Origin of the sequence: Leeuwenhoekiella sp. NPDC079379 (assembly GCF_044542075.1) — a bacterium.
GTDB lineage: Bacteria > Bacteroidota > Bacteroidia > Flavobacteriales > Flavobacteriaceae > Leeuwenhoekiella.
Genome location: NZ_JBITTU010000008.1, coordinates 67,209 through 124,303 on the forward strand (window position 1 = coordinate 67,209; position 57,095 = coordinate 124,303).

Genomic DNA, 57,095 nt, shown 5'->3' on the forward strand with positions numbered 1-57,095 from the left:
CAGCAATTGCTGTATTTACTAAAACGGCATCGGCACCCAGCTCCATAGCATCTGCTGCGTGAGACGGTCTACCAATACCCGCATCTATGATAACCGGCACATTGCTTTGCGCTATAATGATTTCTAAAAAATCCCGTGTTTTAAGTCCGTTGTTACTGCCTATAGGCGAACCCAGCGGCATCACACATTGTGCACCAACTTCTTCAAGACGCTTGCACAACACCGGATCTGCCTGAATATAGGGCATCACCACAAAACCTAATTTTACCAGCTCTTCACACGCTTTTAATGTTTCAATTGCATCGGGTAACAAATATTTAGGATCTGGATGAATCTCCACCTTAATCCAGTTTGTTTGTAAAGCTTCCCGAGCCATCTGTGCTGCAAACACCGCTTCTTTGGCGGTGCGTACTCCAGAGGTGTTGGGAAGGAGATGCAGGGTTTCATGAGCAAGACTGCTTATCATATCATCCTCAGTATTTCCTGCTTCTATGCGTTTTAAAGCAACAGTCACCAGCTCACTTTCTGAAGCTAAAATCGCATCGCGCATCAATTGCGAACTACTGAATTTTCCGGTTCCTGTAAACAGTCTTGAACTGAAGGTTTTATCTGCTATTCTTAATTTTTCCATTTTTTAAAATATTTTATTTTTTCGCCATAGGCGGAAAACCTGATGAATAGGCTCCTCAAGGTTCTGTGATTGAGTAAGTAATCCTGAAACCGCAACACCGTGTATTCCGCAGCTTTTTAATGCCTCAAAATCTTCTTTGGTAATGCCACCAATAGCGATAATAGGTACTGTATTTTGATTTTTTAAATACTTCTGAAGCACGCTTGAATACCCTTCTATTCCTAAAATAGGACTCAGCTTTTCTTTAGTTGAAGTAAATCGTAAGGGTCCTAAACCAATATAATCTACCCCATTTTTTAAGTGATCTAAACACTGCTCCAATGTATTTGCAGTACCGCCAATTACTTTAGACTCGCCTAAAATCTTTCGCGCTTCTGCGGTTGACATATCCTGTTGCCCCAAATGAACACCAGCTGCATCTACCTCTTGTACAATACTCACATTATCATTTATAATGAGTTTTGCATTGAATTGATCGCATAATTTTTTCGCTTTATGCGCAGTCTCAAGAACCTCTTCAAAAGCTGTATTTTTCATTCGCAGCTGTACCCAATTGCAACCTGCCTTTAAAACCCGATCTATATGTTCTAAATGGGCTTTGCCATCTGCACCCTGAGAGATATAGTGCAAGTGAGAAATCTCCTTATTTACACGGGTTTTATCTATAAATGTGTTCATACTCATTTTTTATTTTAATAAAAGCTTCTACGGGATTTTCAGAAAGCCATATCGCGCCCAAAACAGCAATTCCGCTAAATCCCCGTTGATTTACTTCTGCTATTTTTTCTGAAGTAATTCCGCCCAAAGCGATTATTTGTTGTGGAATATTATGTACTTCAAACTGTTTTCCTTCATATTCTGTTTTTGAAATTGAAGTAAAAACCGGACTTAAAAAACAGTAATCAAAAAGTGCTGAATAACTATTGAGTTCGTTTATCTCGTGAAAAGAGGTACTTACCTGAAATCTTTTCTTTTTAAGTTTTTCTAATTGAAATCTAAAAGCTTCTGACTCTGTATTGCGCTGCATTTCTTTAAAATGCATTCCCTTACAGCAAAATTCCTCAGCTAGTTTATGATGCTGATGTAGCATCATGGTCGCTAAATAATGAGGCTCAAACTGCTGCAACCAACTTTTCAATTCAATATAAGAAGCCTGTGGTTTGCGTACGTGAACTGTTTTTAAACCCAAATCAATAAGTTGTTTGATTTGGGTTATTTCAGCAGTAAAAAATGTTTCAGCAGTAATAACAACCAGCATCTTTAATGATTTACAGATACACTTCGCTTCCGTGTTTTTTAAACTCTTCAGACTTTTCCTTCATTCCTTTCTCGAGTGCTTCTTCGGTCTCTAAACCCTTTTCTTTAGCGTAATTGCGCACATCCTGACTAATTTTCATAGAGCAAAAGTTAGGTCCGCACATAGAGCAAAAGTGTGCAACTTTAGCGTTATCAGACGGCAATGTTTCGTCGTGATATTCACGAGCCGTATCTGGATCAAGCGCCAGATTGAACTGATCTTCCCATCTAAATTCAAACCGCGCTTTACTCATCGCATCGTCTCTGTGTTGCGCTCCCGGATGCCCTTTTGCAAGGTCTGCCGCATGTGCAGCAATTTTATAAGTTATCACGCCGGTTTTTACATCTTCTTTGTTAGGCAAGCCCAGGTGCTCTTTAGGCGTCACATAACACAACATCGCACAACCGTACCAGCCTATCATTGCCGCACCTATACCACTGGTGATGTGATCGTAGCCCGGAGCAATATCTGTAGTTAATGGACCTAAGGTATAAAACGGAGCTTCTCCACAAACTTCAAGCTGCTTATCCATATTCTCTTTTATCATATGCATTGGGATGTGCCCGGGACCTTCAATAATACATTGCACATCATGTTTCCATGCAATTTTTGTGAGTTCGCCTAACGTTTCTAACTCGGCAAACTGCGCATAATCATTAGCATCTGCTATAGAACCTGGGCGCAAACCATCTCCTAGAGAGAAAGAAACATCGTAAGCTTTCATAATCTCACAGATATCCTCAAAATGCTCATATAGAAAACTCTCTTTATGGTGCGACAGACACCATTTTGCCATTATAGAACCTCCCCGAGAAACAATACCAGTAAGGCGTTTTGCAGTATGTGGCACATACTTAAGACGTACACCGGCGTGAATCGTAAAATAATCTACTCCCTGCTCTGCCTGCTCGATAAGCGTGTCTCTAAAAATCTCCCAGGTTAAATCTTCGGCTTTACCATTAACTTTTTCTAAAGCCTGATAAATAGGAACTGTACCTATGGGCACCGGAGAGTTGCGTAAAATCCACTCTCGAGTTTCATGAATATTTTTTCCTGTAGAAAGATCCATTATGGTGTCTGCTCCCCAGCGGCACGCCCACACTGCTTTTTCTACCTCTTCTTCAATTGAAGAACTTACAGCAGAGTTACCGATATTGGCATTTATTTTTACTAAAAAATTACGCCCTATAATCATAGGCTCAGCTTCCGGATGATTGATGTTTGCCGGGATTATTGCTCTTCCCCGGGCAACCTCATCACGCACAAATTCTGGGGTAATCACTTTTGGAATACTCGCCCCATAACTGTTTCCGGGATGCTGTGGAGTAATATGTTGTATTTCGGCAAATTTTTGATTTTCGCGAATTGCGATATACTCCATTTCAGGGGTTATAATTCCCTGACGTGCATAATGCATCTGAGTTACATTCTTACCTGCTTCAGCCTTTAATGGATTTGTATTGCGTACAAAGCGCAAATGATCGAGCGCAGGGTTTTCTTCCTGTTTACGACCGTAAGCCGAAGAAAGACCTTCTAACTGGATGGTATCTTTGCGGTCTAGAATCCACTGTTTACGTACGGGATCAAGTCCATTTTTTACATCAATCTCAATATTAGGATCGGTAAATGGGCCACTGGTATCATACACCAAAACCGGTGCGTTTTTTTCAACCTTACCATTAAATTTATCTACCGTATGTGCCAGAGAAATCTGGCGCATAGGCACTTTAAGGTCTGGGTACAGGCTGCCGCTTACGTACACTTTTTCTGAATTAGGAAAAGGTGCACGGCTAATGGTTTGTTGCTCTGGAATTTTTTCGGTCTTCATAACGGATAGTTTTAAGAATTATACGTGTCACAAATCAATAATTCTATCCGCCTTGCGTAGCTTTAACGATAAGTACCAGAGCACCATCTTTCAGCATAAATTCATTCCATGCAGTTTGGGTAACAATGGCGTTGTTAACAGCCACAGCGATGCCTTTTTGCACGATGTTGAGATGAATTAAAAGTTCTGAAAGCGAAAGCTCTTTAACGAAAGAATGTGATTGATTGTTGACGTTTACAGTGATCATTTAAAATAGTTTTAAACTGTAAACTGAAGGTAGCATACGCCAAAAAGCAACAACCCGTTAGCATGGAATCTTTTTAAAAGATCCTATCTATTGTGGAAAGTTTTCACTTTTCCCTTCGCTGGTACTAACCAGATCAGGTTCAAAGGGTACTATCTCAGCCAATATTGTTATCAGCGCCCCTAAAGTTTACAACGTAAAGCTATACATAAATTGGAGACCTACTGCACTTATGATTTGAAAATTTTAAAAAGGCATTATCCTACTTAACATTATTTAGCCTTTGATTAAGAACAAAATAACACGAAAGAGCCCATAAATACACGCCTCGCTTTGTAATTTTAGAATAACTAAAAAATCAAAAATTATGAAAACTGTAAAACCATATTTAACTTTTAGAGGTGAGTGTCAAGAAGCTTTAAATTTTTATAAAGATTGTTTTGGCGGAGATATAATTAACAAAGAAACTTACGAAGGGAAAGATATTGATATTCCTGGAAGTTATAGAGATAAACTGCAGCATGCAGAGCTTAAAGGAAAAGGAATTCATTTGATGGCATATGATGCTTCCCCAGATACACCCTTACAGCACGGTAATCAAGTGCAACTGGGCGTTGATCTTGAGAGTAAAGATGAAGTAAGCGAATTATTTAATAAATTATCTGCTGAAGGACAAAGTCTTGCAAAACCACAAGAAACCAGCTGGAATGCTTATTACGCTCGTGTACGCGATAAGTATGGTGTAAACTGGATGCTTAATTACGATATGTAATAACATCACTATTATAGATATTATAAAATGCCGAAGTTTAGCTTCGGCATTTTTTATGCGTCTGCGTTTAAGAAGTGGCTAAAAATACTGAAATTTGCAGCGCTATGAATCAAACCATTACCATACTTAATAATACCTTTATTTTACATCCTGCAGGTGGTATTTATTGGGTAGAACAAGAGACGCTTCTTATTGCAGATGTACATCTGGGAAAAGTGTCTCATTTTAGAAAACACGGGAGCGCTGTGCCATTTAAGGCAGTAGCCGAAAATTTCATACAACTTTCACGCATTGCAGATTCTTTTAAACCTAAAGGGATCTGCTTTCTGGGAGATCTGTTTCACAGTAGTTTAAATACCGAATGGAATTTATTTGAGGACTGGGTTGCCTCCCGAGAAGAAAATATCATTTTAGTAGCAGGAAATCATGATATCATTGCTCCGCTCAACTATGAAAAACTGGGAGTTCCCATATATTCTGAAATTAAAACCGGACCTTTTTTACTTACGCATCACCCGGAGGAAACTGAAGGTTTTTTCAATTTTTGCGGACATATACATCCGGGAATTCGTCTGGGCGGAATAGGCCGTCAGGTTTTAAAACTTTCATGTTTCTTTAAGACTGAAAATCAATTGATCTTACCGGCTTTCGGTACATTTACCGGAAACTATTATCTGGAGCCAAAACCTGGAGATGCTGTTTTTGCCGTAACAAAAAAAGAGGTAATACAGGTTCAATAGAAAGCTGCTCTTACGCAATTGAATGATACTATTTTTAAATCTTGCGAATTATTACTTGCGCTAAAGGATTAAATACTTCAATCTATTCATCAGACTCAGAATATTAATTTGATTTCACACACATCAAAATCTATGAAAAAGAAACTCGCTATACTCAATTTACTTTCGGTAATCCTGGTTATTACAATAAATGGTTTATCACAGGCACAGCGCTGGAATGATACTACCATTGGCGAAGTGAGTAATCTTTATGACAATCTATTCACGCCTGCGGGTTACGCTTTTTCAATCTGGGGTGTTATTTTCATAGGATTATTGGCGTACGCTATATTTGGTATTAGACGCGCATTTTTCAGTAAAAAAGATACTCCGCATATCGAGCAAACAGGTTACTGGTTTACGAGTGTAAATGTACTTAACGCATTATGGGTGGTTGCTTTTACATATGATTACATATGGCTTTCCGTATTTATAATAATTGGGATGCTTTTTTGTCTGCTTAAAATTGTTTTAAAAACAAATATGGAACGCTGGGATGCTCCTATAGAAATTATAGCATTTGTATGGTGGCCTATTTGTATTTACAGCGGTTGGGTAGCGGTTGCAGTCATTGCAAATATTTCAGCATTTTTAGTAAAATTAGATTTAGCCGGCAGTCAGTTAACCCAGATTATCGCTACGATGACGTTAATTACTGTTGCTGTGTTTATAAACCTGCTTATGATTAACCTGCGCAATATGCGCGAATTTGCACTGGTAGGCGCATGGGCGCTTTTTGCCATATTCATAAGACATAAAGACAACCTAGAAAGTGTTGCCTATTTTGCACTTTTAGGAACTCTTCTACTTACTATTTCTTCAGGATTACACGCGTATCGTAATCGGGAAACAAACCCTATTAATAAACTTAAAGAGCGGTTTAAATCATAGATTTAATATCATTAGACCAGCTGGGATAAGTAAAAACCATCCCTTTTAAGGTGTTTACATCTAGTTTGCCACACATTGCCATAACAAACATATTTATAGTTTCTGCGGCATCCCAACTTAATAGATGTGCTCCTAAAATATAACCTGTTTTTTTATCAACGATTGTTTTAAAGGCATAGCAATTTTGATTCATTCGTTTTGAGTTGTACCAAGTAGGCACATTTTCTTCCCGTACGACAATATCATAACCCTGTTCCTTAGCTTCTTTTTCATTAAAACCTACAGTTGCCAGTTGTGGTTGTGTAAATACGACAGAAGGCGTAGGCGGCACATCTAGCTTCAAATAATTTTCTCCTTTAACTATATTCTTAGCTACAACACGCGCTTCTTGATGCGCTATAGGTGTAAGTGCTAATGTGCTCGTGTCTGATACATCTCCACAAGCATAAACATTTACATTTGTTGTGCTTTGCAAATACTCATTGACCTCAATCCCCTTTTTACTGAACGCTACGTTTCCATTTTCAAGCTCTAAATCTGCTATTGCCGGCACACGACCTGCAGTATTAAAGATCATTTCAGCTTTCAATTCAATAGACTCTTCTCCCTGATCTAAAGTAACCCGGTAGTTCTTCCGAAGTTTTTCGATAGCGGTGGCTCGTGCATTAAAGACAAAATTAATTCCTATTTGCTCAGAATTCTCCTGAAGATATTTCGCCAACTGGCTATCAAAATTAGAAAGAATACCGTCATTCACATCTACGATAGTTACATCTACCCCGCAACGTGCAGCAATATGCGCAAACTCCATCCCAATATATCCTGCACCTATAAAAATCATGCTTTCGGGTAATTCTTTGAGCTCTAAAAAGTCATCACTTATATGCGCATATTCTCTTCCCGGTATTTTTAACTCAAGTGGTATGTTTCCCGTCGCAATTACAATTTTATCTGCTGTCACCGTTTTACCTTCCACAGAAAGGGTTTGCTCATCAATAAATTTTGGCGACTGGTGGTATAATTTGATTCCTGCATCTTTCAGTTTTCGCTCTGTTGTAAAGGGTACCGCACTGGTAAAGGTCTCTTTAAATTTCATTAAGTCTCCCCAATTTACTTTAGGCAAATCATCGATTCCTTTACCGCTTAAGTCACGGCTACGTTCTAAAACTTCGGTGATTCCTACTAAAACTTTTTTAGGATCACATCCTCGGTTTGCACAGGTACCGCCAAACTCTCTATTATCTGCAATGGCAACTTTTAATCCGGCTTCAACAGCATCATAAGCTACATGTTTTCCTGCGTTACCGGTCCCAATTACAAATACATCAAAGTGCTCAATTGCCATAAATCTAGTTTTTTATAAAGATACTGTTTGCTGCAAGTCTAACTTGTTATTAAAATTGTAAATACCTGTTATGATTTTTCTAATGCATAATTAACCTGCGTAAATAGATTAATACTATGTTACAATAATGATAAATACGCCTGCGGATTAATGATAAAAAACAAGAAGATACTATCTTTGTCGGCTTATGGGTAAAACCAAGATCACGCAGCCTTTTTTACAGTCTTTGCAAATGCAAAAACTGCAAGACGCTATTTCTAGTAGCGAAAAAAATTCATCTCGAATTACATTGAACGGCCTTATAGGTTCGTCGCTTTCCATTTTAATTGCAGAAAGTTTTAAAACTGCAGATAAACCCTTTCTTATCATTTTAAATGACAAGGAAGAAGCTGCCTATGTGCTCAATGATTTAGAGCAATTAGTAAAAGAAAGCAATGTACTTTTCTATCCCGGCAGCTACCGCAGACCGTATCAAATAGAAGAGACCGACAATGCTAATGTGTTACTTAGAGCCGAAGTTTTAAATCGCATCAACAGTCGTAAAAAACCGGCCCTTATTGTCACTTATCCTGATGCGCTTTTTGAAAAAGTAGTAACCCGAAAAGAACTAGATAAAAGTACTCTAAAGGTTAAGCTGAATGATAAGCTATCGCTCGATTTTGTAAACGAAATGCTGTTTGAATACAAGTTTAGACGCGTTGATTTTGTTACAGAACCAGGAGAGTTTTCTGTACGCGGTGGTATTATAGATGTTTTTTCGTTTTCACACGATGAGCCTTACCGTATTGAGTTTTTTGGCGATGAGGTTGACAGCATACGTACCTTTGATGTAGAGACACAACTTTCAGTAAAAAAGATTGAGAAAATAAGCTTGATGCCTAATGTGGAAAATAAGGCATTGCAGGAATCACGCGATAGTTTTTTCAAATATATTTCAGATCAGACCGTTGTTTTTGCGCAAGATTTAGAACAACTTTCGGCTCGTATTGACACTAATTTTGAAAAGGCTCAGGAAGCCTATGATCAACTTGAAAGTGAGATCAAACGCACAGCACCAGAGGCTTTATTTTGCGATTCAAAAACCATACGAAGACAATTACTCGATTTTACCTTAGTAAAAGTGGGAACTGATTTACCGGGACAGGAATCCGCGAATCAAATTAGCTTTAGTCAACACCCACAACCGGCATTTAACAAGCAATTTGACTTGCTTATTCAAAATTTAAATGAAAATAACGACGCGGGTTACACCAATTATATTTGCTGCAGTAGCGAGCAACAGGCAAAGCGTTTTAAAGACATCTTTGATGATGCAAAACTTGACGTGAAGCAATATGAGACCATTATTTTACCGCTATACCGAGGTTTTATAGATGAAGATTTTAAAATTGTCTGTTACACAGATCACCAGATTTTTGAACGTTATCACAAGTTTAAACTTAAAGATGGCTACGCAAAAAAACAGGCGATCACGCTTAAAGATTTAACCAGTCTACAGGTAGGTGATTACATCACACACATAGATCACGGTATTGGTAAATTTGGCGGACTTCAAAAAATTGAGGTTGAAGGCAAAATGCAGGAAGCCATTAAATTAATTTATGGCGAACGCGATGTGCTCTACCTGAGTATTCATTCGCTTCATAAGGTTACTAAATACAATGGCAAAGACGGGAAACCGCCTCAAATTTACAAGCTGGGAAGTGCCGCCTGGAAAAAACTAAAACAGAAGACAAAAACACGGGTTAAAGAAATTGCTTTCAACCTAATTAAACTTTACGCAAAACGAAGACTCGAAAAAGGCTTTGCCTTTGGTCCTGACACCTATTTGCAAAACGAGTTAGAAGCGAGCTTTATTTACGAAGATACTCCAGATCAAAGCAGCGCCACCGAAGCGGTAAAAGCAGATATGGAAAGCTCCCGACCTATGGATCGTCTGGTCTGTGGTGATGTGGGTTTTGGTAAAACTGAAGTAGCAATACGCGCAGCCTTTAAAGCGGTTGATAACGGGAAACAAGTTGCGGTTTTAGTACCCACAACAATTCTTGCTTTTCAGCATCATAAAACCTTTAGCGAGCGCCTTAAAGATTTACCGGTTACTGTAGATTATTTAAACCGTTTTCGCACAGCGAAAGAAAAACGAGAAACCTTAGAGCGTCTTGCAAATGGTAGAGTTGATATCATTATAGGCACACACCAGCTTACCAGTAAAAATGTAAAATTTAAAGACCTGGGCTTACTTATTGTAGATGAGGAGCAAAAATTTGGTGTAGCAGTAAAAGATAAACTTAAGACGATTAAGGAGAATGTAGATACATTAACATTAACGGCAACTCCTATCCCGCGTACGCTACAGTTTAGTTTAATGGCGGCCCGTGACTTAAGTACCATCACCACAGCACCGCCTAACCGTTACCCTATTGAAACCCATATCGCGCGTTTTACTGAAGATACCATACGAGATGCTGTATCGTATGAAATACAACGCGGCGGACAGGTATTCTTCATTCATAACCGCATTGAAAATATTAAAGAAATTGCCGGTTTAATTCAGCGGCTTGTGCCCGATGCTAAAGTAGGCATAGGTCACGGCCAGATGGATGGAAAGAAACTTGAAGAACTTATGCTCAGGTTTATGGATGGCGAGTTTGATGTACTCGTATCTACCACCATTGTAGAAAGCGGTCTTGATGTACCTAACGCAAATACGATATTCATCAATAATGCTAATAATTTTGGACTATCAGACTTGCATCAAATGCGCGGTCGTGTAGGCCGAAGCAATAAAAAAGCGTTTTGCTATTTCCTTACACCTCCGTTTTCTACAATGACCGAAGATGCGCGTAAACGTATGACGGCATTAGAGCAATTTTCAAGTTTAGGTAGCGGTATCAATATCGCAATGAAAGACCTTGAGATACGCGGTGCCGGTGACCTTCTGGGTGGTGAACAAAGTGGTTTTATGAACGAGATAGGTTTTGATACCTACCAGAAAATCTTAAACGAGGCTATAGAAGAACTTAAAGAAAATGAGTTTGCAGATTTATATGCTGAAGACAATGCAGACGACACTAACAAAGAGTACGTAAAAGATACCGTCATCGATTCTGATTTCTCCTTAATGTTTCCTGATGACTACATCAATAATATAACCGAGCGTTTAAATCTCTATACAGAACTTAACGGGTTGAAAACCGAAGAAGAACTGGCAGCTTTTGAAACTCGATTGATAGACCGTTTTGGTGAGTTGCCCAAACAAGCAGACGACTTATTAAATTCGGTACGTATTAAATGGGTTGCAACGCACTACGGACTTGAAAAAGTAGTAATGAAAAATAAAAAACTTATTGGGTTTTTTATTGCAGACCAGCAATCTAAGTTTTACCAAAGTGCTGCGTTCTCCCGCGTACTTCAATATGTACAAACGCACTCTAACCGCGTGACCTTAAAAGAGAAGAAAACCAGCAAAGGCTTGCGTTTATTACTTACCGCTCAAGGGATTTCTACAGTAGATAAGGCTATAGATGTTTTAAAACCACTAATGCCGAAGAAAGTAGAACAAGTTTCAGAATAGGTTAGAAACTGCAGAAGACTAACCTCAAAAGAGAAAGATTAATTCGAGTTTGATTTCTCTTTTTAAGTTTTTGAAATATTCTCTCTAATGACATTTTGAACTACTTCTGCTACAGTATTCTCGTTTATACTTTTTGATAAACAATATTTGCCAGTAAGCCATTCTTCTAATTTATGAGCTCCTTTGCTCGCATTACAAGAAATACAACATAGCGCAATATTTTCTACTGAGGAAAGATGAATATTATTAATTATATGCTCCCAAGATGGTTTAGTCTTTCTTGAGACATGGTTTATTGAAAAATCAACCCCGCAATACACGCACTTTTTATCACGGCTTAAAACTAATTTCTCAACATCTGCCGGAATACCCCACTGATTAGCCATAATTATGTTTCAAAAATGATAAAAAGCATTTTCAAAGTGCTCTAGTTTTTCTTGAGTTTTGTTTTTAAGAACAGCAATAATATCAAAACGGGTTTCGATATCCAGATCGTTTGCAATAATGTATTCGTTAGCCGCTTTTACGAGTAATTTTATCTTCGATGGCGTTACAAAATCCTGCGGATCGCCAAAAAAATCTGAGTTGCGCGTTTTGACTTCTACGATAATGAGTTCATTGTCTTTTTTGGCTATAATATCAATTTCCGCTTTAGCGAAAAACCAATTACGCTCAATAATCTCATAATTATTTTTCTCTAAATATTCTGCTGCAAATTGCTCCCCCCACTTACCTAGTTCGTTGTGATTCATAGCAGTTATATAGTATTAACTTTCTTCTTTAAACGATAGGTTTGTTTGGCTTTCAGAAACATCGAGCGTAACCGTTCTACCGAAGATTAATGCTCTGTTATCTTTGAGATGGCCCGCCGGAAAATTAAAACAAACCGGAAAATCATATTCTTTAACCGCATCCAGTACAATCTCCCGTGCCGATTTTCCAAAAGGCACCGAATTATCGTGCATCTTGGTTAACCCGCCAACGATAAGACCTTTTAAATTACACAGCATATTATTACGCTTTATATTGACCATCATCCTATCTACGTGATACAAATACTCATCCAGGTCTTCAATAAATAGAATTTTACCATCTGTTACAATAGATGATGTACTACCGCATAAAGAATATAATATTGAGATATTACCACCCACCAGTTCCCCCGTTCCTTGACCAGGTCTGTTATAGCGTGTAGAATCAATACTATAATTTAATGAATTCCCAAACCAAGCCCGTCTAAGTGTTTCTTTAGCTTCTTTAGTATTTCTAGATATGCCTACCGGCATCACAGCGTGTATGGTTTCAAAACCTAACATATGCACTTGAGAATGTAAGACTGTGACATCGCTATACCCTACAATCCACTTGGGATATTTTACAAATTTGTAAAAATTGATGTTGTCAACAATTCGAACGGTGCCGTACCCTCCTTTTGCGCACCATACTGCTTTAACATCTTCATTGTCGAGCATAGCTTGTAAATCTGCAGCACGCTCGCTGTCTGTTCCTCCATACTGGTCTGCAGAAGCACCTATTGTTTTACCTAAAACAGGAACCAGACCCATATTTTTTAAATAAACTATACCTTTCTCCAGATCATCTAGATCTACTTTGCGCGCTGTACAAACGATACCTACTCGATCACCTTTTTTTAAATATGGGGGAGTTAACATGAAATCTTATTTTTTAGGACGATACATAAGTCCCGTTACTTTAAAGTCAATATTGTGCTGTTTTGCTTGCTCAGAAGTTATAGTAATATCACTACCTATAAGTTCTTTTGGCATATCTACATCCCCATCTGTCCCTAAATAGACAAAAAGAATCTCACTCGCCAGAGCACCTTTTTCAAAATCTACTGCACCTGCATAGTCCCATTCATAGCCATAAAAACGAAGTGATTTCTTATTTAATGCTTCTAGTTCATTTAAAGGCATTCCCATGTAAATTCCGGTTTTAGATTTCCAAGGGCTGTCGTAAGCATAGGCTTCAATACTGTGAACGGCAGTCTTGTTGATATCTGTATAATTAATTAGAAGCTCTTTGGGAGTGTTGGGATAGACTTTCAAGGTAACTACTTCCATACTTCCCTCTTCGATCCACTGTTTTGTTTCTAAAAGATCTTCTTCAGCGAATGTATCTATAATTAATTTGGCTTCAGCTAGTCTGTATATTTCTTCAACTGTATATACATTTTCTTGCACCGTCTCTTCTTGAATAACAGTTGGGGAAGCCGCTTTAGAATCTAACTTTTCTTTACAACCTAAAAGGATTACAAGCCCTACAATTATAAAAATTTGCTTCTTCATATATGATATAAACGACTAAGATACATACTTAATAAATGTGCTCCTATCACTGGTTTTGATTAAACCCATAAATGGTATCTTTGCCGCTGAAAATTTTATATTTATTATGACTCCTAAAAGATATACAATAACCGCAGCACTGCCTTATACAAACGGCCCTATACATATAGGACACTTAGCAGGCGTGTATGTGCCGGCAGATATTTATACACGCTACTTACGAGGTATAGACAAAGATGTAGCTTTTATATGTGGTAGTGATGAGCACGGTGTTGCAATAAGTATCAAAGCCAAAAAGGAAGGGATAACACCTCAGGAAGTTGTTGATAAATACAATAAAATCATCAAAGATTCATTTGAAGATTTTGGAATTTCTTTTGATAATTATTCCCGTACTTCTGCGGAAGTACATCACAATACTGCATCAGAATTCTTTACAAAACTTTACCAAAAAGGTCACTTTATAGAAGAAGTTACAGAGCAGTTATATGACGCCGAAGCAAATCAATATCTAGCAGATCGCTTTGTAATAGGTACTTGCCCTAAGTGTGGTAATGAAGAGGCTTATGGTGATCAATGTGAGAGCTGTGGCTCTTCTCTTAATGCGACAGATCTAATAAATCCAAAATCTACTATATCTGGCGCAAAACCTGTAATGAAAGAAACCAAACACTGGTTTTTACCTTTAGAACGTTATGAAGACTTCTTAAAACAGTGGATTCTTGAGGATCATAAAAAAGATTGGAAGTCTAATGTATACGGGCAATGCAAATCCTGGATTGATGATGGCTTGAGACCACGTGCTGTAACTCGGGATCTTGATTGGGGAATTCCAGTTCCGGTAGAGGGCGCAGAAGGTAAAGTTTTATATGTTTGGTTTGATGCTCCCATAGGCTACATCTCATCTACAAAAGAGTGGGCTGCACGCGAAGGAAAAGATTGGGAACCTTACTGGAAAGATGAAGACACAAAACTGGTTCATTTTATAGGAAAAGATAATATCGTTTTTCATTGCATTATATTCCCTGCCATGCTTAAAGCAGAAGGCAGTTATATTTTACCCGACAATGTACCTGCAAACGAATTTCTAAATCTCGAGGGTAATAAGCTCTCTACTTCAAAAAATTGGGCAGTGTGGTTACATGAGTATCTTCAAGATTTTCCGGGACAGCAAGACGTTTTGCGTTACACATTAACTGCAAATGCTCCAGAAACAAAAGATAATGATTTTACGTGGAATGATTTTCAGGCACGTAACAATAATGAACTTGTTGCTATTTTTGGAAATTTCATCAACCGCGTGGTGGTATTAACGAGTAAATATTATGAAGGTGTAATACCGCAGCCCGCAGCTTTTAATGAAGAAGACGAGCGTGTTTTAGCCGAAATGAAAGCTTACCCTGCTGTGATTGCCAGTTCGATTGAGCGTTATCGCTTCCGCGAAGCGCAAAATGAATTGATGAATGTAGCGCGATTAGGAAACAAATATTTAGCTGATGCTGAGCCGTGGAAAACGGTGAAAACAGATGCAGAACGCACACAAACTGTGATGTATGTTGCACTACAAATCGCAGCAAGCCTAGCAGTATTAAGCGAACCCTTTTTACCCCATACCGCAAAAACTTTAAAAGAAATGCTTAATATGGAAAGTAATGATCCGCTAATGACGTTACCTCAACCTTTAAGCTGGTCAAGTTTAGGCGAAAAAATAGATTTACTGCCTGTAGGTCATACTATCGATGCAGCTGCTCTGCTTTTTAGCAAAATAGAAGAGGAGCAAATTCAAAAACAATTAGACAAATTAGAAGCAACCAAAATGAGTAATCAAGCTGAAAACGCTACGGTAACACCACAAAAAGAAACCATCGAATTTGATGATTTTACTAAACTAGATATGCGTGTGGGAACCATTATCGAAGCAGAAAAAATGCCAAAAACAAAGAAGCTTTTAGTTTTAAAAGTAGATACCGGTATTGACGTACGCACTATTGTTTCAGGTATTGCAGAGAGTTTTACTCCCGAGGAAATTATAGGGAAACAAGTTACTGTTTTAGTTAATCTTGCTCCTCGCGCATTGCGTGGTGTAGAAAGCCAGGGAATGATTTTAATGACTGAAGATGCACAAGGTAAACTCGTGTTTATGAACCCAGATACTGCTGGTGTTAAAAATGGTGGGGTTATAAGTTAGAGTACTAACTGCGCTCGACCTTAAAAATCATTTTAAACTTAATTTTGATCTTGTGTCACATCGAGCGCAGTCGAGATGTCATCTAAAATTTTAAATATGAAAACGTATTTTGTTTATATATTAAAATGTTCAGATGGCTCTTATTATACTGGGTTGACTAATAATTTAGAATCCCGTATAAATCAACATAATTCTGGACTGAATACTGAGAGCTATACATTTAAAAGAAGACCTTTAAACTTGGTTTTTTCGCAAGATTTTAGTGATGTCAATCAAGCTATACTTTTTGAAAAAAAAATTAAAAAGTGGAGCGCTAAAAAGAAAACTGCATTAATTAATGGAGATCATAATTTATTGCAAATTCTGGCCGAATGTAGAAATGCAACCCATTATAAGTATAAACCAGAGTAGTGTCTCGACTGCGCTCGACATGACATTACTACTTCATAATTTACATTTGTGTCACATCGAGCGCAGTCGAGGTGCATTTACATAATAAACAATCTAAATGTCCGCAATCCTCTCCTACCTCCTATCTCAAACTAATCTTCCGGAAAGTAGCATTAAAAACACCTTGCAGTTACTTGATGAAGATGCTACTATTCCGTTTATTTCTCGTTACCGAAAAGAACGTACCGGGAATCTTGATGAGGTTCAAATAGGTGAAATTGTAACATTTAAAGAGCAATTTGAGGCTTTAGAAAAACGAAAAGCTGCCATATTAAAATCACTTAAGGAGCAGGAGGTTTTAACCCTAGAACTCAAAAAGCAAATTAGCAACACCAGTGATTTAATTGCACTTGAGGATATTTATTTACCCTATAAAAAAACCCGAAAAACTAAAGCAGACACGGCACGTGAGAATGGTCTGGAGCCACTTGCAAAAATCATAATGGCGCAAAATACCCGTGATCTGGAAGCTGCTGCTGTGACGTTCCAAAACGATACGATTAGCTCAACAGATGATGCGCTGGAAGGTGCCCGCCACATTATTGCGGAATGGGTAAATGAACGTGCGGACATTCGTAATTATTTACGTAATCAATTAGAGCGTCACGCGCAGATTACCACTAAAGTTGTCAAGTCTAAAAAAGACGAAGAAAAAGCACAGAAATACAAAGATTATTTTGAGTGGGACGAGTCATTAGCGCGTATTCCTTCACATCGGTTTTTAGCGTTAATGCGCGCTGCTGATGAGGGTTTTATACGATTGAAGATAGATATTGATGATGATAAAGCCTTGCAGAATATCGAGAATCGCATTATAAAATCTAATAATGCCAGTGCAGAGCAGATTCAAATGGCAATTGCAGATTCTTACAAGCGTTTGCTATTTCCGGCATTGAGTAATGAGTCTTTAAGTGCTGCAAAAGAGATGGCAGACAATGAAGCAATTTTAGTTTTTGCAAAAAATTTACGCCAGCTGCTATTAGGTTCGCCACTGGGCGAAAAACGTATTCTCGCACTCGATCCTGGTTTTAGAACGGGATGCAAAGTAGTTTGCCTTGATGAAAATGGCGGATTGCAACACAACGAAACCATTTATCCGCATCCTCCTAAAAACGATACAAAAGGCGCAATGCGTAAAATAAGTTTTCTGGTCGACGCACACAAGATTGAAGCGATTGCTATAGGTAATGGAACTGCTAGTCGGGAAACCGAACAATTTATAAAAAGCATGCAATTCAATAGAAATATAGATGTTTTTGTAGTGAGTGAAGCCGGCGCTTCTATTTATTCAGCATCTAAAATCGCCCGTGATGAATTTCCTAATTATGACGTGACGGTACGTGGCGCAGTTTCTATAGGTCGTCGCCTGGCAGATCCGCTTGCTGAGTTAGTAAAAATCGATGCAAAATCTATTGGCGTAGGACAGTATCAGCACGATGTTGATCAATCAAAACTAAAAAGCGAGCTCGACCGCGTTGTAGAAAGTTGCGTAAATACCGTGGGCGTAAATATAAATACGGCAAGTGTTCCGTTATTGAGTTATGTTTCGGGAATAGGCCCTAAACTGGCTGAAAATATTGTTGCCTATAGAGATGAAAAAGGAGCATTCACATCGCGGAAAGAAATTTTGAAAGTTCCGAGATTGGGTGCTAAAGCTTATGAACAAGCCGGTGGCTTTTTACGAATAAAAGATGGCAAGAACCCGCTCGATGATTCTGCTGTACATCCAGAACGTTACGATTTGGTCGAGAAAATGGCTAAAAAACTCAAGGTTTCCGTAGAAAATCTTGTTGGAAATAAAACCATTTTAAAAGAAATAAGCCTCGAAGATTACGTGACCGATGAGGTGGGCTTACCTACGCTAAAAGACATTTTGGACGAACTTGAAAAACCCGGACTCGACCCACGTGAACCAGCAAAGGCATTTACTTTTAATCAAAATATACGTAAAATTGAAGATCTGGAAGTTGGCAAATTGCTTCCGGGGATTGTGAATAACGTGACTAATTTTGGTGCTTTTGTAGATATTGGGATTAAAGAAAGTGGTTTGATTCACATCTCAAATCTCGCCGATGGCTTTGTAAATGATGTAAATGCACACGTAACCTTACAGGAACATGTGGTAGTAAAAGTCCTCGAGGTAGATATCAAGCGAAAGCGTATTCAACTCAAATTGCACAAGCTCAATGCTTAAAATCGCATACCATCCCATTTACAAACACCCATTGCCAGAAGGACACCGCTTCCCGATGGAAAAATATGATTTGCTTCCAAAGCAACTTTTGCACGAAGGCACCTGCACCGAAGCTAATTTCTATGAACCTGATTTCCCCGAGGAAAAATATATACGTGCAGTACATACAAATGACTACGTTACAAACCTAAAAGCTCTAAATATAGATCGAAGAGCTGTCCGAAAAATTGGTTTCCCGCTGTCTCAGGAGTTAGTAGACCGCGAACAAATAATCGCTCAGGGTACTATTTTAGGTTGTCATTATGCGTTGGAAAATGGCGTCAGTTTTAACATCGCCGGTGGTACCCACCACGCTTATAGTGATCACGGCGAAGCCTTTTGTTTGTTTAATGATCAAGCGATTGGAGCGCGCTACCTTCAGACAAAGGGGTTGGCTCAAAAGATTCTTATTGTAGATCTGGATGTGCATCAGGGCAATGGCACCGCAGAAATTTTTAAGGGAGACAATTCGGTGTTTACCTTTAGTATGCACGGTGCGGGTAACTATCCGTTTAAAAAAGAAGTTTCAGATCTTGATATTGCTATACCTGATAAGAGCGGCGATGACTTCTATTTAGCTAAGTTGAAAGAAACTTTACCCAAACTCATTAAGCAGGTAAACCCAGATTTTATCTTTTACCTCAGCGGAATTGATATTTTAGAAACCGATAAGCTAGGTCGATTGTCTTGCACTGTTGAAGGCTGCAAAGAGCGGGATCGTTTTGCATTGTCTTGTTTCCGTGAAAGCGAAATTCCTGTACAGGTAAGTATGGGCGGTGGATATTCTCCCCAGATTAAAACCATTATTGAGGCTCACGCAAATACGTATAGATTAGCACAAGAGCTTTATTATTAGATTTCTTATACAAACGACTGGTTTTTATGCGAATAACTAAAATCGCAGGTGTTTTCCCCCTATTTTAAAGTAAAACCTTGATTCCTATTTAATTAGTTTTATTTTTGTTAAACTATTTAACAAATGAATTATGAAAACAATTAAAACCTTTTTTGCCCTTTTTATTTTTGCTGCTACATTTACTTCGTGTGATGCGGTGGATGAATTGATCAATATTGATGTAGACACCACAATTACTGAAAATATAGTGATTACAGTTTCTGAAGGAGAAACCTTTTCAAAATCTACTACAATTAGTATTGATGACCAAGATGTAAGAGATAACCTAGATAAGTTAGATGATCTACAAATTACAAAACTTACTTATCAAATCATAAGTGTAAGCGGTACCGAAAATGTAGTTGCTACAGGAATGTTTACTGCTTCAAGTAGTACCTACCCCTGGTTTGAGGCATCAGATAGTGATTCTGTAAACTTAACCGAGGCAGCGGCAGCTGGTACGATTTATAACATAGATGTAAATCAATCTCTAGTTGATGCTTTTGAAGCAGATTTAAAAAGCGGTGCTACAGCAACACTTTCAGCATCAGGAACAGTATCTGATGCTCCTGTAACATTTACCGTTCGAGTAACAGCAGATGTTAAGGTTACTATATAATTTAGTTAAGTAAATAAAGTGAGAAGAACCCGATGCTAATGTATCGGGTTTTTTTATGCCTATATTTTACTCATAAACAGGTAAGTGCAGGTAGCACACTTCTAATTAAAGAATTATATTAGTAAACTATTAACACAATTACAAAAATGGCTATTCCCGAAAAGGCACGTAAATACTGGCGTGAGAACATAAAATATCTCACCCTATTACTCATAATTTGGTTTGCAGTTTCGTTTGGCTGTGGGATTCTTTTCAAAGATTTTCTCAATCGATATAGTCTGGGCGGTTTTAAATTAGGTTTCTGGTTTGCACAGCAAGGAAGCATTTATGTCTTTGTCATACTCATCTTCGTATACGTGTGGCTTATGAATAAGCTAGATAAAAAATACGGCTATAACGAATAATGAGTTCTTTTCAATTTTAAATATCAACTATGAGTGTTCAATTATGGACTTGGATTTTAGTGGGGGTGACCTTTGCTATTTATTTTGGAATTGCAATCTGGGCACGCGCAGGATCAACTAAAGAATTTTATGTTGCTGGTGGCGGCGTATCTCCTCTTGCAAATGGGATGGCCACAGCCGCAGACTGGATGAGTGCTGCTTCATTTATCTCGATGGCAGGAATCATCTCTTTTGCAGGTTATGACGGCTCTGTTTATCTTATGGGTTGGACCGGTGGTTATGTGCTACTCGCGTTACTGCTTGCTCCATACCTGCGTAAGTTTGGTAAATTCACCGTACCTGATTTTATAGGTGATCGCTACTACTCCAACACTGCCAGAACCGTAGCCGTGATTTGTGCACTCATTGTATCATTTACATACGTAGCCGGGCAAATGCGTGGTGTAGGTATTGTTTTTTCTCAGTTTCTTCAGGTAGAGATTACTACCGGGGTGCTTATAGGTATGGCGGTAGTGCTCGTTTTTGCTTTTTTAGGCGGAATGAAAGGTATCACGTACACACAAGTAGCTCAATATTGTGTGTTGATCTTCGCATTTATGGTTCCGGCAATTTTTATTTCGATACAAATGACGGGGAATATTATCCCGCAAATTGGGATGGGTGGTCGCGTAGAAGATGGCACCTATTTATTAGAGAAATTAGATACGTTGCATACCCAGCTGGGCTTTAAAGAATATACCGAAGGAACAAAATCAACCTGGGATGTTTTTGCAATTACACTAGCTTTAATGGCCGGTACTGCAGGTCTTCCTCACGTTATTGTTCGATTTTTTACGGTTCCTAAAGTAAAGGATGCCCGTAAATCTGCGGGTTATGCGCTGTTGCTAATTGCTATTTTGTACACTACGGCTCCAGCAGTATCGGTTTTTGCACGCACCAACCTCATCGAGACCGTTAGTGAAAAAGCGTATGCAAACCTTCCGCCGTGGTTTAAAAACTGGGAAAATACAGGTCTTATCGCGTGGAGTGATAAAAATGGAGATGGTAAAATACAGTATGTAAATGGGGAAGCTGTTTCCGGTAAACCCGAATTTACTGAAGAACGTGGTAAATCTGGCGAACGCTTAGTAAGTAATGCAACTACCGAAACAAACGAATTGTATGTAGATCGAGACATTATGGTTCTTGCCAATCCCGAAATTGCACAACTACCGGCCTGGGTAATCGCTTTAGTGGCTGCAGGAAGCCTTGCTGCTGCACTATCTACCGCTGCGGGCTTACTGCTGGTAATCTCTACTTCAGTTTCTCACGATTTGATAAAGAAACAATTAAGACCTAACATTTCTGATAAAGGTGAATTATTAGCAGCACGCATAAGCATATTTTTTGCAATTCTGGTTGCGGGGATTTTTGGTATTTACCCCCCGGGATTTGTTGCGGCAGTTGTCGCATTGGCTTTTGGGCTTGCTGCGGCTTCATTTTTCCCTGCAATTATTTTAGGGATTTTTGATAAACGTATGAATAAAGAAGGGGCTGTTTCCGGAATGGTAGTAGGTATTATCTTGATGTTGTTTTATATGATACGCTACAAAACCGGACTTATAGGCGTTTTAGAACCCTTACCAGAAGCAGACTGGTGGTTTGGCACATCGCCTGAAGGTTTTGGTACGATAGCGATGTTTGTAAATGTGGTGATCGCCGTGGTGGTCTCACGAATAACTCCTGCCCCGCCTGAAGATGTACAGGAAATCGTTGAGAACATTAGAATCCCCAGCGGTGCCGGGGAAGCACAGGAGCATTAAATATGAGATATTAGAAGTTTATGATTTAATTAAAGTTTTGAGAATTATAGGATTTTAAATATTATGAAGACCTTTAAGCCTTAAACCCTACCACATGCCCACTTTTATATTTAATCATATTGCGCTTTCAGTCAAAGATGTTGATGCATCTATAGTTTTCTATCAAAAGGTATTTCAGCTTGAAGAAATAGAAAATACCGCTTCAACTTCTGCTACCCGTTGGCTATCGCTGGGCGAAGGCAAACAACTGCATCTAATCCCGAGACCTGATGCTGAAATAAAAACCAATAAAGCTGTTCATTTTGCACTATCAACCGCAGATGTAGGTTTGTTTATAGAACACTTAGATAACTTAGCGATTACCTATTCAGACTGGAGGGATACGCCTACTAAAGATTATATACGCAATGACGGAATACGGCAGGTATATTTTCAGGATATAGATGGATATTGGATAGAAGTAAATGAGGCTGTATAAGGCTAAACTTAAATTCTGAAATACAATATATTTAATTTACTATGTACGTGTAGCATATTGGCTTTCGCAAGAAATAGATTTTTTTTTCAATAGTTAAATTGAAAAAACACTGTTATAAAATACACAACAGTATAGTATTGTTCTCCTCAAATCGACAACGATTTAGTAATTTTAAGCGTTATAACTACACTAAAAAGACCAGATGAGTAATTATCATATAAAACATTTAGAAGAGTATTTTCAAGTATATCGTAAATCTGTGCGCAACCCAGAGAGTTATTGGGAAGAAATAGCTGAAGAACATTTTATGTGGCACAAACGCTGGGATGAAGTTCTTAGTTATGATTTTGAAAAACCCGAATTTAAATGGTTTGAAGGTGCAAAATTAAACATTACCGAAAACTGTATAGACCGACACTTAAGAACGCACGGTAACAAAACAGCAATTCTTTTTGAACCTAACGATGCTTCTGAAGAAGCGCAACACATAACCTATAACGAGCTACATGAGCGGGTTTGTAAAATGGCAAATGTGCTTAAGTCTAAAGGAGTTCAAAAAGGTGACCGGGTATGTATTTACCTACCTATGATACCAGAACTGGCTGTTTCAGTTCTTGCGTGTGCACGTATAGGAGCCATTCATTCTGTGGTTTTTGCCGGATTTTCTTCTACAGCTCTGGCTTCACGCATTAATGATTCTTCATGTAAAATGCTCATCACCAGCGACGGGTCTTTCCGCGGAAACAAAAAAATAGATTTAAAAGGGATCGTAGATGCGGCCCTTGAGCAATGTGATTGTATAAAAAATGTATTAGTCGTAAAGCGTATTCAGACCGATATCCCTATGGTAAACGACAGAGATGCGTGGCTTCAGCCGTTATTAGATGCAGCAGAATCTATTTGTGAGCCTGAAATTATGGATGCCGAAGATCCGCTGTTTATCTTATACACTTCTGGTTCTACCGGCACGCCTAAAGGTATGGTACACACCACAGCTGGTTATATGGTTTATACGGCATTTACGTTTAAAAATGTATTTCAATATAGAGATGATGATGTGTATTGGTGTACAGCAGATATAGGGTGGATCACCGGTCACAGCTATATTGTGTATGGTCCGCTGGCAAATGGAGCTACTACAGTTATGTTTGAAGGTGTACCCAGTTATCCTGATTATGGGCGATTTTGGGAGATTGTAGAAAAACATAAAGTTACGCAGTTTTATACGGCACCCACAGCAATACGTGCCTTAGCCAAAGAGAAAATCGAGTATGTTGAGAAGTATGATTTATCATCGCTTAAAATTTTAGGGACAGTAGGTGAGCCTATTAATGAAGAGGCCTGGCACTGGTATGATGAGAATGTAGGAAAGAAAAAATGTCCTATTGTTGATACCTGGTGGCAAACCGAAACCGGCGGTATTATGATCTCACCCATCCCCTATTCTACTCCTGCGATACCTACTTTTGCAACGCTTCCATTACCCGGAATTCAGCCTGCGCTGATGGATGAAGAAGGAAAAGAAATTAAAGGAAATCAAGTTGATGGTCGCTTGTGTATTAAATTTCCGTGGCCTTCTATGGCGCGTACCATCTGGAATAATCACGATCGCTATAAAGAAACGTATTTCTCTGCTTATAAGAATATGTATTTTACCGGAGATGGTGCATTGCGCGATAGTGTAGGCTATTACAGAATAACCGGTAGAGTTGATGATGTCGTGATTGTAAGTGGTCACAATCTGGGAACAGCTCCTATAGAAGATGCGATTAACGAGCACCCGGCTGTGGCAGAAAGTGCAATTGTAGGATACCCGCACGATATTAAAGGCAGCGCACTTTACGGTTATGTTATTTTGAAAGAAACCGGTGAAACCCGTAATCAGAATAATTTAAGAAAAGAAATAAATCAGCTTATTTCAGACCGAATAGGACCTATCGCAAAACTTGATAAAATTCAATTTACAAGCGGTTTACCTAAAACCCGAAGCGGGAAAATTATGCGCCGTATTTTACGTAAAATAGCTTCAAATGACACTTCAAATATGGGGGACACGAGTACACTTTTAAATCCTGAAGTGGTAGAAGAATTAATGGAAAATGTGTTGAAATAACTAATCTGAACTATTTATATTAATCTTTGAGAACAAAAAAAGCTATTCTATTTTAATATAATTCTTAATTTAGTTCACTACTAATCAATCAAAATAGACAAATGAACACATTTAATGATCAGCAACCTCCCAAAACCTGGCTCGTAGAATCTATACTTGCTACAATATTATGCTGTCTACCTTTTGGTATTGCAGGGATTGTAAATGCTGAAAAGTTGAATCACAATTTAATGCGGGTAATTATGAAGGTGCGAGAAAAGCCTCTGCAAATGCTAAAAAATGGACAATTGTGAGTGTAGCTGTTGCTTTAGGTGGAGGAATTATTTATGGAATTATAATGGTATTGAGTTTTGCCGGAAGTCAATTCTAAGAAACCCTACTATCTAGGCTTTGCACTTTTGGGTATAGGATTGCTTATTTTTTATAAGACCTATAACCCGGAAGTGCATTCTTTTTTTCCGAAGTGTCCTTTTTTATCTATTACAGGTTTACAATGTCCCGGTTGTGGTTCACAGCGAGCCATTCACCATATTTTAAACGGGCATTTAGTTAGTGCAATTAAACAAAATGCAATGCTGGTCATAGCAATACCTTACGTAAGTCTTGGTATGTTTTTAGACTATAAAAAATCGCTTAGCCCAAAATTGTTACAATTAAGAAATAAGCTTTATGGCATTACAGCAATATGGTTTATTCTGGGATTAGTTGTATCATTTTGGATTTTTAGAAATATTTCGATTTAATGACTCATTAAAAAAAGCCTCCAATTGTATCTAAATTAAATACACTTGAAGGCTTTTAGGTCAATAATCTATTTGTTTAAAAAGATCTTTTATTTGCTTAAAAGTAATAATTCATCACATACAATCTCTGTGATGTAGCGTTTTTCTCCTTGCTTAGTCTCATACGATCTGGAAGTAAGCTTCCCTTCAATGGCGATTTCTTTTCCTTTAGTAACGTAATTTTCAACCAGCTCGGCTGTTTTTCCCCAGGCCACTACATTATGCCATTGCGTATCTGTAATACGCTCACCTTTGTTATTCTTGTAGTTTTCATTAGTTGCGATACTGAATTTTGCCAGTTTCTTACCCGATTCTAAATTTACAATCTCAGGATCATTACCTAAATTTCCGATCAACTGTACTTTGTTTCTTAATGTGCTCATGATTTTTGTTTTTGCGTTAAACAGTTAATTATACTTCCGCAAAGGCGGAAGTTTTTTTGTCTTTCATTACAATTGCTGCAACTAATTGACAGGGCAAAGATGAATCAGCACTCAAAAAATATTCGGTTATTAACCAGTTACTTACGTTTATAGTCGATTGTAAACGTTTACAAGTGTTTGTTTTCAGTTCTTTCTGTAGGATGGCATTCTAATAAATTCAAGTTTAAATCCCTGTAACCAAAGGAGAAAATACCCCTTGCGATTGAGTCATAATCTTCTAATCTTGGCATTATCGCTTGATATTAAATAATATATGAGCAAACGCAACAGAGAACCGACTTAAAGACTAAAATATGATTGCAACATTATTTAAACCGAAAAGACCTAAAACACCTGCACTCTATAACGACTCATTTTTTAACACGTTAAGACAAAAAGAATACAGCAGACTAGATAAAGACAATCACGTATATTTAGATTATACAGGGGGTAATCTCTACAGCGAATCCCAAATTTTAAAGCATCTTAACTATTTGAAAGCGCACACTTTTGGTAACCCACACTCGTCAAATCCCACATCAAAACATGCTACCTACTTAGTGGAGGAAACCCGAAACTCTATTTTAGACTATTTTAACGCCCACGACTATCATTGCATATTTACACAAAATGCTTCAGGCGCTTTAAAAATTGTTGGAGAGTGTTACCCATTTACTGCAACCAGTGAGTATTTGCTGTTTTCAGACAATCACAATTCAGTTAATGGCATTCGAGAATACTGCCGTAATAAAGGCGGAAATTTTAATTATGTTCCTTTAAAATTTGAAAATCTACGTGTAGATGAAGACCGTTTAAAGGAAGCATTGCATAAAAATAAGTCAGCATCAAATAAACTCTTTGCTTACCCGGCACAATCTAATGTATCTGGAGTACAACACGATTTAAACTGGGTTACGTACGCACAGCAGCTAGGATGGGATGTATTGCTTGATGCCGCAGCATATGTCCCCACTTCGCAGTTAGATTTAAGTAAAATAAAGCCTGATTTTGTTACTATGTCATTTTATAAAATTTTTGGATACCCTACAGGTCTTGGATGTCTTTTAGTAAAAAAATCAAAATTTAATAAGTTGAAAAAACCCTGGTTTGCAGGGGGTACAGTTACTTTGGCTTCGGTGATGGCACCTCATCATTTTCTTATAAATAATCACGAACGCTTTGAAAACGGAACGCTTAATTACTTAGACATTCCTGCTTTAAAAACCGGACTTGAGTATATTAATGAGATAGGTATAGACCATATAAATGCGCGGGTCCAATCATTAACTCACTACCTATGCGAAAAATTAAGTGCCTTAAAACACAATAATGAAGTGCGCAAAGTAAAACTTTTTGGACCCTGTGACCGTTCAGATACTGGCGGAACGTTAATTATGTCTTTTTTTGATTCTCGCAATAAAGTAATTCCCTTTGAACCCATTGAAAAGCAAGCCAACGCAAAAAATATTTCATTACGCACCGGCTGCTTCTGCAATCCCGGGATTGATGAGATTAATAATAATCTTTCCGCAGAAGAATTAGACAGTTATTTTAACACCAGACACACCGGCAATTACAATGAGATGATAAATACATTACAAAAATTAAGAGGTGCAACCCGAATTTCGGTAGGCATCGCTACAAATAAAACAGATTTAGACTATTTTATTGATTTTGTAAAACATCTCGAATAGTATTTACTAGATAATAAAGAAAAATCTCAATTTCAGTTTACTGTTTTTTTGGGTTTAATATTTCAAAACAGGTTCTTACAAAGTCAATAAATTTTATATTTAAATTTTAAAACAGTCAATCAAATCACAATTTTAAAATTTAATCACCTTGACAAAATCTAACAATTATCTGTTCTTAACGCTTCTGCTCATTGTCCTATCGTTTACCTCGTGTTCAAATGATGATAACACAAGTAATTATAGAAATTCATATACTACAGCAGACCTACAGATCATTCATAATAACGATTCAAAAGATTGGATTCTTGAGGGGTATTATGATCAGTACAATTCAAAAACATTGAATAAAGACAATACGTGTTATACCGATGAGCAATTTAGTTTTACAGCAAATGACGGACAAATAACTGTTATTTCTGGTGAAGAAAATTGTTTTGCAAATGCTACACAAACCGAACTTACAAATGTCTCTTATACGTTTTATGAAGAAACAGGCTCTGTATTTATTACTATTGCAAAAAATGCCGAACTGGGAGAAGTAACCAAATCAGTTTTCTTTAGTTTACAGCTCGTAGAGCTTGAAGAAAACTTAATGATTTTTGCTTCAGGAGAAGAAAACAATTACGGTAAAGCTTTAGTTTTTAAACGCTAATTTAATTCCTGTTTAATTGTGATACCATGAATGATTTAGAAACACTTCAATATCCTATAGGTAAATTTCAAAGACCGCAGTTTATTAGTGATACACAATTGCAAACAAGCATAAAACAGATCGCTAATTTTCCTTCGGAAGTGGAACAGTTAATTAGTAGTTGTTCACCGTTTGATTTAACTAAAACCTATCGCCCGGGAGGTTGGAGTATTAATCAACTCGTACATCACTGTGCAGACAGTCACATGAACGCTTTTATAAGATTTAAACTGGCGCTTACTGAAGATTGCCCTACAATTAAACCGTATTTTGAAAATCTCTGGGCAGAACTACCAGACACCCATAAAGTTGACCCATCTATATCTTTACAAATTATAAAAGGTGTGCATTACCGCTGGGAAGTACTGCTCAACTCGTTAACACTTAATGATTTTACAAAAGAATATATTCACCCCGAACATGGCGAACGCTTTACGCTAGCTGCCGTACTTAGTATGTACGAATGGCATTGCAAACATCATCTAGCTCATATTAAACTGGCAATCAACTCCTAAAAAAGTCTTATTTTAGTAAAAGACTTAAAAAATATGCAAAAGACCTGTCCGGAGTGTGGTGATAAAATTATAGGAAGAGCAGATAAAAAGTACTGTAGTGATGCCTGTAGAAATACCGCAAACAATAAACTGAATACAGACAGTAAAAATCTATTGCGCAACACAAATAATAAGTTGCGTAAAAATTACCGCATCTTAGAAGCGTTGAATCCAGACGATAAAACTAAAACCACAAAGGCTAAACTACTTCAAGCAGGTTTTGATTTTGATCTGTTCACGAGTATTTATACGACTAAAGCGGGCACTATATATTATTTTGTCTATGACCAGGGTTATCTTCCGCTTGACGGAGATTTTTATGCGCTCGTAAAACGAAATTAAATAGTATTCTCTTTTTGATTTATCTTTGTAGCTTGAAGAGCACAGGTGTCGTCCCGGGCTCAACGAACTTTTTACTTAAAAGTTCTAGTTATTATTCAGAATGCAAAATTTAAATCAAGTTCTTTCCCTAGAGGACAATCAGGCACTAATTCTTGCCGTAGGTGAAATCATTACACCTAAAATTAAGGAACGCGATCAGTTTGATCACCTCAGCACAGCAGAAAAAACCTTTATCTATCTTGATGTGTTTGAAGCTGCTCTACACACCGGCAACTTTGAATCCTTCTTTATTAACTCAGGCCAGTTTGCTCATGAAATTCTTGAAGCGTACCGAGCTATTGGTGCTACTAAAACCGTTCTACTCTTAGAACAGGCTATAAGTAGATTTCCAGATCATAAGGTGCCTAAAAACCCGTCACGACGCGCTCAGGTTATAGATCAGATGCACGAGTCAACGTTTGAGTTTTGGGATTCTCTATTTAAAAAACTATTTGCGAGCGGCGAGCCTGTAGCAGATTTACTTGCTGCGTATATACGCAATCACAAAGACCAGTTTACCGTAGAACCTAATACAGGTTCTCATGTCTAAACTACCTAAAAAGTACGCGTTTACAGATCTATCTGATTATGGTCGTGCAGGCGGACGATTTATCGCAAGTAATCTAAAAGAAACTTCATTTACGCCTATTCATATCACGACTGCATTTATATGTGCAGGTATAGCAGCTGTATTTTGCATTCATTATGGGCTTTATGGTGCTGCAGCAGTACTATTAATACTAAAATCTATTCTTGATGCTGCAGACGGCGAGCTTGCGCGCATAAAAAACACTCCGTCTTATACCGGGCGTTATTACGATTCGATTGCAGATATTATTTTAAATTTTTTGATTTTAATTGCGATTGCACAGGCAACACAAACACCACTTTGGTTTGCGCTAATAGCCTTTTTAGGTCTTCAACTGCAGGGTACACTTTACAATTATTACTATGTAATTCTGCGTAACAGACATAATGGAGATACCACAAGCCGCGTTTTTGAGAATGTCACCCCATTAGCATTATCAGGCGAAAATCAAGCTACAGTAAACTCTATGTTCTTAATGTACACCATTTTATACAGCGCATTTGATAAAGCCATATACTGGCTCGACCCTAAAGCAATACGAGGCACAAAATTGCCCGGCTGGTTCATGACTGCGGTATCTGTGTTTGGCCTGGGCTTTCAACTGTTGGTAATAAGTTTACTCTTGTTTTTTAGATTAGAAATTTACATCATCCCTACACTTTTAACAATGACGCTGCTTATCCCTGTATTTATTGGAGTTCGTAAATTATTATAACCTATTTCCAGGTTGCGCCTTTAAGTTGCAGGGCTGCTTTAATTACATCCATCTGGCTTATTTGACCTACTAACTTTCCGTCTTCAACTATGGGAAAACGTCTGTGTTTACGTTCAATAAAAAAACGAGCGGCATCAAAAACATTCATATTTCCGTCTATGGTTTCCACATCAATCGCCATATTTTGACCTACCGTAGCATTAAGCATAGGCAAGTTATGATACCGGCTATCTGAAATATGTTTAATACAATCCCCTTCAGAAATAACACCCAGCAACTCATTGTGTTCATTGACAACAGGAGCTCCCGAAATGCGATTTTTAATAAGCTTTTGCATAACATCCATAATAGATTGATCTGGAGTAAATGTGATTAATTTACGGGTCATATAATCTGCCACCGTGATGTTTACTTCTTCTGCCACAACCTTTGAGCGCTTGCCCATAAAACTCTTGATTCCCATATGATTAGATTTTAGATTCCTTAAGTTAGTTAATTTTTTTAGAAATCAGAAAATGATTTTTGTAGCCTAAGCCTTTATATTTTTAGAGTTGCGGGTAATAGGTATTCCTACTACCTTTAACGCACAATACCCGTTTATGAAAACAAACTACGCCGCTATACTTTCCTTTTTGCTGATTTTAGGACTACTCTACTTCAGTTTTTACACACATAAACCGCAAAATATATCGGGTGCAGACACCCCGCTAACTCAATTCTCTACAGTACGCGCACAAGCTTACGTAGATTCTTTAGCACAAATGCCGCACGCAGTAGGAATGCCGGCGCATCAAAAAGTACAGGATTATATAGTAGAAACCCTAGAAAACTTAGGTCTTGAAGTTGAAATACAGAGTGATTTTGCTTACAAGCCGGGGTGGGGAGCACTAAGCAGAGCCGAAAATATAATTACAAGAATACCTGGTGACGGTACCGGTCAGACACTTTTATTAATGTCTCATTACGACAGCGCACCACATACAGATTCTCGAGGAGCCAGTGATGCAGGTAGCGGGGTGGCTGCCATTTTAGAAATAGTAAGAGCGCATTTAGTCAAAGGCGAAAATTCTAAAAATGATATTATTATTCTCTTTACAGATGCGGAAGAATTAGGTTTAAATGGTGCATCTGTATTCGTTAATAAACACCCCTGGGCAAAAGATGTAAAACTTGCTTTAAATTTTGAAGCACGCGGAAGCGGAGGCCCTTCTAATATGATTGTAGAAACTAATGGAGGTAATGGGGCACTTATAAAAGCATTTTCAAAAGCGAATCCCTCACACCCGTATGCAAATTCATTGATGTATAGTGTGTATAAACTCTTACCTAATGATACAGATTCTACGGTATTACGTGAGAATGGTGATATAGATGGATTCTTTTTTGCCTTTATAGGTGACCATTTTGATTACCACACCGCTAATGACATCCCGTCCCGTTTAGACCCGGAATCTCTAGAGCATCAGGGCCGATATCTTACAGCGCTTTTAGACTATTTTAAAGATGCCAATCTTAATTTGAAAGCAGATGAAGACTACGTTTATTTTAACCTTCCGCTGCTTAAAATGGTGTATTATCCTTTTAGTTTTATACTCCCTATGCTTATAGGTGCGTGGATTTTATTTTTTGTGGTTTTAATTTATGGAATAAGAAGGAAAGAAGTAAGTCTTGCCTCTGTAGGACGTGGTTTTTTGCCCCTTTTAATCGCCCTTGTTTTTGCATATATCTTAAGTCTGGGTTGGAAATTAATTCGTGTATTAGATCCTGCTCAGGCAGATATTCTACAGGGATTCCCATATAACGGCTACGAACTTTTAGCTGGTTTTGTGGCTTTAATGCTTGCGATAACATTTTTAATCTACTATTTTTTCTACAGACCTAATGATGCTGCCGCACTTAGTTTTGCTCCGTTGTTTTTCTGGTTATTAATTGCAACCGGAGTAGGTATATATCTTGAGGGCGCGTCGTTTTTTGTGATTCCGGTTTATTTTGGCTTGCTTTCAGTCTTTTTAATTTTACGCAGCGGTAAGCATTATTTACTGCTCTTGTCAATTTTTTGCGCTCCTGCCCTATTTATTATAGCGCATTACATTAAAGAGTTTCCGGTAGGGCTGGGACTCAAAATGCTTGTTGCTGCAATGATGCTCACCGTTTTACTATTTGGTCTTTTGCTTCCGGTAATGGGGTATTATAAGATGAAAGCTAAACTTGCAATCCTATTTACTCTGGTGAGTATAGGCGCATTTATTTCGGCGTATGCCAAATCTGATTTTACCGAAGAGCGTCGTTTTCCTAACAGCCTTAACTATGTATATGATGCAGATAGCGGAGCTACATTTTACGCTACCTATAACACACATCTAGATGACTGGCTAAAACAAACCCTGGGCGATAACCCAAAAATAGGTTCAGAAGTTTATGATGCGCCAGGTTCTGGTAAATATGGCTCACGCTTTACATTTGCTAAAGAAGCTCCTAAAAATTTTATAGCGCCTTCTCAAGCCTACACTTCTAAAGACACAATCATAGACAGAAAGCGGCATTTAAATTTCAGTATTTTTCCGCAGCGTAATGTAAATGATATGGTTTTACTAGTTTCTCAAGAAACTGTATTTAATAAATTAAGCTTTAATGGTCAGGAAGTAGAAGCGAGACCGGGAGAAGCATACCCACTAGCCGATAGAAATTCTAATTATTTATTGAGTTACAGACTCACAAACAGAGAGCCGCTAGAAGTAAATTTAATAACAGAAAATACCGCAGATCTCAATTTTACACTGCTTGATTACAGTTATGATCTTTTAGAAAACCCAGACTTTGACTTACCTTCGCGGCCCAAAAATACGATGCCAATGCCTTTTGTAAATACAGATGCGCGTATTACCATACAGCGTATTACATTTTAAAAGGAACGCTATAAGAAAAATTATATGAGTACGATTGCTATTGCTGGTTTAGGTTGGTTAGGTTTGCCTCTGGCTTCTCAATTACGGGATTTAGGCCACACGGTAAAAGGTTCTGTAACATCAAAATCTAAACAAGAGGAACTAAAAACCTATGGCCTTGATGTCTATCAGGTTGAGATTGCTGAAGACGAAATACGTGGCGAAATAAATTCGTTTTTAAAAGATACTGAAATTCTTATCGTTCTAATACCTCCCGGATTACGCCGAAATACAGGGCACAATCACGCTTTACGAATGGCGCAATTTCTAGACGCAATAGAAAAATCGCAAATTAAAAAAGTGATTTTAGTAAGTAGTACAGGCGTTTATGATGATTCACAAGGTAAAGTGACTGAAGCAGACATCCCAAAACCCGAAGATTCTAAAGGAAAACAGCTTGTAGAAGTAGAACAGCTATTCTTTAAATCTCCTGCAATACAAAGTACGATTATTCGTTTTGGCGGACTTTACGGTGGTAGTAGAAATCCTGTGAAATATCTTGCCGGCAGAACAGGTTTAACAAACGGTCAAGCCCCTGTAAATATGATACATCGTCTAGACTGTATAGGAATAATTCTAGGTGTTATTTATAAAAATGCCTTTGGCCATATACTTAATGCTGTAAACCCAGAGCATCCTACAAAAGAGGTTTATTATACACAACAAGCAAAAAAACTGGGTCTTGAGCCGCCTCAATATGAAGTAGAAGACGCGACGCTATTTAAGCAAGTAGATTCGGAAAACCTACAACCGCTTATAGGGTACACATTTCAAAAAAGCCTATAAAAAAACCCGGCAAGCACATCCCGGGTTTTTCATGTTAGTCTTCTGGTTGGTCAGAAGACAGGCTAACACTAACTAACAAAGTTTAGGCTACTGTTTCTTGAAGTTGAAACAGTTGTGCATTTAAATACTGTAGCGCATTAATTTTTTCACGTGTAGGCACGAGTAGAGAGATATTATTATTACTACCACCATAGGCAATCATACGTACTGGAATAGAATTTAAAATCCCGAAAGCTTTGTACGATTCCTGGTCTGCTATAAGATTCTCTCCTACAATACAGATGATACTGTGATCTTCTTCTACCGTTACTTCTGCAATAACAGAAAGTTCTGTTATGATACCTTTTAAGTGACTGGTATCATCTATTGTTAATGAGATAGCCACCTCAGAAGTGGTAACCATATCAATAGAAGTCTCGTGACGGTCAAATACCTCAAAAATGGTACGTAAAAAACCGTGAGCACCCAGCATACGATTTGATTTAATTTTTATTGCCGTGATACCATCTTTAGCTGAAATCGCTTTTAAACCACGGTTGTGATATTCATTAGAAATTTTTGTTCCGGGAGCAGAAGGTTCGAATGTATTTTTTAACCATACCGGGATATCTCTGTCTATTACAGGAGCTACCGTTTGTGGATGTAAAATTTTCGCGCCAAAGTAAGCCAACTCCGCAGCCTCATTATAGGTCAAATGCTCAATTGGGTTTGTACCTTCTACATACCGTGGGTCATTATTATGCAATCCATCAATATCTGTCCAGATTTGTACTCCGTCTGCAGCAACAGCAGCAGCAATAATTGTTGCGCTAAAATCGCTACCTCCTCGTTTAAGTGTTGCCAGTGAACCGCGTTCATCACGACATACAAAACCTTGAGTGATGTATACCTGTGAAGGATTTTGAGTGAGTTGCGGTAACAATGCGGCAGAAACGTTTTCTATATTCGGATTTTCAACAGAGCCTACATTCATAAAGGAACTGGCATCCAGCAATACGTTATGTACATTTTCCTGCGTTAAAAATCTTGAAAACAGTGATGTTAACATCGTTTCCCCAAATGTCACCAACTCAGCATATGTGGTAAGTGTACGGCCGCCTCTTGCAATAGATTCTATCTCACTTATAAAACCTTCGATTTGAGCTCTCGCATCGGGTTGATTAGGTACGGTAAATAAACTATCTATAGCCTCGTTATGTTTTGCACGTAACTGCTCAAGTACAGCGGTAATCTCGTCTGCCTTTTTATCTATACTCGCCTGATTAAGGCTTACTAATAAATTAGTCACACCAGACATTGCAGATAACACTACAATTTTAGGACTTTCAGTAACCGCTAGTATTTCTACTACTTTTCTAATATTTTGAGCACTTCCTACAGAAGTTCCTCCAAATTTTAAAACATTCATCTTCATTAATTTAGTGATGCATAGTTAAGTCGAAAAAAAGAAGACTGAAAAAAATTCAACAATTTTATATAAATTTGTACAAATTGTTAAATATATAACATTGAAGACAATTACATCTGTTGTAGAGCAACTTATCAAACATCAGCCATATACTGAAGATGCGCTGATGCGAAAGATTATTAATTACAGTGCCCTTGCTGAAGATTTTCAGCCTAGAATAGAAAAAGAGTTGGGCAAATCTGTAAACGTAGGTTCTATTGTAATGGCCTTACGCAGATATTATCCTCAAAAACGATTAGATGAGCGTGTGATGCGCGATCTGGGCGATATCGTGGTGCGTAGTGGTATTACAGACTTTACATTTTTAAATTCGAATACCATTTTAGAAAGTCAGTCGAACTTGATGGAGCAAACTAAAACCATACCCAAAGCCTATCTAACCTACTCAAGCACCTTTCACGAGAGTAATATTCTTGTGTCTAACGATCTTACGCAACTAGTAGAACGTTGTTTTGAAAAAGAAACCTGTGTTATGGTTAAACACAATCTTTCTTCGTTATCTATTGCTTTACCTGTTAACAATTCTAAGACTGTAGGTTTATACTTCTATATCTTTAAGCTTCTGGCCTATGAGGGGATTCCTATTTTTGAAGCTATTTCTACTTCAAATTATTTTACACTGTTCCTAGAAAAGGAATACGTTAATCAGGCATTTGCATTGGTTAATGAAATAAAAGGATAAAAAAAACCCGGAAGCAAAGCTTCCGGGTTTATATTTTTTTAAAAATTCTAATTACCAGATACGTACTCGTTTTTCAATAGGTAAAAACATTGCATCACCTTCTTTAATATTAAATGCCTCATAGAACGCATCAATATTTTGAAGTGGTACGTAGGCTCGGTACATTCCCGGAGAGTGAGGATCTGTTTTTATACGTGTTCTTAAAGCATCATCACGCATCTTTGTACGCCAGATAGTTGCCCAGCTAATAAAGAAACGCTGTTCTGCTGTATAACCATCTATAGGTTGTGGCTTCTCATTCTTCTCATAGAATTTTTGTAAACCGGTATAAGCCGCTAGTACACCCCCTAAATCTCCTATATTTTCGCCTAAAGTAAATTTTCCATTTATATATAAACTATCTGCTACTTCTATAGCGCTGTACTGCTCTGCAAGAGCACCGCTACGTTCTGAAAATGCACTTAAATCTTCATCGGTCCACCAGTTTTTTAAGTTACCATCACCGTCAAAACGCGAACCACTGTCATCAAAAGCATGAGAAATCTCGTGACCTATAACCGCTCCTATACCACCATAATTCACAGCTTCATCTGCCTGATAATTATAAAAAGGAGGTTGCAATATGGCTGCAGGAAATACAATCTCGTTAAATGAAGGATTAAAATATGCATTTACCGTTTGTGGAGACATACCCCATCTTGTTTTATCTACAGGCTCTTTATAGTCTGCATTGTTTTTATCTTCAGCCCAGGATCCTGCTGCCAGTAAATTCTCAAAGAAACTCTTATCTGCAGCTATGTCTAGTTTAGAATAATCTTCCCACTTGTCAGGGTATCCTATTTTTACGGTAAATTTATTTAGTTTATCTATTGCCTGAAGTTTTGTAGAATCGGTCATCCACTCCAGATTGTTGATACGATCTCTAAAGGCTTCTTTGATATTGTCTATCATCGCTTCTGCTTTAGCTTTCGCCTCTGGCGGAAATACTTTATCAACATACAATTTACCTAAAGCTTCACCCAGTGTATTGTCTACGGTCTCTAGAGCGCGCTCGTCTGCCGGTTTTTGCTTAGGTGTACCGTTTAAAGTTTTGCTGTAAAACTCCCAGTTTGCATATTCTAACTCTGTAGTTAGTGCATCTGACCATGAGTTAAGTGTTGCCCATCGCATTAATAATTTAAGATCGTCTAATGGTGTTTTTGTCAACACATTTTGAAGTGACTTCATGTATTGTGTTTGCAATACAATAACCGTATCAACTTCTTTAGACAGACCCTGATTTTCAAAATACGCTTTCCAGTTTATTGCTGAAGTCATCTTTTGAAGTTCTGCGACGCTACGTGGGTTATTCATATTACGCGCGTCTCTACGTGCAACCTTATCTAAACGCGGTTCAGCAAGTTGAGTTTCTAGTGCTAAGATACGGTCTGCTTCGGTTTTTGAAGTAGCCTCATCATCTCCCGCATATTGCAATACCCAGCTAATATATGCTTTGTACTGCTCACGTATTTCTTTAGATTTTGCATCCTGCTCTACATAATAGTCACGGTCTGGCAAACCTAATCTTCCCGGAGCGATATAGCCCGAATTCATCTTACTGTTTGAAAAGTCTGAAAACACGCTGAAGTTTACAAATGGTGAAACCGTACCATTGCGTTCCTGACTAACTTTCTGTATATCTAAAACTGAAGTTATTGCTGCAATACTTTCTAATGCAGGCTGAAGTGGCTTTAAACCGGCTTCATTACGAGCAACCGTATCTAACTGACCTTCGTATAAAGCAAGTGCTTTTGCCTGATCTGTTTCTGGCCCATACTTGCCTTCTTTTTGCGCATCTGCAATAATTGCAAGTACATCTTCACGGGTTTTTTTACGTAATACACTAAAACCTCCCCAGGTAGATTCTTCTTCAGGAATCTCAGTGTTACGCATCCAGTTACCATTTACAAAATCGTAAAAATTATCTTGAGGTTTTACGAGTGTATCCATATTAGCAAGGTCAAGTGCAGGTATTTTAACCTCGGCTATCTCTTGCTTTTTAACTTCCTCTTTACAGGCAGTTAAACTTAATATCCCAACCGAAACCGGGATAATCATTCGAACGATTTTATTCATAAATCATTTTTGGAATTAGGGTTTATTATAAATTAATTAGCACGCAGCTTTTTAATTAGCAGGCTGTCGTGTTCTTTTTTAAGTGCTGTAACTTCTGAAACATTTTCATTAGGAACCGCAATGGAAAGTATGTAGTGCTGCACTTTCCATTGTTTATCTTCAAAACGCATGACTCCAGATCCTCTGCAGACACCCATTTGAGTATCTAACAACTCATCAAACCAAGCGATTTTTGATTTTTTAGGATGGTATATAGTGCGTTCTAGTGTTGTAAAACTCCAGGCTTTACCAGCGTCAAAATACGGTTTAGCAAATGTTTTAAATTGATCTAACTGCCAATTTTCTTCTGCATCTGTACCTATAAAAACAGCATCTTGAGTCATAAGACCAAAATATGCATCAAAGTCTGCCTCTGCGGCGGCCTTGTGCCAGTTTTCTAACTGCGAGTTGATAGCCATTTCTGAGGCATCCCGTTGCTGAGCAACTAATGATCCTGTTATAAGCGAGAAAATTAATAAAAGCCTTAATGACATAAGTTGTATTTTAATTTTGACGTTGAGGTGGTGTCAATTTAGAAAGCGTTGTTGCTGCTTTTCGTATTGAATCACGAGAGACAGATAAAGAATCTGCCTTAATCTCATATTTTTCTAAAAGCTCTTCTATAGACTCTTGATATTTAAGATTTATTTGAAGTTTAAGATTTTGAAAAGCATTAATTAACTCTGTAGCTTCTTTATTTACCAGTGCTGTATCTATCTTAACTTTTGATGCCTCCTGAACAAGCGTATTTGTTTTAGAAAAAAGTACGTTAAGTCGGGATTGAATTGCCGGGTTAACTATACTATCGTTTACTTCTTTTTGAGCATTTGCAGCGTCTTTAATCCACTCACTTCCTTGTTTGCGTAAATTATACAGTGTTATGGTATCTAAAGCTTTAACGTGATCTGTAAGCAATATAAATTCTTTCCACGAGTCTATCTTTTCTTTAGCCGTACTGGTTAAAAAAATCTCCTGCTTTAACTGAGGCTGCATCTTAATTGATAAGGTGTCTGTTGCTAAACGGGGATCTACTGCAACTTCTTGTTTGTCGTTGCAGGAACTCAAAATTGCACTTAGTAGAAGAAAGGCTAAAATTGTAAATCTCATAGCTCAAAAATACGCAAAGCTTTCCATAAAAAAAGCCCCTTAAAAAGGAGCTTGATTTCTGATATTTGTACAATCACATAATGTGATTTATTTCTTTATTAAGTGTATCAAAAGCTTGATAGATAGTTTTTAAATGATCTTCAACTACACGCTCGCGAATCTCATCTCGATTAACTTCAGCATAAAACTCATTTACCTCTTCTTTTACCTTTCTCACCTGATCTTTGATTTCAGGAAACTCCAGATTTTCTGGAATATTTTTTGTCATCGAATCACAATTTTCAGCAAGCTTATTACGCATATCTACAGCGTTCAATGCATTTGTATTAGAAATTAAAATGATAGTCCTTTCTAAAGCCAAATATCCATCCCATTTTTTAACCGCCTCTTTAGCATTGGGCTCTAATTGTTCAACATTAGCTTTTAAAACCAAATTCTGAGACCTTTCTGTACCCGGGTTTTTACACGATACTATCGCGGCGAAAATTAGAATTACTATGAGATACTTTTCTTTCATTAAAATAGTGACTTATTTCAGTGTGTAAAATTAATATAACACACTATTTTTAAGAATTTTATAGTTATAAAGTATTCCTAATAATCACCTGTAAAGCACTAATAATATTTCCTTTTTATTAAAGCCTTGTTAAAAACAAAACGCCTGCTACAAGCAGGCGTTTTGTTTTATGAATATAGCGATATATTTATTGATTGTCATCAACTATAGATTTACCATTTTTAGAAACCGTTTCTTTAAGCTCCTCATTTAGATCTGCATAAGCTTCCATCAACTCCTCTACCTGATTATCAATTTTATTTTTGTCTGTACCTGATTTAGCAATTACAGCTTTTAAATCTGCTACTTCTTCCTTGATATCTTTTAAATCTTCCTGTACTTCTTCAGTAAGTAATGATTTAGGTATTGTAGTCTCAAGATTAGATGCTTCTTCTTCTAATTGTGTGATGTAATCTTTAATTTCCGCTTGCGGAACTTCTTTCAGATCTAGTGCCTTTACGCTGTTAGAAAAAGTTTTTAGATTTTTCCACCCATCAACGTCTGCTTTTAATTTAGGATCTACATCTACCTGATCCCAATTAATTGAGTAATTGTCTGGCATAGTAGGCTTTTCTATAGATCCCAGATCATCAACTCCTGCATCTGCATAGCGCTCTTTTTCTGTAACAGCACTATCTTTTACGTTTTGAACTTCTTCTGTAGTCTCGTTTACCTGTGCTTCTTTTTCTGCATCATTTTTACAACCTATAAATGCTAAGGACACGATTAAACTGGTGACCGCTAAACTCGTATATTTCATAATGTTTTTTTTAAATTTATTCAAAAGTAAAATTAAAAGAGAAACGCAGAACATTACAATTTGATTATATAAAAAATACTTAAACTTTAAGTAATTATTTAACAGGATTCTTAATTTCAATCAAACTCAACTGCTTATAAATTAAGGTTAACGCAATTTTAAAATTTTAATGAAACGTATTGAATATCTTTGTTAAAAAACTAATTGTTATAAAGAATTATTAATGAGCACTACTACTTATTCAGAGAAGTTTAGCGACCGTGAGATAGACCGAATCATTGAGATGGCCTGGGAAGATCGTACAACTTTTGACGCAATCGAATTTCAATTTGGTTTAAAAGAGCAGGAGGTAATCGAATTGATGCGTCGCCAGATGAAACCATCTAGTTTTAAAATGTGGCGCGAGCGGGTACAGGGCAGAGCTACAAAACATGCTGCTAAACGTAGTTTTGAGAAAGGCACCTTTAAAAGTACCAGACAGAAACAAATTACCCATAACAAAATAAGTAAGCGATAATATGTCGCTACTGTGTAAAAGAAAAGCCGTTAATCTCGCGATTAACGGCTTTTTAATTTTTTTAAAGAACGATTTGTTCTAACTAAAGAATTTAGTTTTATTCGTTACTTACTACACGATCACCTGAAAGTTTCCATGTATTTACTGCTGTAATTTTTGACCCACTGTAATCAACTTCACGTAATGTGTTTTCATTCCAGAAAAACCATTTACCCGTTTTCTCTCCGTTGTCATAATTTGCAACAGCTGTTTTAGAGCCATTTTCATCATAGCTCACCCACTCACCAGTTAACTTACCATCTTCTGTGTAATAACCCTTCTGACTAACTTCTCCGTTGTTATGAAACAAAGTTGCTTTAATCAAATTACCGTCTTTCTCGTAAACATTCTTTTGCTTCTCTTGTGCAGATGCAAAACTTACAACACCCATTAAGGCAATAACAACTAGTAACTTTTTCATAATAAACAGTATTTGGGTTAAACTTTACTTTACAAATCTATGAATAATTTAAACATATAGCAATGTTTAGGTAACATTAAATTAACATTGAAAGTTTAATTAGCTGTATATCAATATTTTAAACTGGTTTTTTTATCATAAACTTAGGTAACACGGGAGTTTAATTGTGTTTTTTAACTAAATTATAGACCTCAACATGCACTACTTATAACTTTATCGTAACATACAGCCTAAAAATAAGTATCAAATTTGCAGGCTGAACTGATTCATCTTAATATGGATAATATTTACCTGATTATGCTTATTGCTCTAGCTATTTTAGCTATTGCAGATCTTGTTGTGGGAGTGAGTAATGACGCTGTCAACTTTTTAAATTCTGCTATAGGATCTAAAGCAGTCTCCTTTAAAACTATAATCATTGTTGCCAGTGTGGGTATCGCTTTTGGTGCGCTATCTTCAAGCGGAATGATGGAAGTTGCCCGCAAAGGAATTTTTGTACCCGAAAAGTTTTACTTTGACGAAATCATGATCATTTTTATGGCCGTGATGCTTACCGATATTCTTCTTCTCGACTTTTTTAATACTCTGGGATTACCTACTTCAACTACGGTTTCTATCGTGTTTGAATTGCTGGGAGCCGCTTTCTGTATGACCTTTATAAAGCTAGCCGGAAGCTCAGACACACTTATGCATCTGGGAGAATATATAAACTCAGATAAGGCAATAGAAATTATTACCGGTATTCTCCTCTCTGTCGTCATTGCCTTTACAGTGGGTGCTCTCGTCCAGTTTTTTACACGACTCCTGCTTACGTTCGATTTTAAAAAACGACCCGTATGGAACGCTGCTGTATTTAGCGGAATAGCAATAGCTTCTATTAGTTACTTCATTATTATTAAAGGTTTAAAGAGTGCAGATTTTGTTCAGGGAGCTTTTCTAGATTGGGCAAATGCTAATGTATGGCCTTTTATAGGATTAAGTTTTATCGTTTACTTCATATTAAGTTACATTCTTATCAAGCTCGTTAAGCTTAATGTTTACGTACTGGTAATTATAGTAGGTACTTTTGCTCTGGCAATGGCATTTGCAGGTAATGACCTTGTAAACTTTATAGGGGTACCTATGGCTGCTTATAATTCATACGAAATATGGATGGCAAGTGGCGAACCTGCAAGCTCTTTTACGATGGAGTCTCTTGCAGAAAAAGTGCCTACACAACCTTTACTCTTATTATTTGCCGGTCTAATTATGATTCTTACACTCTGGTTTTCTAAGAAAGCTCGTAGAGTTGTAAAAACTTCAGTAGACTTATCCCGTCAAGATGAAGGCCAGGAGCGTTTTAAATCAAATATGGTTTCTCGTGCATTAGTACGCGGAGCGATGAAATTAAATGTAGGATTTAATGCAATTCTACCTCAAAATGTAAAAGATTACGTAGAAGTTCGCTTTTCTAAGCCTAAATCATCTATACGTGTTGCAGCAATAGATATGCCCGCTTTTGACCTTGTAAGAGCTGCTGTAAACTTAATGATCGCCAGCGTGTTAATATCTGTAGCTACATCACTAAAATTACCGCTATCTACAACTTATGTAACCTTTATGGTGGCTATGGGTAGCTCGTTAGCAGATCGCGCATGGGGTAGTGATAGCGCGGTGTATCGCGTTGCCGGTGTTCTTAATGTTATAGGAGGCTGGTTTATGACTGCAATTAGCGCATTTACCGCGGCAGCAATTATGGCTTTTATTCTATATGAGGGCGGAAGTGTTGCTCTCTTTTTACTTTTTGCTATTGCCATCGCTATATTAGTGCGTAACTATATGAATCACAAAAAACGCTCTGAAGCTGAAGCTGAAGAAGGTCGTTTAATGCGTGCTGTTAGCAGCTCTATACAGGGAATTATTAATGAAAGTACTACAAACGTAGCTTCTGCTTTTAAAAGAGGAAGTAAGGTATATGTAGGAGCGATTGAGGGTCTTGCTAAAGTAGATCTTGGTAAGCTTCGGAAAAGTAAAAAAGGTATTACAAAACTTAATGCTGAAGTTGAAGAACTGCGTAACAGCCTTTATTACTTTATTAAAAACCTCGATGAATCTCACGTACAGGCCAGTCGTTTTTACATAGATGTATTAGGCTATTTGCAAGATGTAACACAATCTATAGACTTCGTAGTTACCTCTAGCTACAATCACCTTAATAATAATCATAAAGGCTTAAAATTTACACAGCTTAAGGACTTAAAAGAGATCGAAGAAAAATTAGATACACTTTTCAGTAAAATTGAAGATACCTTTAAGGCTAAAAACTTTGATGCCATTGTACCTATTTTAGAAGAAAAGCAAGATCTTTTAGATAGCGTTTCAAGCAAGATTGAAAAGCAGGTAGAACGCACCAGAAACAGCGATTCAAGTCCTAAGAATACAATGCTTTATTTTAGCTTACTTCAAGAAACACAAGATCTTATTGTAGCTACTATGAATATTTTAGAGCATTACTACATAGAGCACAAAAAGCTTATGAAATAAGCTGCTTACTCAAAGAAAAGCCGAAAACGCAATTACGTTTTCGGCTTTTTTATTTGGTATCAAATCTAAGTATAATGTTAAGCGACTTTTCTCTTATAGTATTTATAAATGAAAGCTATCGCTATAACTTGAATACACACAGCTACAATAGATCCTTCAAAACCAAATGCACCGCCATTTAAAAGATTAGCATCCTGAATATCAAATTTAACGATGGAGTAGAAATCCTGACCACTTACATTAAACCCAAAATAGGACTGAAAGAGATTCCAGCTAAAATGTAAGCCTATAGGAAACCATAGATTTCTCGTATATACATACGAAATGCCTAAAAGTACACCCGCAAGAAACAGGTTTATAAATGCCATATCATCAAAATTGGGATTTAACCCATGCATTACTGCAAATAGCACAGAAGAAACAATAAGAGCTATATATTTATTAAAACTCAACATAAAATTGCGCAATACATAACCTCTCAACACGACCTCTTCTGCGACCGCAACTACGGCAAATAGAAGTATAGAAACAAGAGCATCCCTCCTATTAAAATCTATACTCTTAAAAATGATTTCATCTAAAACAGTAAGAAAACCAAATGCAAAAGCCATAATAAGTGCACCTAATAAAAAACCTGCTAAAAGTTCTCTCCTTCGGTTTTTAAGAGAGAAGCCTAATGCTACAAAAGGCCTCTTATCTACGTATTTCATGAAAATCCATAAAGCCAGTAAGGTTCCTAAAAACTCGAAAAATTTCAGTAGAAATTGCTCTATATACGTATGCTCATTTGATGGATATTCAATACCACACACATAAGCACCCAGTATCTGAATCCCACCGGCAATAAATATATAAGGCAGTATAAAGAGCAGCACACGACCCCATCCCATTTTTTCCTTTTCCATACTAAATTTTAGTTCGTTTTGAGTTTTACACTAATTGTCAAGCACTATCCATTTCGCATAAAAAAGCCCTCTCTAAATGAATAGAAAGGGCAATTTTCAATTAACTACTTAAATCGTATTAAGAACCACACATTAGGCAATCGTCATCACCTTCGGCTGCTTTTGCCTGCGCGATAATTGCCTTCATTTCAGCAGCACTCATAGGCTCTGTATTAATTTCTTTTTCTACTGCTACCTCTACAGCTGCCGCTTCTTTTACTTCATAAGGCGTAGCGCGCTCTTCAACAGAATCTGGTCTGTGAATAGGTCCTGCTGTTGCTTTAAGCGTTTCTGCAGCACGCTGAGCTACGTGTATTTCTTGCACCGGCTCTTGCTTAGCTTCTTTATTAAGTGTAAACTTAATAGCATCTACGGCAGACTTTGTTCTCAGGTAGTACATTCCGGTTTTAAGGCCGCTTTTCCAGGCATAGAAATGCATTGATGTAAGCTTAGAGAAGTTTGCGTTCTCCATAAACAGGTTAAGTGATTGAGACTGGTCAATAAAGTACCCACGATGACGAGACATATCAATAATGTCTTTCATACTTAATTCCCACACTGTTTTATAAAGCTCTTTTAAATCTTCTGGAATACCATCTATGTGCTGTATAGAACCGTTAGCACGCATAATGGCTTGCTTTAATTCTTCATCCCACAATCCTAATTCAACTAAATCTTCAAGAAGATGTTTGTTTACAACAATAAACTCTCCAGAAAGCACACGGCGGGTGTAGATATTAGAAGTATAAGGCTCAAATGCTTCATTATTACCTAGAATCTGTGAGGTAGAAGCAGTAGGCATAGGTGCAACCAATAACGAGTTACGCACACCGTGCTCCATAACTTCTGTACGTAGTTTACCCCAGTCCCAGCGACCACTTAATTCTTCATCCTTAATACCCCATAAATTGTGCTGAAAATCTCCTTTAGATATAGGCGAACCTTCAAAAGTAGAGTACGCTCCTTCTTCTTGTGCCATTTCTTTTGAAGCGGTTACTGCAGCAAAATAAAGGGTTTCAAAAATTTCCTGATTCAGCTTCTTCGCTTCATCAGAGGTAAATGGTAAACGTAATTTTATAAATGTATCTGCAAGACCCTGAACACCTAAACCAATAGGGCGGTGACGCATGTTACTGTTTTCTGCCTCTTTAACCGGGTAGTAATTACGATCTATTACTTTATTTAGGTTACGCGTTACTCGTTTTGTAATTCTGTATAATTCTTTATGGTCAAACTGCCCGTCTTTAATAAACATAGGCAAACCTATAGACGCAAGGTTACAAACCGCAACTTCATCAGGGCTTGTATATTCCATAATTTCAGTACATAAGTTAGAAGAACGTATGGTACCTAAATTTTGCTGGTTTGATTTACGGTTAGCAGCATCCTTATACAACATATAAGGGGTTCCTGTTTCAATCTGAGATTCTAATATTTTTTCCCAAAGTTCACGCGCTTTTATAGTTTTGCGTCCTTTACCTTCGGATTCATACTTTAAATATAATTGCTCAAACTCTTCACTGTGAACGTTGAATAAGTTAGGACACTCATTAGGACACATTAGCGTCCAGGTATCATTATTTTGAACACGCTCCATAAATAAATCTGGAATCCACATTGCATAGAATAAGTCACGTGCCCGCATCTCTTCTTTACCGTGGTTCTTCTTTAAATCTAAGAAGTCAAAAATATCTGCGTGCCATGGCTCAATATACATTGCAAACGAACCTTTACGCTTTCCGCCTCCCTGGTCTACATATCTCGCGGTGTCGTTATAAACACGCAACATTGGCACAATACCGTTTGAAGTACCATTTGTACCACCTATATACGATCCTGTAGCTCTAACATTGTGAATAGATAAACCTATACCTCCTGCACTCTGCGAAATTTTTGCCGTTTGCTTTAAGGTATCGTAAATACCATCTATACTATCATCCTGCATCGTAAGCAAGAAACAAGAGGACATTTGAGGTTTAGGTGTACCCGAATTAAATAAAGTAGGTGTAGCGTGCGTAAAGAATTTCTTAGACATTAACTCATATGTCTCCTTTACTGAAGCAAGGTCGTCTAAGTGAATACCTACTGCAACGCGCATAAGCATATGCTGCGGGCGCTCTGCTATCTTACCATTTATCTTTAGTAAATAAGAACGTTCTAATGTTTTAAAGCCAAAATAATCGTAACCAAAGTCTCTGCTGTAAATTATTGAAGAATCAAGTTCTTCTTTGTGCTTGCTAATTACTGCATATACATCATCTGCAATAAGCGGCGCTTTTTTACCGGTACGTGGGTTAACATACTCATACAAATCTGTCACCACCTCGCTAAAGGTTTTCTTTGTGTTTTTATGCAGGTTAGATACAGAAACACGAGCAGCTAACTTAGCATAATCTGGGTGAGATGTCGTCATTGTAGCTGCAACTTCTGCAGCTAAATTATCAAGCTCACTAGTAGTTACACCATCATATAAACCTTCTATAACACGAAGCGATATTTTAACCGGATCAACCAGCGGGTTTAGACCATAACACAGTTTTTTAATACGTGCAGTGATCTTGTCAAACATTACCGGCTCTTTGCGGCCATCCCTTTTTACTACATACATAAGGCTTCAGTTTTAAAGATTTTCAAAATTATTTTGGCAAAATTTTGAAAAAAGTGGTTTATGGGTCAAAATGAAATACATTTTAACCTGAATTAAAATAAATATGGTATTGTGTATTTGGCCTAAGCCAAAATGAAAATTATAATCTAAAAATCAGCATCAAAGCTAATTTTCTGACCTTCGGTACCGCCGCTTCCGCTTGCAACACCGGCCTTCTGGTACTCACCTACACGCTTCTCAAAGAAGTTAGTTTTACCCTGAAGAGAAATCATATCCATAAAATCAAATGGATTTGTGGTATTGTACTCCTTCTCGCACTCTAACTCTACAAGCAATCTATCTGTAACAAACTCAAGATATTGTGTCATTAATTTAGAATTCATCCCTATCAAACTAGCAGGAAGTGATTCCGTAATAAACTCACGTTCAATATTTAAAGCATCAACTATAATTTCGCGAATGCGTTCTTTAGGAACTTTATTTACCAGGTGATTGTTGTGTAAATGCACCGCAAAATCACAATGAACACCCTCATCTCTAGAAATTAACTCATTTGAAAAGGTAAGACCTGGCATAAGACCTCTCTTCTTTAACCAGAAGATCGAGCAAAATGCACCTGAAAAGAAAATACCTTCAACGGCTGCAAAAGCGATTAAACGCTCTGCAAAAGAAGGACTGTCAATCCATTTTAAAGCCCAGTCTGCTTTTTTCTTAATTGCAGGAAAGGTTTCGATAGCATTAAATAGCTGATCTTTTTCTTTTTCATCTTTAACATAGGTGTCAATAAGCAACGAGTACGTTTCAGAATGTATATTCTCCATCATAATCTGAAAGCCGTAGAAAAATTTAGCTTCAGAATATTGTACTTCATTTACGAAGTTTTCTGCAAGGTTTTCATTTACGATACCGTCTGAAGCGGCAAAGAAAGCAAGTATGTGTTTTATAAAGTAACGCTCGTCTGCATTTAGCTTCGAGGTCCAGTCAGATAAATCTTGATGAAGATCTATCTCTTCTGCAGTCCAAAAACTCGCTTCAGATTTTTTGTACCACTCCCAGATATCAGGGTGTTGTATTGGAAAAATCACAAATCGATTTTTGTTTTCCTGTAAAATTGGCTCTACTGCATTACTCATGTCCGTCTATTTTTTTAGTGATTAAGTACCGATAATTAGGGACTAACAAAGATCAAAAAAAAAGAAGGGTTAAAGCCGAAAAAGGACTTGACGTTTTCAACAAAGTTTTCAACATTGAGCATAAACAAGAATTTACCTACAACATGCTTTCCTTTAATGTAATTAATTGAATATAAGTATTTTAATCAATTATATAATACTTAGAAATATACTGTTTATTAACCTCTCAAAACCTCCTTAGCAGGTGCAATCACAGGCGTTTAAAAGTGTTTTAAACCCACCTTTTTTAAACTAAAAAGTTATTAGAAATTCAATATTATTATCAAGAAGGGAACTAAACTTTAACACTTAGAACTGTCATCACAGATTAAATGGTTCACTTGAGCTAACAAGAAATTTTTAACAGCCAAAATCTCGAGTATTCCCATTTTAAGTGTTTTTAAAAAATTATAAACTTCCCTCCCATTCTGCATAGAACTGGGTCAGAAAATCTTCCATAAACTCGTGCCGCTTAGCCGCTATTTTTTTTGCCGTTTCTGTATGCAAACGGTCTTTAAGAAGTAAAAGCTTCTCGTAGAAATGGTTAATGGTAGGCGCATCTGACTTCTTATATTCTTCTGGAGTCATATCTAGTTTTGGCGGTATAGCAGGATCATATAATTTTCGGTTCTTAAAGCCACCATAATTAAACGTTCGCGCTATCCCAATAGCTCCCAGTGCATCAAGACGGTCTGCATCCTGCACAATCTTAAGTTCTATACTGCTGTGTTTTGTTTTCCGGTTTCCGCCCTTAAACGAGATATTTTCAATAATAAGAATCACAGCTTCGATAAGACTTTCTGCAGCTTGCTCAGCTTCAAGAAACTCCCGTGCAACCTGTGGTCCTACGCGCTCATCACCTTCGTGAAATTTTGAATCTGCAATGTCATGAAGCAGAGCTCCTAAGGCAACAACCATAATATTAGACTTTTCGCCCTGTGCGATATGCAGCGCATTTTTATAAACACGTAAGGTATGAAACCAGTCGTGCCCACCTTCTGCATTTAAAAGTGTTGTTTTTACAAAGACACTGGTTTTCTCTATAAGTTCGATGTCTGATTTATGTAAATGTAAGAGTGCTTTCAATAAAAGGTGTTTTAAGTTAAGATCTGTGCTGTCGTATTTCTTTAAAGTCTGCCAGGACCACATCCTGTACAATTTTCACTAATTCTTCAGGATCGTGGTTTGCTACAAGAATTGGCGTATGAACGTGATGCCTTACGTGAACTCCTATATCTTGCGGAAAACCTCCCCAACGCATCAACTTCCACGAATTATTAATGGTAACAGGCACTATTAAAGCTGTGGGCATAGATTTAAATAATGTTACTAAACCTCCTTTAGCGAACTCCTTTGGGACACCAGTTTTACTACGTGTACCTTCCGGAAAAATCACAACAGATCTGTTTGTCGCATTCAATGTTTTAGTGAGATCCCGTATTGCAAGTATAGATTGCCTTTTATCTTTACGATCTATTAATGCTGAACCTCCTTTACGCAGGTTGTATGAGATACTAGGTATGCCGTGCCCCAGTTCTACTTTGCTAACAAACTTAGGATGAAGACGTCTCAAATACCAGATTATAGGCGGTATATCCCACTGTCCCTGATGATTTGCTACTATAATTATAGGCTGATCGCGTTTTATGACATGCTTATTATCAAAACTGAAACGGGTGCCTAGTAGATTAAGCGTACGCATAATCATAAAATTGAGGTAGTCTACACTCTTTTTATGCGCCTGATATCCTAAAAGATTATAGCATAACCATTGTATGGGATGAAAAATTACGATTACCAGGCCAAAAGCGAGATAGAAGATAATACTTAAGGGGTATGCTACTAGTTTTCTCATCGTGCTAACATTGAAGGCAAAGAAAGGACTTCGCGCTAAACCTACAAATTTAAAGATAATGATTGTTTAAAATAAACACGATTAGCCTCAATTGAAAGTGAACTTATTTCTGGGGAGAAATCCCCTTACACGTCAAAATGTGCTCATGTATCTTCGCTATCAAGAAATAGAAATGAAAAGATCTCTTAAAATACGAATTACTGTTTTTCTGGTGCTTATGAACTGTGTCGCCTTAAGCGTTAATTATTTTGGTATCTCACCAAAAATAAAGGCTACTGCAGAACATAAAACGGTTGAGATTTTTTTGTTTACAGATTCAGAGATCGGCTTAAAGTCCCAGTTGCAACAAGTTGGGTATTTAGAGCATAAGTCTGATGGTTTCTGGCCTTTTGAAGCATTTTATGTAAATACTTCAGTAAGCGCTACAGATTACACCGGAAGATTCAGGGGCTTTTTTGCCGGCTTTGATTTTTCGGAATTTGTATTTTACAACAGTTTGCTTTTAGCCACCTTATTATTTCTTAGACTGTGGTGAATTATTGAGTTTTTTCTTACGGCATTTACTCCAATACACATACAAGCCAAATATCAAAAGACTTACTATAGAACCCCATAAAAGTCCGGTTTTCATACCTTCAGAGCGCTCTCCCATTATTGCAATAAAGAGTGTTAATGGCGCTACCCCAAGAAGTGTTGCGCTTATAAATCGCAGATAATTCATTTTTAATATTCCGCCTACAAAACTAATAGCATCGTTAGATAAAAACGGATTTAAGCGTGTAATTGCAATTGCCCAAAAGCCATAATCCTCAATAAAGTCTTCGAGCTTATCTTCGGTAGAAGATCCTATTAATTTATTAATTAACCGAGACCCTAATCGCTTCCCTAAAAGATATCCTACGCTAGAAGCGCAGCCTATAGCTACAAAAACCAGTAGACTTCCCCAGACAGGCCCATAAGCAAGAATGCAAACAGCCATAAGTACTACAGAAGGGATTATAATTAAAAACATCTGGGCTATCATTGCTACAATCAACACAACAGGTCCTATCCACCCAAAGGATGAAACCCACTTCTCAATACGCTGCTCATCGCCACTGGTTAAAATCTCCCAGGCCTTATTAAAAAAGGTTTGCACATCTGGGATAAAAAAGTAGGCCAGTACCAGACTTACAAACAGCAAGACCGAAACCAGTTTAGGTAGATTATTTGAGATAAATTTCTGCATGATAACACTTTAGACTAAGGCTCATAGACAAACAGCTCTTCTATGGTACATTTAAACACAGCTGCCAGCCTAAAAGCGGTAGGTAAACTTGGGTCAAATTTACCTTTTTCTATGGCATTAATCGTCTGCCGCGAGACTTCTATGCGGTTTGCTAAATCTTCCTGAGTGAGATTAAATGTGGCTCTTAAATTTTTGATGTTGTTTTTCATGAGTACTTTCGGCTATTAATGGCAGTACAAACTATATACGTCACCCCCATAAACAACACCAGGGTGCTAATCTCAGCATCAGAATTGAGTAAGCCGGTAGTATCTAATTGAGAATAGGCAAGACCTACCACAACGGTGAGCCCAAGGGTAAGCCCCATAGATTCTAATTGAATTTTACGTTGCAACTCATCAGCCGCGTTTACAAATTTTCTATTAGCAAGCACCATACCTACTCCCACAGCCAGACTTAGTATAATGGCAATGCCCGTAAGCAGTGATGATTCCCATAAATACACAGAGCCAAAGGTTACCAGGGCCGTGGTACACACCCAGGCTAATGCCCACATTAGAAGATACTTTTTTGAAAATTTCTGTTTTGATTTCATAATTGATTGGTTTTTGATTAATGTAAAGTACACTTTACAAATATAAACCTATTTTCAAATGTAAAGCAAGCTTTACATTGAGAAGTTTATGAAAATCAAATTTTTGAGGAAGTTATTGATAGGAGAGGTTGAGGCTAACTAAGTGTTAAAAAACAAAATGGATTAGAACAAAGAGGCCTTTTATTATCAGATTTTTTCTACATCATTTTCTTTAATTCAGGATGAAAAGTTTAAATTTCAATAATGGACTTAAACAATGATGGAAGAATTATTAGTAAAATATTTAAACCATTTCAAGAAGTTGAATAGAGGTTTTAATCCTGGCTTTGGCAAAGCTCCTCACAAGCCTATTCTTCTGATTTCTATCATAGATATTGCTGAAAGATGTCTATTAACTAGTAATAGATTTGACATTACTCCAGAACTGGTATTAAGATTTAAAGAATATTTTGCTGCTTTAGTTGAAACAGGGCATCACGATAATTTTGCCCTTCCTTTTTTCCACATGAAAAGTGAACCTTTTTATAGATTAATTCCTCGAATGGGTTTTGAAAGAACGTTTGATAAAATGAAAAGTGCAAAAAGCATTTACAAACTTATTGAACTAGTTGCCTTTGCTGAAATTGACAAGGAATTATTTGAATTACTTCAAATACAGTCCTATAGAATTATAATGAAGAAATTTCTATTAGAGTCATACTTTCCGGGACATACACTTGCTCTTCAAGCTAATAAACTAGGATATTTAGAAAACATAATAGAGCAAGAAATATTAAATGATTCAAGAGCTGAATACGTATTAAAATTGAATAGTATTAAAGCTAAACTTGAAGAAACTAATTTTGAAGAGGAATTATTTGTTAGAGGAGGTGTATTCAAAAAAACAGTACCTAAGATATATGACTATACATGTTGTATTTCAGGATTAAAAGTCATTTCCAATCATAATTTTCAGATGGTTGACGCCTGCCACATAATTCCTTTTAGTCAAAGTCAGGATGATACTATAAGCAATGGCATATCCTTAAGCCCTACTTTGCATAGAGCATTTGATAGAGGTCTCATAACGATAGACTTAAAGTATAAAGTGCAAATCTCTTCTTCTATAAATGAATCTGAATCTACGAGAGAGCTTCTAGATCTTAGTGGATTTCCAATTAAATTGCCTAAATATGAAAAGCATCTACCTTCTGTTGAAGCTTTAGCTTGGCATAATCAAGAGGTTTTTCTAGGTTAGAAAATTTAAATTTCACTTAAAGCTTATTTAGCTTCCATTAAACTTAACCTCATTGCAATATTAGCCAACTCATAAGAAGAGCTACCTTTTTCTTCTGCTGTCTAATCTATTTTGAGATAAACGGTTGGATAAACCAAACCGCCTAAAAACAAAAAAGCCTCAACTATAAATAGTTAAGGCTTAATTTTGCTCCCCCTCTTGGGCTCGAACCAAGGACCCTTTGATTAACAGTCAAATGCTCTAACCAACTGAGCTAAGGAGGAATTTATCTTTAAATTTTTAAGATCATCTATCAACATCGCAATGTTGAAGTTTGTTATGTCTTAAAGAACGTTTCGCTTATTTGCTTTAAGCGGATGCAAATATACACAACTATTTAAACCCACAAAACAATTTTTAAAAAACTTTTTTAAAGCGTTTTAAAAATTGTTTTTCTAAGCTTATCCACCCGTGATCCAGCGATACACATCGTTTCCGTTAGCATATAATACTAAGGCAATTAGCAAGAAGAAACCTATCATTTGCGCATATTCTAAAAATTTGTCGCTAGGTTTTCTTCCGGTAATAATTTCATACAATAAAAACATTACATGCCCACCATCTAATGCCGGTATAGGCAAAATATTCATAAACGCCAGTATGATCGATATAAACGCGGTAGTTTCCCAAAATGACAACCAGTTCCATGTATCAGGGAAAAGGCCTGCAATCGCTCCAAAACCACCTACCTGAGAGGCTCCTTTAGAAGTAAACACATATTTAAACTGAGTTACATAATCCCTCAATTTATCATACCCATAACCTACACCTCTGCTAATACTTTCTCCAATACCATATTCACGCTTACGACGCTCTGGCATTAAATAGTCTTTATCTGCAAAGCCAAAGCCTACTCCTACCATTTTTTGATCACCCATAGGGATTTCAAATTTGCGTTCTACGCCATCACGAGAAACGGTAATGGTTGCGATACTATCTTTTTTAGCTTGTAGCGCATAACTCGCATCACTTTTATATTTTATGGGGTAATCATTTATTTTCAATAATTCATCGGTTCCCAGTACTCCTGCTTGTTCTGCCCCTCCAAAAACCGAATCTAAATAGACCGGTGTACGCGGAAAGTTAACCCCAAACATCTCACCAGATTTAAACAACTGCATCCCAATATCATCAGGAAGGCTTAATTCTTCCTGACTTCCGTTTTCGTGAAGTACGGTAACTTTAGAAACATCACGCATCATTAACATTTGTGGAAACGCTAACTGATCTTCTAATTCCTTACCATTTACAGCAAGTATTTTGTCTCCCTGTTCAAAGCCATACTGCTCCATCGTAGGAGTAAACCCAAAGCCATATTTTAAATCTTCTGGTGTAGAATACTCATCCCCATAAGTTGCAATAATCATTATGTAGATAAAGAACCCCAGCACAATATTTACGGTAACTCCACCTATCATAACGATGAGTCGCTGCCAGGCCGGCTTAGAACGAAACTCCCATTCTTTAGGTTCCTGAGCCATAGCCTCCTTATCCATACTCTCATCTATCATCCCGGCGATTTTTACATAACCACCCAGAGGCAACCAGCCTATACCATAAACTGTTTCCCCTATTTGTTTTTTAAACAGGGCAAATTTGACATCAAAAAACAGGAAGAATTTCTCTACACGTATTTTAAATAGACGGGCCGGTATAAAATGACCAAACTCGTGAAGTACGATTAATATTGAAAGACTCAGAAAAAGCTGAGCACCTTTTACAAAAAATGGATCCATAAATTTTATATAACTAAAGGTGTCAATCTAATCACTTATTATAAGGAATAAAAGAAACCTCAAAAACTAAAAATACTATACAAATTAAAAGGCAATGGGCCTTAAAAAGTGCACAAAAGTAACCTTTTACATCCGCATACAAAAGTATTTACAGCGTGCTGCATCGGGCATTTAAAAAGTTAGCCTTAGAATACTTTTGTTAAGCGCGATTCGGGTTGTAATTTTGCAATCTAAAACGCAGTTTATGCTTCAGTTTTTTGCTAAGTACAAAAAGTTTGCCATTGTAATGGTGATCCTTTCCGCAGTAATTCTTTACATATTTTATACCCTTCTTAAACCAGAACCCAGCCTGCCTATTTACCAACCTACGATGGTAGATAATACGCTTGTAGACAGCACGGTTCAGTTTGTAAAAAAATACCACAAAATAGCAGATTTTAAACTGGTTAATCAAAACGGAGATACCATTACTCAAAAAGACTATCCCGGGATTTACGTAGCTGATTTTTTCTTTACCACCTGCCAGACGATTTGCCCTATTATGACCGATCATATGCTGCAAATACAGGAAAAGCTTAAAGACAATCCCAAAGTAAAACTACTCTCTCACACGGTGATTCCAGCAACAGATACCGTAGCTCAATTAAAACGCTATGCTATAGAAAAAGGGGTTAATGATGCTAAATGGAATCTCGTTACTGGTCCCAAAAAAGAAATTTATGAGCTGGCGCGAAAGAGTTATTTAGCTGTAAAAACTGCGGGGAATGGCGATAAATATGATATGATACATACCGAAAATTTTATGCTTATTGATTCTGAAAAACGAATTAGAGGCTTTTATGACGGTACAGATCCCGAAGCTATTGAGCAATTGCTGGAAGACATTGCTATACTTCAAAAAATTGAAAGTCGGGTTTACAACTAAATACCTGCTATTTTAAGCATACTTTATACCTTAATTCTTTTCGAGTCTGTTGCTTTTCCTTTACTTTTGTCTTGTTTAAATTCAATCTAAATAAATTTTGATTATTTCATTAGATCTT

56 protein-coding genes, 1 tRNA gene, 1 pseudogene and 1 riboswitch (1 of these 59 only partly in view) are annotated in these 57,095 nt (G+C 37.3%); of the genes and pseudogenes, 29 read left to right on the plus strand and 29 right to left on the minus strand.

Features of this window, described 5'->3' with window-relative positions; translation table 11 throughout:
- The 5 genes in view from ACIGAM_RS14525 to thiS are tightly spaced (at most 43 nt apart) and all read right to left on the minus strand, a layout consistent with a single transcriptional unit that may run on beyond the window.
- On the minus strand, positions 1 to 631 hold the 5' portion of the coding sequence (locus ACIGAM_RS14525; RefSeq protein WP_396512197.1) for a thiazole synthase. Its footprint begins 140 nt before the window's first position; only the first 631 of its 771 coding nucleotides appear in the window; it begins with the start codon at positions 629 to 631; the stop codon falls past the left edge of the window.
- A gap of 3 nt (positions 632 to 634) precedes the next feature.
- Positions 635 to 1,309, minus strand: a complete 675-nt coding sequence (locus tag ACIGAM_RS14530; protein WP_396512198.1) for a thiamine phosphate synthase — start codon at positions 1,307 to 1,309, stop codon at positions 635 to 637.
- Positions 1,290 to 1,889 (minus strand): thiamine phosphate synthase, encoded by a 600-nt coding sequence (locus ACIGAM_RS14535; protein ID WP_396512199.1) that lies wholly within the window; start codon positions 1,887 to 1,889, stop codon positions 1,290 to 1,292. The genes ACIGAM_RS14530 and ACIGAM_RS14535 overlap by 20 nt, the downstream gene beginning before the upstream one ends.
- 10 nt (positions 1,890 to 1,899) lie before the next feature.
- Positions 1,900 to 3,756 carry a phosphomethylpyrimidine synthase ThiC gene (gene thiC, locus ACIGAM_RS14540; RefSeq protein WP_396512200.1) on the minus strand — a complete coding sequence of 619 codons (1,857 nt, stop codon included), beginning with the start codon at positions 3,754 to 3,756 and terminating at the stop codon, positions 1,900 to 1,902.
- 43 nt (positions 3,757 to 3,799) lie between these two features.
- Entirely contained in the window at positions 3,800 to 4,003 is a 204-nt protein-coding gene (gene thiS / locus ACIGAM_RS14545; protein ID WP_396512201.1) for a sulfur carrier protein ThiS, read from the minus strand.
- Positions 4,004 to 4,096: 93 nt separating this feature from the next.
- A riboswitch (TPP riboswitch) is annotated at positions 4,097 to 4,194 on the minus strand.
- A 173-nt stretch (positions 4,195 to 4,367) separates the two neighbouring features.
- On the opposite strand from thiS, the gene ACIGAM_RS14550 reads away from it, so the two are divergent.
- From ACIGAM_RS14550 to ACIGAM_RS14560, 3 genes are all read left to right on the plus strand, one after another.
- Complete coding sequence (locus ACIGAM_RS14550; protein ID WP_028377274.1) at positions 4,368 to 4,772, plus strand: VOC family protein; 405 nt, start codon at positions 4,368 to 4,370, stop codon at positions 4,770 to 4,772.
- Between the two features lie 104 nt (positions 4,773 to 4,876).
- On the plus strand, positions 4,877 to 5,512 hold the full coding sequence (gene pdeM, locus ACIGAM_RS14555) for a ligase-associated DNA damage response endonuclease PdeM (RefSeq protein WP_396512202.1): 636 nt from the start codon (positions 4,877 to 4,879) through the stop codon (positions 5,510 to 5,512).
- Positions 5,513 to 5,644: 132 nt separating this feature from the next.
- A complete protein-coding gene (locus ACIGAM_RS14560; RefSeq protein ID WP_396512203.1) occupies positions 5,645 to 6,442 on the plus strand; it encodes a tryptophan-rich sensory protein in 798 nt (265 codons plus the stop codon).
- Here the strand turns inward: ACIGAM_RS14560 and ACIGAM_RS14565 are convergent.
- Positions 6,432 to 7,787 (minus strand): dihydrolipoyl dehydrogenase family protein, encoded by a 1,356-nt coding sequence (locus tag ACIGAM_RS14565; protein WP_396512204.1) that lies wholly within the window; start codon positions 7,785 to 7,787, stop codon positions 6,432 to 6,434. The two genes, ACIGAM_RS14560 and ACIGAM_RS14565, sit on opposite strands and share 11 nt — an antisense overlap.
- 187 nt (positions 7,788 to 7,974) lie before the next feature.
- On the opposite strand from ACIGAM_RS14565, the gene mfd reads away from it, so the two are divergent.
- Positions 7,975 to 11,361, plus strand: coding sequence for a transcription-repair coupling factor (mfd, locus tag ACIGAM_RS14570; protein WP_396512205.1), 3,387 nt, complete (start codon positions 7,975 to 7,977; stop codon positions 11,359 to 11,361).
- A 62-nt stretch (positions 11,362 to 11,423) separates the two neighbouring features.
- Here the strand turns inward: mfd and ACIGAM_RS14575 are convergent, their stop codons facing one another.
- The 4 genes from ACIGAM_RS14575 to ACIGAM_RS14590 are packed head-to-tail and all read right to left on the minus strand — an operon-like array spanning position 11,424 to position 13,670.
- Complete coding sequence (locus tag ACIGAM_RS14575; RefSeq protein ID WP_396512206.1) at positions 11,424 to 11,747, minus strand: HNH endonuclease; 324 nt, start codon at positions 11,745 to 11,747, stop codon at positions 11,424 to 11,426.
- Between the two features lie 9 nt (positions 11,748 to 11,756).
- Positions 11,757 to 12,113 carry a YraN family protein gene (locus ACIGAM_RS14580; RefSeq protein ID WP_396512207.1) on the minus strand — a complete coding sequence of 119 codons (357 nt, stop codon included), beginning with the start codon at positions 12,111 to 12,113 and terminating at the stop codon, positions 11,757 to 11,759.
- Positions 12,114 to 12,128: 15 nt separating this feature from the next.
- Positions 12,129 to 13,034: an LD-carboxypeptidase gene (locus ACIGAM_RS14585; RefSeq protein ID WP_396512208.1), complete on the minus strand. Its 906-nt coding sequence runs from the start codon at positions 13,032 to 13,034 to the stop codon at positions 12,129 to 12,131.
- 6 nt (positions 13,035 to 13,040) lie between these two features.
- A complete protein-coding gene (locus ACIGAM_RS14590) occupies positions 13,041 to 13,670 on the minus strand; it encodes a hypothetical protein (RefSeq protein WP_396512209.1) in 630 nt (209 codons plus the stop codon).
- A 106-nt stretch (positions 13,671 to 13,776) separates the two neighbouring features.
- Here ACIGAM_RS14590 and metG point away from each other — a divergent pair, with 106 nt between their 5' ends.
- From metG to ACIGAM_RS14645, 11 genes and pseudogenes are all read left to right on the plus strand, one after another.
- A complete protein-coding gene (metG, locus tag ACIGAM_RS14595; RefSeq protein WP_396512210.1) occupies positions 13,777 to 15,858 on the plus strand; it encodes a methionine--tRNA ligase in 2,082 nt (693 codons plus the stop codon).
- Positions 15,859 to 15,954: 96 nt separating this feature from the next.
- Positions 15,955 to 16,269, plus strand: coding sequence for a GIY-YIG nuclease family protein (locus ACIGAM_RS14600; protein ID WP_396512211.1), 315 nt, complete (start codon positions 15,955 to 15,957; stop codon positions 16,267 to 16,269).
- Positions 16,270 to 16,366: 97 nt separating this feature from the next.
- Positions 16,367 to 18,502 (plus strand): Tex family protein, encoded by a 2,136-nt coding sequence (locus tag ACIGAM_RS14605; RefSeq protein ID WP_396512212.1) that lies wholly within the window; start codon positions 16,367 to 16,369, stop codon positions 18,500 to 18,502.
- Positions 18,495 to 19,397 carry a histone deacetylase gene (locus ACIGAM_RS14610; RefSeq protein WP_396512213.1) on the plus strand — a complete coding sequence of 301 codons (903 nt, stop codon included), beginning with the start codon at positions 18,495 to 18,497 and terminating at the stop codon, positions 19,395 to 19,397. Before ACIGAM_RS14605 ends, ACIGAM_RS14610 begins: the two co-directional genes overlap by 8 nt.
- Before the next feature lie 130 nt (positions 19,398 to 19,527).
- Positions 19,528 to 20,055 (plus strand): hypothetical protein, encoded by a 528-nt coding sequence (locus ACIGAM_RS14615; protein ID WP_396512214.1) that lies wholly within the window; start codon positions 19,528 to 19,530, stop codon positions 20,053 to 20,055.
- A gap of 146 nt (positions 20,056 to 20,201) precedes the next feature.
- Positions 20,202 to 20,459, plus strand: coding sequence for a DUF4212 domain-containing protein (locus tag ACIGAM_RS14620; RefSeq protein WP_028377261.1), 258 nt, complete (start codon positions 20,202 to 20,204; stop codon positions 20,457 to 20,459).
- Between the two features lie 29 nt (positions 20,460 to 20,488).
- Entirely contained in the window at positions 20,489 to 22,261 is a 1,773-nt protein-coding gene (locus ACIGAM_RS14625) for a sodium:solute symporter family protein (RefSeq protein WP_396512215.1), read from the plus strand.
- A 94-nt stretch (positions 22,262 to 22,355) separates the two neighbouring features.
- Positions 22,356 to 22,739, plus strand: coding sequence for a VOC family protein (locus tag ACIGAM_RS14630; RefSeq protein WP_396512216.1), 384 nt, complete (start codon positions 22,356 to 22,358; stop codon positions 22,737 to 22,739).
- 202 nt (positions 22,740 to 22,941) lie between these two features.
- On the plus strand, positions 22,942 to 24,852 hold the full coding sequence (gene acs, locus ACIGAM_RS14635) for an acetate--CoA ligase (RefSeq protein ID WP_396512217.1): 1,911 nt from the start codon (positions 22,942 to 22,944) through the stop codon (positions 24,850 to 24,852).
- Between the two features lie 101 nt (positions 24,853 to 24,953).
- Positions 24,954 to 25,222: pseudogene (locus ACIGAM_RS14640) on the plus strand (CD225/dispanin family protein).
- Positions 25,203 to 25,595, plus strand: a complete 393-nt coding sequence (locus ACIGAM_RS14645; RefSeq protein WP_396512218.1) for a DUF2752 domain-containing protein — start codon at positions 25,203 to 25,205, stop codon at positions 25,593 to 25,595. Before ACIGAM_RS14640 ends, ACIGAM_RS14645 begins: the two are co-directional and overlap by 20 nt.
- A gap of 89 nt (positions 25,596 to 25,684) precedes the next feature.
- Here ACIGAM_RS14645 and ACIGAM_RS14650 read toward each other — a convergent pair whose 3' ends face one another.
- Complete coding sequence (locus ACIGAM_RS14650) at positions 25,685 to 26,017, minus strand: single-stranded DNA-binding protein (RefSeq protein ID WP_396512219.1); 333 nt, start codon at positions 26,015 to 26,017, stop codon at positions 25,685 to 25,687.
- Between the two features lie 353 nt (positions 26,018 to 26,370).
- Here ACIGAM_RS14650 and ACIGAM_RS14655 point away from each other — a divergent pair, with 353 nt between their 5' ends.
- The 6 genes from ACIGAM_RS14655 to ACIGAM_RS14680 all read left to right on the plus strand — a co-directional run bounded on the left by ACIGAM_RS14655 (position 26,371) and on the right by ACIGAM_RS14680 (position 30,680).
- Positions 26,371 to 27,750 carry an aminotransferase class V-fold PLP-dependent enzyme gene (locus ACIGAM_RS14655; protein WP_396512220.1) on the plus strand — a complete coding sequence of 460 codons (1,380 nt, stop codon included), beginning with the start codon at positions 26,371 to 26,373 and terminating at the stop codon, positions 27,748 to 27,750.
- A 148-nt stretch (positions 27,751 to 27,898) separates the two neighbouring features.
- On the plus strand, positions 27,899 to 28,402 hold the full coding sequence (locus ACIGAM_RS14660; RefSeq protein ID WP_396512221.1) for a hypothetical protein: 504 nt from the start codon (positions 27,899 to 27,901) through the stop codon (positions 28,400 to 28,402).
- A gap of 26 nt (positions 28,403 to 28,428) precedes the next feature.
- Positions 28,429 to 28,956, plus strand: a complete 528-nt coding sequence (locus tag ACIGAM_RS14665) for a YfiT family bacillithiol transferase (RefSeq protein WP_396512222.1) — start codon at positions 28,429 to 28,431, stop codon at positions 28,954 to 28,956.
- Positions 28,957 to 28,989: 33 nt separating this feature from the next.
- Positions 28,990 to 29,337 carry a hypothetical protein gene (locus ACIGAM_RS14670; protein WP_396512223.1) on the plus strand — a complete coding sequence of 116 codons (348 nt, stop codon included), beginning with the start codon at positions 28,990 to 28,992 and terminating at the stop codon, positions 29,335 to 29,337.
- Positions 29,338 to 29,437: 100 nt separating this feature from the next.
- Positions 29,438 to 29,926 (plus strand): DUF4375 domain-containing protein, encoded by a 489-nt coding sequence (locus tag ACIGAM_RS14675; RefSeq protein ID WP_396512224.1) that lies wholly within the window; start codon positions 29,438 to 29,440, stop codon positions 29,924 to 29,926.
- On the plus strand, positions 29,919 to 30,680 hold the full coding sequence (locus ACIGAM_RS14680; RefSeq protein WP_396512225.1) for a CDP-alcohol phosphatidyltransferase family protein: 762 nt from the start codon (positions 29,919 to 29,921) through the stop codon (positions 30,678 to 30,680). The genes ACIGAM_RS14675 and ACIGAM_RS14680 overlap by 8 nt, the downstream gene beginning before the upstream one ends.
- Position 30,681: 1 nt before the next feature.
- Here ACIGAM_RS14680 and ACIGAM_RS14685 read toward each other — a convergent pair whose 3' ends face one another.
- Complete coding sequence (locus tag ACIGAM_RS14685; protein ID WP_396512226.1) at positions 30,682 to 31,143, minus strand: CBS domain-containing protein; 462 nt, start codon at positions 31,141 to 31,143, stop codon at positions 30,682 to 30,684.
- A gap of 136 nt (positions 31,144 to 31,279) precedes the next feature.
- Here ACIGAM_RS14685 and ACIGAM_RS14690 point away from each other — a divergent pair, with 136 nt between their 5' ends.
- Complete coding sequence (locus ACIGAM_RS14690) at positions 31,280 to 33,586, plus strand: M20/M25/M40 family metallo-hydrolase (protein ID WP_396512227.1); 2,307 nt, start codon at positions 31,280 to 31,282, stop codon at positions 33,584 to 33,586.
- A gap of 24 nt (positions 33,587 to 33,610) precedes the next feature.
- Positions 33,611 to 34,411, plus strand: coding sequence for an SDR family oxidoreductase (locus tag ACIGAM_RS14695; RefSeq protein WP_396512228.1), 801 nt, complete (start codon positions 33,611 to 33,613; stop codon positions 34,409 to 34,411).
- An 82-nt stretch (positions 34,412 to 34,493) separates the two neighbouring features.
- Here the strand turns inward: ACIGAM_RS14695 and ACIGAM_RS14700 are convergent, their stop codons facing one another.
- Entirely contained in the window at positions 34,494 to 35,819 is a 1,326-nt protein-coding gene (locus ACIGAM_RS14700) for an aspartate kinase (RefSeq protein WP_396512229.1), read from the minus strand.
- A gap of 100 nt (positions 35,820 to 35,919) precedes the next feature.
- On the opposite strand from ACIGAM_RS14700, the gene ACIGAM_RS14705 reads away from it, so the two are divergent.
- Positions 35,920 to 36,561, plus strand: a complete 642-nt coding sequence (locus ACIGAM_RS14705) for a hypothetical protein (RefSeq protein WP_396512230.1) — start codon at positions 35,920 to 35,922, stop codon at positions 36,559 to 36,561.
- A gap of 51 nt (positions 36,562 to 36,612) precedes the next feature.
- Here the strand turns inward: ACIGAM_RS14705 and ACIGAM_RS14710 are convergent, their stop codons facing one another.
- From ACIGAM_RS14710 to ACIGAM_RS14730, 5 genes are all read right to left on the minus strand, one after another.
- A complete protein-coding gene (locus tag ACIGAM_RS14710) occupies positions 36,613 to 38,676 on the minus strand; it encodes a M13 family metallopeptidase (protein ID WP_396512231.1) in 2,064 nt (687 codons plus the stop codon).
- 32 nt (positions 38,677 to 38,708) lie between these two features.
- A complete protein-coding gene (locus ACIGAM_RS14715) occupies positions 38,709 to 39,209 on the minus strand; it encodes a nuclear transport factor 2 family protein (RefSeq protein ID WP_396512232.1) in 501 nt (166 codons plus the stop codon).
- A 10-nt stretch (positions 39,210 to 39,219) separates the two neighbouring features.
- Positions 39,220 to 39,822 (minus strand): hypothetical protein, encoded by a 603-nt coding sequence (locus ACIGAM_RS14720; RefSeq protein ID WP_396512233.1) that lies wholly within the window; start codon positions 39,820 to 39,822, stop codon positions 39,220 to 39,222.
- A 73-nt stretch (positions 39,823 to 39,895) separates the two neighbouring features.
- Complete coding sequence (locus ACIGAM_RS14725; protein WP_396512234.1) at positions 39,896 to 40,339, minus strand: hypothetical protein; 444 nt, start codon at positions 40,337 to 40,339, stop codon at positions 39,896 to 39,898.
- Positions 40,340 to 40,526: 187 nt separating this feature from the next.
- A complete protein-coding gene (locus ACIGAM_RS14730; protein WP_396512235.1) occupies positions 40,527 to 41,138 on the minus strand; it encodes a hypothetical protein in 612 nt (203 codons plus the stop codon).
- A gap of 223 nt (positions 41,139 to 41,361) precedes the next feature.
- Here ACIGAM_RS14730 and ACIGAM_RS14735 point away from each other — a divergent pair, with 223 nt between their 5' ends.
- Positions 41,362 to 41,655 (plus strand): TIGR03643 family protein, encoded by a 294-nt coding sequence (locus ACIGAM_RS14735; protein ID WP_396512236.1) that lies wholly within the window; start codon positions 41,362 to 41,364, stop codon positions 41,653 to 41,655.
- Positions 41,656 to 41,752: 97 nt separating this feature from the next.
- Here the strand turns inward: ACIGAM_RS14735 and ACIGAM_RS14740 are convergent, their stop codons facing one another.
- Positions 41,753 to 42,115, minus strand: coding sequence for a toxin-antitoxin system YwqK family antitoxin (locus ACIGAM_RS14740; RefSeq protein ID WP_396512237.1), 363 nt, complete (start codon positions 42,113 to 42,115; stop codon positions 41,753 to 41,755).
- Positions 42,116 to 42,391: 276 nt separating this feature from the next.
- Between ACIGAM_RS14740 and ACIGAM_RS14745 the strand changes: the two genes are divergently transcribed.
- The gene (locus ACIGAM_RS14745; protein WP_396512238.1) at positions 42,392 to 44,638 is read left to right on the plus strand and encodes an inorganic phosphate transporter; all 2,247 of its coding nucleotides are present in this window, start codon (positions 42,392 to 42,394) and stop codon (positions 44,636 to 44,638) included.
- 77 nt (positions 44,639 to 44,715) lie between these two features.
- Here ACIGAM_RS14745 and ACIGAM_RS14750 read toward each other — a convergent pair whose 3' ends face one another.
- The 5 genes from ACIGAM_RS14750 to ACIGAM_RS14770 all read right to left on the minus strand — a co-directional run bounded on the left by ACIGAM_RS14750 (position 44,716) and on the right by ACIGAM_RS14770 (position 51,217).
- On the minus strand, positions 44,716 to 45,543 hold the full coding sequence (locus ACIGAM_RS14750) for a lysostaphin resistance A-like protein (RefSeq protein WP_396512239.1): 828 nt from the start codon (positions 45,541 to 45,543) through the stop codon (positions 44,716 to 44,718).
- A 118-nt stretch (positions 45,544 to 45,661) separates the two neighbouring features.
- Complete coding sequence (locus ACIGAM_RS14755; RefSeq protein WP_396512240.1) at positions 45,662 to 48,190, minus strand: ribonucleoside-diphosphate reductase subunit alpha; 2,529 nt, start codon at positions 48,188 to 48,190, stop codon at positions 45,662 to 45,664.
- A gap of 146 nt (positions 48,191 to 48,336) precedes the next feature.
- Complete coding sequence (locus tag ACIGAM_RS14760; RefSeq protein WP_396512241.1) at positions 48,337 to 49,323, minus strand: ribonucleotide-diphosphate reductase subunit beta; 987 nt, start codon at positions 49,321 to 49,323, stop codon at positions 48,337 to 48,339.
- A gap of 447 nt (positions 49,324 to 49,770) precedes the next feature.
- Positions 49,771 to 50,511 (minus strand): HD domain-containing protein, encoded by a 741-nt coding sequence (locus ACIGAM_RS14765; RefSeq protein ID WP_396512242.1) that lies wholly within the window; start codon positions 50,509 to 50,511, stop codon positions 49,771 to 49,773.
- Positions 50,465 to 51,217, minus strand: a complete 753-nt coding sequence (locus ACIGAM_RS14770) for a lysophospholipid acyltransferase family protein (protein ID WP_396512243.1) — start codon at positions 51,215 to 51,217, stop codon at positions 50,465 to 50,467. The genes ACIGAM_RS14765 and ACIGAM_RS14770 overlap by 47 nt, the downstream gene beginning before the upstream one ends.
- A gap of 172 nt (positions 51,218 to 51,389) precedes the next feature.
- Here ACIGAM_RS14770 and ACIGAM_RS14775 point away from each other — a divergent pair, with 172 nt between their 5' ends.
- Positions 51,390 to 51,752, plus strand: a complete 363-nt coding sequence (locus ACIGAM_RS14775) for a hypothetical protein (RefSeq protein ID WP_396512244.1) — start codon at positions 51,390 to 51,392, stop codon at positions 51,750 to 51,752.
- Here ACIGAM_RS14775 and ACIGAM_RS14780 read toward each other — a convergent pair.
- Genes ACIGAM_RS14780 through ACIGAM_RS14790 form a run of 3 tightly spaced genes read right to left on the minus strand, consistent with a single transcriptional unit; the run spans position 51,732 to position 53,040 of the window.
- Positions 51,732 to 52,445, minus strand: coding sequence for a TVP38/TMEM64 family protein (locus tag ACIGAM_RS14780; RefSeq protein WP_396512245.1), 714 nt, complete (start codon positions 52,443 to 52,445; stop codon positions 51,732 to 51,734). The two genes, ACIGAM_RS14775 and ACIGAM_RS14780, sit on opposite strands and share 21 nt — an antisense overlap.
- Positions 52,446 to 52,459: 14 nt before the next feature.
- Complete coding sequence (locus ACIGAM_RS14785) at positions 52,460 to 52,654, minus strand: helix-turn-helix transcriptional regulator (protein WP_396512246.1); 195 nt, start codon at positions 52,652 to 52,654, stop codon at positions 52,460 to 52,462.
- Positions 52,651 to 53,040 (minus strand): hypothetical protein, encoded by a 390-nt coding sequence (locus ACIGAM_RS14790; RefSeq protein ID WP_396512247.1) that lies wholly within the window; start codon positions 53,038 to 53,040, stop codon positions 52,651 to 52,653. Before ACIGAM_RS14790 ends, ACIGAM_RS14785 begins: the two co-directional genes overlap by 4 nt.
- Positions 53,041 to 53,296: 256 nt before the next feature.
- On the opposite strand from ACIGAM_RS14790, the gene ACIGAM_RS14795 reads away from it, so the two are divergent.
- On the plus strand, positions 53,297 to 54,277 hold the full coding sequence (locus tag ACIGAM_RS14795; protein WP_396512248.1) for an HNH endonuclease: 981 nt from the start codon (positions 53,297 to 53,299) through the stop codon (positions 54,275 to 54,277).
- A 189-nt stretch (positions 54,278 to 54,466) separates the two neighbouring features.
- Here the strand turns inward: ACIGAM_RS14795 and ACIGAM_RS14800 are convergent.
- Positions 54,467 to 54,540 (minus strand) — tRNA-Asn (locus tag ACIGAM_RS14800).
- 177 nt (positions 54,541 to 54,717) lie between these two features.
- Positions 54,718 to 56,052, minus strand: coding sequence for an RIP metalloprotease RseP (gene rseP / locus ACIGAM_RS14805; RefSeq protein ID WP_396512249.1), 1,335 nt, complete (start codon positions 56,050 to 56,052; stop codon positions 54,718 to 54,720).
- Positions 56,053 to 56,296: 244 nt separating this feature from the next.
- On the opposite strand from rseP, the gene ACIGAM_RS14810 reads away from it, so the two are divergent.
- Entirely contained in the window at positions 56,297 to 56,977 is a 681-nt protein-coding gene (locus ACIGAM_RS14810; protein WP_396512250.1) for an SCO family protein, read from the plus strand.
- The last annotated feature ends 118 nt before the right edge of the window (positions 56,978 to 57,095 follow it).

What these genes read in the sequence shown, in the direction of transcription:
- ACIGAM_RS14590 (WP_396512209.1), bottom strand. Translation starts at nt 13,670, where the DNA reads ATGAAGAAGCAAATTTTTATAATTGTAGGGCTTGTAATCCTTTTAGGT.
- ACIGAM_RS14670 (WP_396512223.1), top strand. Translation starts at nt 28,990, where the DNA reads ATGCAAAAGACCTGTCCGGAGTGTGGTGATAAAATTATAGGAAGAGCA.
- ACIGAM_RS14770 (WP_396512243.1), bottom strand. Translation starts at nt 51,217, where the DNA reads ATGAGAAAACTAGTAGCATACCCCTTAAGTATTATCTTCTATCTCGCT.
- ACIGAM_RS14620 (WP_028377261.1), top strand. Translation starts at nt 20,202, where the DNA reads ATGGCTATTCCCGAAAAGGCACGTAAATACTGGCGTGAGAACATAAAA.
- ACIGAM_RS14680 (WP_396512225.1), top strand. Translation starts at nt 29,919, where the DNA reads ATGTCTAAACTACCTAAAAAGTACGCGTTTACAGATCTATCTGATTAT.
- ACIGAM_RS14665 (WP_396512222.1), top strand. Translation starts at nt 28,429, where the DNA reads ATGAATGATTTAGAAACACTTCAATATCCTATAGGTAAATTTCAAAGA.
- ACIGAM_RS14675 (WP_396512224.1), top strand. Translation starts at nt 29,438, where the DNA reads ATGCAAAATTTAAATCAAGTTCTTTCCCTAGAGGACAATCAGGCACTA.
- ACIGAM_RS14715 (WP_396512232.1), bottom strand. Translation starts at nt 39,209, where the DNA reads ATGTCATTAAGGCTTTTATTAATTTTCTCGCTTATAACAGGATCATTA.
- ACIGAM_RS14740 (WP_396512237.1), bottom strand. Translation starts at nt 42,115, where the DNA reads ATGAAAAAGTTACTAGTTGTTATTGCCTTAATGGGTGTTGTAAGTTTT.
- ACIGAM_RS14585 (WP_396512208.1), bottom strand. Translation starts at nt 13,034, where the DNA reads ATGTTAACTCCCCCATATTTAAAAAAAGGTGATCGAGTAGGTATCGTT.
- thiS (WP_396512201.1), bottom strand. Translation starts at nt 4,003, where the DNA reads ATGATCACTGTAAACGTCAACAATCAATCACATTCTTTCGTTAAAGAG.
- pdeM (WP_396512202.1), top strand. Translation starts at nt 4,877, where the DNA reads ATGAATCAAACCATTACCATACTTAATAATACCTTTATTTTACATCCT.
- ACIGAM_RS14765 (WP_396512242.1), bottom strand. Translation starts at nt 50,511, where the DNA reads ATGTGGTCCTGGCAGACTTTAAAGAAATACGACAGCACAGATCTTAAC.
- ACIGAM_RS14530 (WP_396512198.1), bottom strand. Translation starts at nt 1,309, where the DNA reads ATGAACACATTTATAGATAAAACCCGTGTAAATAAGGAGATTTCTCAC.
- ACIGAM_RS14655 (WP_396512220.1), top strand. Translation starts at nt 26,371, where the DNA reads ATGATTGCAACATTATTTAAACCGAAAAGACCTAAAACACCTGCACTC.
- ACIGAM_RS14575 (WP_396512206.1), bottom strand. Translation starts at nt 11,747, where the DNA reads ATGGCTAATCAGTGGGGTATTCCGGCAGATGTTGAGAAATTAGTTTTA.
- mfd (WP_396512205.1), top strand. Translation starts at nt 7,975, where the DNA reads ATGGGTAAAACCAAGATCACGCAGCCTTTTTTACAGTCTTTGCAAATG.
- ACIGAM_RS14735 (WP_396512236.1), top strand. Translation starts at nt 41,362, where the DNA reads ATGAGCACTACTACTTATTCAGAGAAGTTTAGCGACCGTGAGATAGAC.
- ACIGAM_RS14600 (WP_396512211.1), top strand. Translation starts at nt 15,955, where the DNA reads ATGAAAACGTATTTTGTTTATATATTAAAATGTTCAGATGGCTCTTAT.
- ACIGAM_RS14760 (WP_396512241.1), bottom strand. Translation starts at nt 49,323, where the DNA reads ATGAGTAATGCAGTAGAGCCAATTTTACAGGAAAACAAAAATCGATTT.
- acs (WP_396512217.1), top strand. Translation starts at nt 22,942, where the DNA reads ATGAGTAATTATCATATAAAACATTTAGAAGAGTATTTTCAAGTATAT.
- ACIGAM_RS14790 (WP_396512247.1), bottom strand. Translation starts at nt 53,040, where the DNA reads ATGAAATCAAAACAGAAATTTTCAAAAAAGTATCTTCTAATGTGGGCA.
- ACIGAM_RS14605 (WP_396512212.1), top strand. Translation starts at nt 16,367, where the DNA reads ATGTCCGCAATCCTCTCCTACCTCCTATCTCAAACTAATCTTCCGGAA.
- ACIGAM_RS14560 (WP_396512203.1), top strand. Translation starts at nt 5,645, where the DNA reads ATGAAAAAGAAACTCGCTATACTCAATTTACTTTCGGTAATCCTGGTT.
- ACIGAM_RS14720 (WP_396512233.1), bottom strand. Translation starts at nt 39,822, where the DNA reads ATGAGATTTACAATTTTAGCCTTTCTTCTACTAAGTGCAATTTTGAGT.
- rseP (WP_396512249.1), bottom strand. Translation starts at nt 56,052, where the DNA reads ATGGATCCATTTTTTGTAAAAGGTGCTCAGCTTTTTCTGAGTCTTTCA.
- ACIGAM_RS14725 (WP_396512234.1), bottom strand. Translation starts at nt 40,339, where the DNA reads ATGAAAGAAAAGTATCTCATAGTAATTCTAATTTTCGCCGCGATAGTA.
- ACIGAM_RS14810 (WP_396512250.1), top strand. Translation starts at nt 56,297, where the DNA reads ATGCTTCAGTTTTTTGCTAAGTACAAAAAGTTTGCCATTGTAATGGTG.
- ACIGAM_RS14755 (WP_396512240.1), bottom strand. Translation starts at nt 48,190, where the DNA reads ATGTATGTAGTAAAAAGGGATGGCCGCAAAGAGCCGGTAATGTTTGAC.
- ACIGAM_RS14745 (WP_396512238.1), top strand. Translation starts at nt 42,392, where the DNA reads ATGGATAATATTTACCTGATTATGCTTATTGCTCTAGCTATTTTAGCT.
- ACIGAM_RS14615 (WP_396512214.1), top strand. Translation starts at nt 19,528, where the DNA reads ATGAAAACAATTAAAACCTTTTTTGCCCTTTTTATTTTTGCTGCTACA.
- thiC (WP_396512200.1), bottom strand. Translation starts at nt 3,756, where the DNA reads ATGAAGACCGAAAAAATTCCAGAGCAACAAACCATTAGCCGTGCACCT.
- ACIGAM_RS14700 (WP_396512229.1), bottom strand. Translation starts at nt 35,819, where the DNA reads ATGAATGTTTTAAAATTTGGAGGAACTTCTGTAGGAAGTGCTCAAAAT.
- ACIGAM_RS14550 (WP_028377274.1), top strand. Translation starts at nt 4,368, where the DNA reads ATGAAAACTGTAAAACCATATTTAACTTTTAGAGGTGAGTGTCAAGAA.
- ACIGAM_RS14775 (WP_396512244.1), top strand. Translation starts at nt 51,390, where the DNA reads ATGAAAAGATCTCTTAAAATACGAATTACTGTTTTTCTGGTGCTTATG.
- ACIGAM_RS14780 (WP_396512245.1), bottom strand. Translation starts at nt 52,445, where the DNA reads ATGCAGAAATTTATCTCAAATAATCTACCTAAACTGGTTTCGGTCTTG.
- ACIGAM_RS14610 (WP_396512213.1), top strand. Translation starts at nt 18,495, where the DNA reads ATGCTTAAAATCGCATACCATCCCATTTACAAACACCCATTGCCAGAA.
- ACIGAM_RS14795 (WP_396512248.1), top strand. Translation starts at nt 53,297, where the DNA reads ATGATGGAAGAATTATTAGTAAAATATTTAAACCATTTCAAGAAGTTG.
- ACIGAM_RS14730 (WP_396512235.1), bottom strand. Translation starts at nt 41,138, where the DNA reads ATGAAATATACGAGTTTAGCGGTCACCAGTTTAATCGTGTCCTTAGCA.
- ACIGAM_RS14650 (WP_396512219.1), bottom strand. Translation starts at nt 26,017, where the DNA reads ATGAGCACATTAAGAAACAAAGTACAGTTGATCGGAAATTTAGGTAAT.
- metG (WP_396512210.1), top strand. Translation starts at nt 13,777, where the DNA reads ATGACTCCTAAAAGATATACAATAACCGCAGCACTGCCTTATACAAAC.
- ACIGAM_RS14630 (WP_396512216.1), top strand. Translation starts at nt 22,356, where the DNA reads ATGCCCACTTTTATATTTAATCATATTGCGCTTTCAGTCAAAGATGTT.
- ACIGAM_RS14695 (WP_396512228.1), top strand. Translation starts at nt 33,611, where the DNA reads ATGAGTACGATTGCTATTGCTGGTTTAGGTTGGTTAGGTTTGCCTCTG.
- ACIGAM_RS14690 (WP_396512227.1), top strand. Translation starts at nt 31,280, where the DNA reads ATGAAAACAAACTACGCCGCTATACTTTCCTTTTTGCTGATTTTAGGA.
- ACIGAM_RS14710 (WP_396512231.1), bottom strand. Translation starts at nt 38,676, where the DNA reads ATGAATAAAATCGTTCGAATGATTATCCCGGTTTCGGTTGGGATATTA.
- ACIGAM_RS14685 (WP_396512226.1), bottom strand. Translation starts at nt 31,143, where the DNA reads ATGGGAATCAAGAGTTTTATGGGCAAGCGCTCAAAGGTTGTGGCAGAA.
- ACIGAM_RS14625 (WP_396512215.1), top strand. Translation starts at nt 20,489, where the DNA reads ATGAGTGTTCAATTATGGACTTGGATTTTAGTGGGGGTGACCTTTGCT.
- ACIGAM_RS14535 (WP_396512199.1), bottom strand. Translation starts at nt 1,889, where the DNA reads ATGCTGGTTGTTATTACTGCTGAAACATTTTTTACTGCTGAAATAACC.
- ACIGAM_RS14580 (WP_396512207.1), bottom strand. Translation starts at nt 12,113, where the DNA reads ATGAATCACAACGAACTAGGTAAGTGGGGGGAGCAATTTGCAGCAGAA.
- ACIGAM_RS14750 (WP_396512239.1), bottom strand. Translation starts at nt 45,543, where the DNA reads ATGGAAAAGGAAAAAATGGGATGGGGTCGTGTGCTGCTCTTTATACTG.
- ACIGAM_RS14785 (WP_396512246.1), bottom strand. Translation starts at nt 52,654, where the DNA reads ATGAAAAACAACATCAAAAATTTAAGAGCCACATTTAATCTCACTCAG.
- ACIGAM_RS14565 (WP_396512204.1), bottom strand. Translation starts at nt 7,787, where the DNA reads ATGGCAATTGAGCACTTTGATGTATTTGTAATTGGGACCGGTAACGCA.